Below are 57,671 nucleotides of genomic sequence, written 5' to 3'. Positions count from 1 at the left end.
GACGTCGTGGACCGCAACGGCCACGGCACACACGTCGCCTCCACCATCGCCGGCAACGGCGCGGCGTCCGGGGGCAAGGAGAAGGGCGTCGCGCCCGGGGCCGCGCTTCACGTCGGCAAGGTCCTCGACAACTCCGGCTCCGGATCCGACTCCTGGGTCATCGCCGGCATGGAGTGGGCGGCGCGCGAGACCAAGGCACGCGTGATCAGCATGAGCCTCGGCGGTTTCGCCCCTGACGACGGCGCGGACCCGCTCAGCCAGGCCGTGAACGCACTCAGTGCCGAGACGGGCGCCCTGTTCACCATAGCGGCGGGCAACAACGGTGAGAACGGCCCGTCCACCGTCACGAGCCCGGGCTCCGCGGACGCCGCCCTGACCGTCGGCGCCGTCGACCCCACGGACACGGTGGCCTGGTTCTCCAGCCGCGGCCCCCGATTCCGTGACGACGCGATCAAGCCCGAGATCACCGCACCCGGCGTCGGCATCCTCGCGGCGCGCTCGCAGTACGCGACGTTCGGCAGTGGCTCCTACGCCTCCCTGAACGGCACGTCCATGGCGACCCCGCACGTGGCCGGCGCCGCCGCCCTCGTGGCGGCCGGCCACCCGGAGTGGACCGGGGCCCGCATCAAGGACGCCCTCGTGAGCACGGCCCACGAGACGCCCGCCAACACGGCCGACGACGGTGGCAACGGGCGCGTCGACGCCGCGGCGGCCTCCGCGGCCCGCCTGGTGGCCACCGGCACCGCCGACGCGGGCATCCACTCCCTGGGCGGAAAGCCCGGGCAGACCGTGGACCGCCGGATCGAATGGCTCAACTCCGGCGACGAGGCGGTCACCGTCACGCTACGGGTCGACGCACCCGATGCACCGCAGCGCCTGTTCACCGTGGCGGACCGTCAGGTGACCGTACCGGCTGGGGGCACCGCCGCCACCACGCTCACCACCGTCCTCGACCGCGCGCCGGCGGGTTCCCGCTTCAGCGGACACCTCACGGGCCTGGTGGACGGCAAGCCCACCACACGCACCCTGCTCGCCGTCAGCACCCGCGAGGAGCACCACCATCTGCGGCTGCACTTCCAGGGCCGGGACGGCGAACCGCTGGCCAACGTGGTGCGGGTCCAGCGCCATGGTGACGGGTCCCGCTTCGAGGGGGTGACCAACACACGCGGCGACATCGACCTGGTCGTGCCGAACGGCGTCTACACGGCCTGGTCGTGGGGCGACGTCCGGGGCACCCACGGGGCCTCCTCGCTCGGGCAGGCGCTCCTGGTCAAGACCGGCATCCAGGTCCGCGACGCCGACACGTCGGCGACCGTCGACGGCAGGCAACTGCGGCTGACAGAGGTCGTCACACCACAGGTGACAACGGCCGGCGTCGTCCGCGCCGATTTCCTCCGGTCGTTCACCGACGGCTCTCCCTCCATCGGCGAGACCTCGACCCTCGCTCCCCAGCACGACAGCATGTGGGCGCTGCCGACGAGCAAGCCCGCCGACGGCGATCTGCTGTACACCGTCCGGGCACGGATGGAGCAGCCTCTGCTCAGCCTCTCCTCGGGCTCCCAGAGCTTCGACGACCTTGCGCTGGAGCCCGGTTCGGCCCGGCCGGCCGACCGGACGCACACCCTCCCGGCCGTTTTCGCCGGTGACGGCCGGGAGCAGGACTACGCCGCGGCCGGGGCCCGGGGCAAAGTGGCGGTAGTCCGCTACGTACCCCCGCCGGACGACGACGATGACGGCGATTCCCGGACCGCCTCCCACGACCAGATCGCCGCCGCCGAGAAGGTCGGCGTGGCGGTCCTCGTCATCGTCAACGGCGACAGCGGACGCTACTGGCCGAGCGGCAGCCGCAGCAAGATCGTCGTCGCGGGCATCTCGCGGACCGAGGGCGAGATCCTGATCGACCGCATCCAAAGCGGTGCCGGCTCGGTGCCCATGCACATCGTCGGCCGCTCCACGACCGCGTACCTCTACGACCTGGTGCGCACCTGGCGCGGCGGCATCCCGAAGACCCTGCACTATGCGCCGGGCAAGAGGGAACTCGCCCGGGTCGACGTCGATTTCCGCACGGTGGACAAGGTGTACGAGAACCGGCTCGACATCCAGCCGTACCAGCTCTTCCTGCTGGACTCGACCCGGCTGTCGACCTCCGGGGCGCGTCGCACCGACTGGGTGACCGCCGCCCCCGACGCCATCTGGAGGGAGGAGGCCCATCAGAGCGGCAACCAGTACTCCGACCAGTACTCCGGACAGGTCGCCTATCCGGCGGGACGTGCCACGAACGTCCGGTGGTTCGGTCCGGTCGAACGACCCCGGGTCGTCGAGTACCTGGACACCCCGCGGCGCACGGGCGACTCCGTCCTCGGGCAGATTCCCGGCTTCGGCGACGGCGGCCGCCATCACGCCGGCACCAATGGGCCCGGCACCACGACGCAGTCCGTCGAACTCCGCCGGAGCAACAAGCTGCTCGGCAGCACCGAAGGCCCGTATTTCGACTTCCCGGTTCCGAGCGCCACGAGCCGCTACCGGCTGGTGACCACCACGAAGCGCACCGAAGGGCACCCGTACTCCACCTCCACCCGCACCGAGTGGGGCTTCACGTCCGGAGCACCGCGGAACGGCAAGGCACCGCTGCTTCCCCTGGTGCAGCTGGACTACACCATCCCGACCTCGACCGACGGCTCGGCCCGGCGTGACGCCGAGCTCGTCGTGGAGCCGTCGCACATCCGCGGCGCCTCCACGGCCCGGGTCCGCACCGACAAGGTGGAGCTGTCCTACGACGACGGCAGGACCTGGCACCGCGTCAAGCCGCGGGAGCTGCGGGACGGCGCCGTGCGCGTGAGATTGGACGCCCCGCGGAAGGCCGCGTTCGTATCGCTGCGGGTCCACGCCTCGGACACGCGGGGCAACACCGTGACGCAGACGGTCATCCGGGCCACCGCCTTGCGCTGACCGACCGTCGGCGACCGGGCCGGGTGGGAACCACTCGGCCCGGTCGACCTCGGGGCCCTCGGGGCTCTCGGGGAGGTGACATCGCGAGCCGCACCTGGCACGGGAAAAGGGCTCCCGGGCGACCCGTCCCGTGCCATGATCCAGGCTTGTGTGGGGTGACGAGAATCTGGCCGAACTCGAGGATTCCCTGAAGCGTCTGGCGATTCCCGGCCGCGTTCCGGCCCGGGTCCGCGTTGCCATCCGTCGCAGGCGTCACCTTCGCATCTTGTTGACCTGCATCCTCCTTTGCGCAGCGACGGGCGCGGTCTTCGTCTCCGTCGACTACATGACCGCCGACGGCGTATCCATGGCACAGACCCCCTGGGCAGTGGTCGCGCTGGTCTTCGGTGCCGTCGCGATTCCGGTGATGACCCTTCGCAGTTCCCTCGGCGGGCGCGAGGCACCGCAGGCCCGCTTGTCCTTCCGGCAGGTAGGGGTGGTCTTCGGCGCACGCCGGTACGCACTGGTCATGGAGATCGCCGAGGCCATCACGGCCTGCGCGGAGGCGCACAGGGCGGGCGGCGAGAGGCTGGCACCGGAACTTCGCAAGGTCTCCCGCCGGATCGGAGCCGTCAGTCGTGGCATATCCGCCGCTCACAGGCAACGGCGCTCCGTCTCCTTGCTCTCGCACCGCCGCAGGACGCTCAAGGCGCACGAGCGCCGGGTGATTGCCGCGCTGCGCGCCTGCGAAGCCCGTCTCGACAGCGATCCGCGCCCGGCGCTGGAGGAGCTCGGCGGACTCCTTCTGACCATCGCGGATCGCTACTGCCAAGCCCGGGTGGGCGCGCTTCTGGACGAGAGCCAGTTGCAGGGCGCCGTGGCGGGGCCTGACCGGGAGTGGATCCGTACCGTCGTGTGGGCCGTCCTCACGATCGGTGGCGTGATCGGCGTCTCCCGGCTGGGGTTGTCCGACGGCGCTGAGCCGATCGTCATGGCGTGCACCGCCATCGCGGTGGCGGCCGTGGTCTGGAACCGCTCCGTACGTCGCGCCTTCGACATCGTCGGCCTCGCCCTGGGCCCCTGAGAGCGAGCACCGCGCGCCGTGGCGCGCACCCGGGCGAGCCGGCGTCGGCACCAGCGTTCGCCGTCGCTCCGGCCTCGGGCTTGTCACGAACCTCGCGATCGGGGTAGCGCCTGGCGCCGCATCCCAGTGTATAGCAGTCTGCTATACACTGGGGGCATGGCGAAGCAGATCAACATCCGGCTCGATGACGCCGTTCATGCCCGTCTCGTCGCACGCGCCGAGGCCGAGGGCACCACGGTGACCGCTCTGATCACGCAGGCTGCCGAGCGCGACCCCCGCCTCGACGACGGGGCCGTCACGGCCGCCGCGTTCCTGGCCAGGCATGCCGCGGAGTTTGCCGAGGCGTTCCCGGAAGAGGAGCCGGACAGCGCCACCGGACGGGCCGCCTGAGGTGGAGCTGCAGGTCGACATCCGCTGGCTGCTGGAACGCCAGGCCGAGGTGCTGCAGAAGGAGCCGTCGGTCCACGACTTCTCCGGCCTGGTCGCGGCGGTCGCCCGGCACCGGGTCAACGCCCCGAAGCTGGATTACACCGTAGACGCAGCCTGGCGTGCGGCAGCCCTCTTCCACGAGATCGTTTCGGTCCGCCCGCTGCCCGCCCGCAACGCCATGTACGGGGCGCTCGTCGCGGTGGCCTACATGGCGGCGTGCGGCCAGGTGGTCGATGCACCGTACGGGGCGCTCAGCGACCTGGCGAAGCAGGTCCGTGCAGGGCGCGCGGACGTCTACGCCTGCGCCGACCAGATCCGCCGCTGGCGGCTCTGACCCACCACCGGACGGGCGCGGGCCGGTCCCGAGGGGCCGGCCCGCGTCCGCTTCCGCCGGATCGGGGGTTACTGCTTCTTCAGCGTGAAGTCGCTGGTGACCGTCGCCCCCTTCTTGATCTTCACCGTGGTGGCCACCGGCCGGTAGCCGTCCTTGGCCACGATGACCTCCAGCGGGTTGTTGCGGGAGTCCAGCCACAGGGAGTAGGTGCCGTCGGCGGCCGTCCTGAGCGAGTAGTCCGCCGCCCAGCTGCCGATCTCGACGGTGGCGCCGGCCAGCGGCTTGGTGGTGCCGTCGCTCTGGATGCCGCGGACGGTTCCGGTGATCTTGCCCCAGGTCTTCGGCGGGTCGACGTGCAGGGACACCGGGACCTTCCGCATCCCGTACGGGCTGTCGTTGTCCAGCGCCAGCTGCGCGGTGAAGTCGCCCGGCTGCGCGACCTCGGGCACCGAGGCGTCCAGTGTGACGATGACGGTGGTGCTCGCACCGGGCTGCAGGGTGAAGTGCTGGGTGCTCGTCCTCAGCCACGGGACGTCGCTCGTGCCGCCCTGGTCGTATCCGGGCAGGAGCTCCACGGTGTTGCTCGGGGTGTACGGCTCGCTGCCGCCGCCGATCTTGTACAGGCCGAGGGCGGCGCCGCCGCGGTAGGTGGCCACGTCTGCGTTGGGCAGGGCGGTCCAGGCGCCGGCCTGCGGGTCGTAGGCGAAGCCTTGGTTGGTGAGGGCCTCGTGGCTGATGCCGCTGGAGATCACGAGCTGGTCGTTCGCCGCGGTGGACGAGGAACTCCACAGCGGGATCGGCAGGTCGGGAAGCGAGGTCCAGGTGTCGGCGGCCGGGTCGTAGACGTAGGCGTGCTTGCTCTCGCCGAGGGAGTCCGCGTCACCGCCGGCGCAGTAGAGCTTGCCGTTGACGCCGCCGCACGATTCCCAGGCGACCCGCTCCGGGTAGTCGGCGATCCGGGACCAGGTGTCGGTGTCGGGGTCGTAGGCGTACGCCTCGGCGGTGCCGCAGCGGTCGTCGCAGCCGCCGACGGTGTAGAGCTTGCCGTCGAGAGCCGCGTTGCCCTGCCCCGCGTAGGCCGCGGGCGTCGGTGCGCCGGTGCTCCAGCGGTCGGCGACGGGGTCGTAGATCTCCAGCTTGGGGTCGGTGGTGTTGTCCGGGAGCCAGCCCCCGACGGTGTAGAACCTGCCGTCGACGAACTGCCCCGAGGGCGCCTCCCGGCGGTCGGCCGCACTGGCCACCTGGCTCCAGCTGCCGACGACGGGGTCCAGGACGTACATCGCGTTGGTGACGTCGAAGCCGGTGTAGCCGAAGGCGGAGTAGACCTTGCCCTCGTAGGTGCCGACCGCGTTGCCGAGGACGGTCTCCGGGAGGTTGGGGCCGGTCTGCCAGGCGCCGCCGGACGGCGCCGCGGCGAGCTTCGCCCCGGTCGGGGTCGAACCCTTCTTGCTCGCGTGCGGGGAGAAGTGCCCCTTGACGGTCTGGAGGGGCGCGCCGCTGCCGAGGGCCTGGGACCGGAAGCCGCCGGCCCGTTCGCCCACCGTCACGGTGACGGGCGCGCCCCCGGTGTTCTCGACCGTCATGTTCCGCGTGGCGGACTTGCCCCAGGCGAGGTTGGCGCCGACGGAGTCCGGAGTCACGGTCAGTTGCCCGGCCTTGAGCTTGTAGGAGGCCGTGACGGCGCTGTCGGCCGCGATGTTGACGTCCTTGGCCAGCTCTGTGTAGCGCGGCCTTGCCGCGCTGACCTCGTGCTTTCCGAGTCCTGGCGAGAACATGAGGTACAGCCCGTCACCGAGCGCGGGGTCCTCGGGGGTGGCCACGCTCGTCGCGGTCGCCCCCGGCTCGCCCTTGACGGTGACGCCGGCGCCGACCAGGCCCTTGCCGGTGTTGGCGTCGGTCACGGTACCGGTGACCAGGCCGCCGGGAGTTGCCGTGTAACCGCGATCGCCGACGAAGACGTCGTCGAGGCCCCACCACCAGGCGAACTCGGTGACGAAGTGGAAGCGCACACGGACGTCCCGCTTGCCGGCGAAGTCGTCGAGCGGGATCTCGACCTTGGCGTGGTCCGCGAAGCCTGCCGTCGCCGACCACAGGGACTTCCATGTGGCGCCGTCGTCGGAACTGGCGTCGACCGAGACCGCGCTCCCGTCGGAAACCCAGTACATGGCGTCGAAGGCCAATTCGGGATCGGACGCGTCGGTCAGGTCGTAGGCGGGGCTGATCAGCTGTGTGTCGTAGGGCGAACCGATCGTGGGGTTGTCGGCGATGGCGAAGGCTCCGTCGCCGCCGGTCTGGTTGCCACGGCCTCCCGGGTCGTCGAAGGTCCAGCCGCCCTCACTGCCGTCGGCGTTGACGACGCGCCAGCCCTGCGGGGCGGAGTCGGTGGACGCGAAGTGCTCGGTGGCGCCGTCCAGATGCACGGCGTAGCCGGGTGCGGTGGCCTTCCAGGAGTCGGCCCGCAGGGACAGGTCGAGGGACTGCGGCGCGTCGGTGACGGTGAGGGACCTGGTCGCCGTCGTGTAGCCGGGGAGTGACGCGTCGGCGTGGAGGGTGTAGTCGTGGCCCTCGGGAAGGCTGAGGGTGAAGGCGCCGGTGGCCGGGTCGGTCCACACCGGGCCGCCGGGGACGCCGTCCACGGTGATCTTGGCGTACAGCGGCCAGCCGTGACCGGAGCCGTCGGTGACCTTGCCGGAGACGGTCTGACTGGGGACCGGCTTCAGCGCGAAGTCCCGCGTGACGGTGCCGCCTTCGGTGACGTCGACGTCCTTGGTGGTGCTGCCGGCGTAGCCGTAGGCCTCGACGGTGACGTCGTAGCCGCCCACCGGGAGGCCGAGGGTGTAGCCGCCGTCGGCCCCGGTGCGCGTGACGTTGTCGGTTCCCGCGCTGACGGTGGCACCGGCGAGGGGCTTGCCGGTGACCTGGTCGGTCACCGTGCCGGCCAGCGTCCCGTGCGGGCCGGTGCGGAAGGCCCGCAGGCCGTCGGGGGTGCCGAGGCCCGTCGGGCCGTCGTATCCGGCGGCGCCGGAGCACAGGTAGGCCGGGGAGCAGGTGCCGTTGCTGCCGGCGGTGACGTCGTGGAACCCGGCGTCCGCCGCGTAGGGGTAGGAGTTGGGGTACGTGCCCGCTACGGGGGTGCCGGCGTTGGCGTAGACGGCGGCGATGATCGGCGAGCCGGCGCTGGTTCCGCCGAACTGCGCCCAGCCGCCGCCACCGTAGGTCTGGTAGACCGCGACCGGGGTGGCGGGGTCGGCCACCGCGGCGACGTCCGCGACGGCGCGGTTGGCGCACCCGCTGTCCTGCTGGAAGGCGGGCTTGGGCACGTAGAGCGAGCACCCGGACCCCGCGCCGTCCCAGACGGTCTCGGACCAGCCGCGGCTGCTCCCGCTGTCGGCGGTCAGGGAGGTGCCGCCCACCGCGGTCACGTAGGACGACGCGGCCGGGTAGGAGACGCCGTAACCGAAGTCGCCGGAGGATGCGACCATCGCGACGCCGGGGTGGTTGTAATGGGCGTCCAGCACCGTCGTCTGGTAGGGGTCCTCACCGCTGCCGAAGCGGTAGTCGGTGCCGTAGGAGTTGGAGACGAACTTGGCGCCGAGCGCGACCGCCGTGTCGACGGCGGCGCCGAGGTCCTCGAAGCTCGGGGTGTCTGCCTCGACGAGCAGGATGTGGGCTTCGGGGGCGATCGCCGAGACCATGTCGAGGTCGAGGGAGATCTCTCCGGCCCAGTCCGGGTCGGGCTGCGGGTAATCTGTGCCGCCGCGCTGGTCGACCTTCGTGAAGCAACCGTTGTCGGCGGTGCAGGCGGGCAGGCCGTACTGCTCGCGGTAGACCGCCAGGTCGTCCTCGGCGGTCGGGTCGTCGAAGGCGTCGACGACGGCGATCGTCTGCCCCGCTCCGCCGGCCGCCGGGAGGTTGTAGGCCGAACGCAGGTCGGCCGGTCCGAACCCGCCCGGCGCCGCGGTGGTCCGCAGGCCCTTGGACGGCTTCACATCGGTGCGGCGCAGGGCGTAGCAGGTGGCCTCGCCCTTCTTGGCGGCGCCGCACGCCGCTTCGTAGGGTGCGTCACCGCCCGCGGCAGCGGACGCTGTGGCGGTCGCGGCGGAGGGCGCCGCGGCCTGGGACGGTGTCTGGATGCCCAGGACGGCCAGCGCGGCGGTGACGATCACCGCCGACCAGGTGGACATCCGCCGCCGGAGCGGTGGACCGGATATGTGTGCTACGTGCAACGTCCGACTCCCCAGTGATCCCATGAAACGCCGACATATGAAGGTTCGACAGCGAACTTCTGCGGTCGCCGGGAGTCCATTAGCGGAGAGATCACGCATCCGTGTCAACGCCGAAAAGGCAGAAACGGGCCGCCATTTCGCGTTCTCCGGTGCGCTCGACGCGAATGTGTCCGGATTCCGGAGAGCGGGTGTGGATCAATGGCGCCATGCGCGACAGGTCGCACCATGACGGTGGTTGACGCACGCATCGCCCGATTCCCGGTCTGCCGCCCTTATGCCGCCGCGGAGCCCGTGTGCCCTGCTTGCGCCTGACTGGCCCCAATGGCGCGACGTACCGGGGTATTCGCCAATATCCCCACCCTTCCCGGTTCCGTGCGCCGCCGGGCTCGGTCGTTACCGCTGGACAAAATCGCGTCAATTCTGCACCCGTGATGTTTGATTCACCTGCGGGTGACCACCCCGCACAACGGGATCGGAATTGCGGCCGGCCGTCTCACCGACCCCTGATCCGCGGGTCGCGAGCCGGGTGAGTGATCATCGTGCGATGGATACGGACATGTGGCCGGTGCTCCCGGACACGGAACGGGATCAGTGGCTCTACCGCCCCGGGCGGATCCTGGGGCCGCTGCGCATGGACATGCGCCGGGAAGAGGTCACCGCGGCTCTGGCCGCGCACGGCTTCACCGCCAAGTCCGACGGGTGCAGCACGGGTTGGGACCGCGTGCGCTTCGCCAAGGAAGGCACCCCCCTGGGCCAGGCGGCGGTGGAGTGCTACTTCTACGCGGACGGAGAGCTGGCCTACGTCCAGGTCGACGGACGCGTCGGTCCGCAGGTGACCTGCGAGGGAATCCGGCTCATCGGCCGCGTCCCGTCGCAGCTCGCACAGGAGATGGAAGCCCACGCGACCAAGCACGACACCGGCGTGTGTTACAGCCCCACAGGGGACTTCTCCTGCGACGGCTTCCAACTCGAACTCGGAGCCCAGCGCGTCGGCGACCGCGTCGTGTCCTGGGCCCTGTTCTTCGTCTCGGGGGACGACCACTCCAACACGCGCGACAACGCACCCAAAACGGTCTGGCACCGCTGGTAGACGGTCGGCCGTCACCGGCAGGAGAGGCGTCCGATGGCGAACGACGAAGGGTGTGCCCACGACCGTGCGGTCGTGGGCACACCCTTCGCCATGGTGGGCTTGCCTACTTCTTGAAGCCGTAGTTCATGAGCTTCGTCGCGTCCGAGGCACGGCTGGTCGCCGAGGTGGAGGCGAGAACGGTCCCGATGACCGTCTTGCCGTTCCGGGTCGCGGCGAAGACCAGGCAGTACTTGGCAACCGCGCCGGAACCGGTCTTGACACCGATGGTTCCGGAGTAGCTCTTCAGCAGCGTGTTGGTGTTGGTCCACGACATGTAGCGGTAGCCACCGCTCTTCGTGGTCACCTTCTGCTTGGTCGCCGTCGTCTTCACGACGGTGCGGAAGGTGGAGTACTTCATCGCGCTGCTGGCGAGCTTGGTCAGGTCGCGGGGAGTCGAGTAGTTCCCCCCGTTCCCGATGCCGTCGAACGAGTCGAAGTGGGTGTTCTTCAGACCCAGGCTCTTGGCCGTCGAGTTCATCTTGCCGATGAACGACTTGACCCGTGCGGCCCGCGTGGAGCCGCTGCCGAACTTGTCGGCGAGAGCGTAGGCCGCGTCGCACCCGGACGGGAGCATCAGCCCGTACAGGAGCTGGCGGACCGTCACCTTGTCGCCGACGATCAGGTGCGCCGAGGAGGCGCCCTTGGAGACAATGTAGTCGCTGTACGCCTTCTGAATCGTGACCTTGGCGTCAAGGTTCAGATTCGACTGGGCCAGCACGACACGAGCGGTCATGATCTTGGTGGTGGAGCCGGTGGAACGGCGGGTGTCGGCGGCCTTCGAGTAGAGGACCTTACCCGTCCCGTTGTTCATCACGAAGCCGCCCTTGGCGGTGATCGTGGGCACCGTGAGCGTCGCGGCCTGGGCCGGGACGGTGAGTGCTGCGGCGGACAACACTGCTCCCGCAGTGATGGTCACCGCAGACACGCGGGATGTGATCTTTATGCCGTTTTTCAAAGTGTATACCCCAAATGTTCCTATGGGTTGACGGCATGACGAAGCCGCCAGCCCATAGGACTCCCGAGGGGCGCAAAGGGATGCACATCCCGCCGAGAATTTTCCGAGTTCTCACGCGGTTCATTCGGACAGAAGTCTCGAATCATCCTGTGAGGGATATTTCAGTCCGTTGGGGTGCGATGCCGGACCCGCGATGCCTCTCCCCCATCCCGACGCACCGCGGGATCGGCATCCGTATGCGCGTCGGCCGCCGCCCGGGGTCCGGGCCCGGCTCCAGGCGGCTGCCGCGACTCTGCCGACCGCTCCGCCAAGATCCGCTCAACGAGCCACCCGGCCAGCAGAAACGATGTCTAATGGCCCCGCAGTGAATGGATTCATTCGGCATCGCCAGCAGCTGATCGTGCGTCACCGGCCAGATGGGATCACTTACTTGTACATATCAAGAAGGCTCACGCGCTTCGGACGGCACAGACTCACCGCGGGCCTGACGGTACTGAGCCTGTCGCTGCTCACCCTGCTGGGGACGCAGGCATCGGCCGCCGCACAGACGCCGACCGGTACGACACACGAGGTCGCGGGCACCGGCAGGGACAACGGGCTGTCCATGGAGCCCTCCTGTTCCACACCCGAGAAGAACGAGTTCGCGTGCTTCGCCCTGCGCCGCACGGACCTCGCGACCGCCAGGCGGTCGCCGGAACCGGCCGGGTACGGGCCCGGCGATCTGCGAGGCGCCTACGACCTCCCGTCCAACGGCGGCGCCGGCCGGACCGTCGCCGTGGTCGCCGCGTACGACGACCCCACCGCCGAGCAGGACTTAGCGGTGTACCGGCAGCAGTACGGGCTGCCGGAATGCACCACCGGCAACGGCTGCTTCCGCAAGGTCGACCAGCGCGGCGGCACCGACTACCCGCAGCCCGATCCCGAGTGGGCCGGGGAGATATCGCTGGACCTGGACATGGTCTCGGCCGTGGCCCCGAACGCGCACATCCTGCTCGTCGAGGCCGACAGCGCAGACCGCGAGAACCTCGGCGCAGCCGTCGACCAGGCCGTCGCGCTCGGCGCCAAGTTCGTCTCCAACTCCTACGGCTCCTACTACGACAGCTACCCCGGGGGCGGTGAGGACCCCGCCGAGACCACCGACACGCACTACGACCACCCCGGTGTCGCCATGGTCGTCGCCTCGGGAGACCTGAACTACGGGGTCCCCTATCCCGCCGCCTCCCCCTACGTCACCTCGGTCGGCGGCACCTCCCTGGCCCGTGACCCGAGCAGTCCCCGCGGATGGTCGGAGTCGGTCTGGAGCAACGGCAACAGCGGCACCGGCTCGGGCTGCTCGGCCTACCAGGCGAAACCAGCCTTCCAGAAGGACACCGGCTGTCCGCGGCGCACCGTCGCGGACGTCTCGGCCGTCGCCGACCCCGCCACCGGGGTGGCGGTCTACCAGACCTACGGGCAGACCGGCTGGCAGGTCTACGGAGGCACCAGCGCGGCCACGCCGATCATCGCCGGCGTCTACGCGGCCGCCGGAACGCCGGCGGCCGACAGCTACCCCAACTCCTACCCCTACGCCGCCGCCGGCGGCCTCAACGACGTGACCAGCGGGTCCAACGGCGAGTGCGACCCGGCCTACCTGTGCACCGCGGGGCAGGGATACGACGGACCGACCGGACTGGGCACGCCCCGGGGCCTCGGCGCGTTCCGCGGCGGACCGCGCGGGGAGGTCTCCGGGACGGTCACCGACTCCGGGACAGGCAAGCCGGTGGCCGGGGCGGCGATCTCGGGCGGTGACGTGGTGGTCCACTCCGACGCCTCGGGGGCCTACACGCTGTCCCTGCCGGCCGGAACCTACGACATCGGCGTCGAGGCCTTCGGCTACGCGACCGTGTCCACACCGGACGTCACGATCACCGACGGGGCCGCCCTGACGAGGGACTACGCACTCCAGATGGTGCCCAGCCGCACGGTCACGGGGAAGGTCACCGACGGTTCCGGCCACGGCTGGCCGCTCTACGCCAAGATCGTGGTGGACGGCTCGCCCGGCGGCCCGGTGTGGACCAACCCCGCGACCGGCGCGTACAGCGTCAAGCTCCCCCAGAACCGTGCGCACACCCTGCGCGTCACGGCCTCCCTCCCCGGCTACGAGGAAGTCACCCGGCACCTCCCGGCAGGCACGACGGCTCAGAAGCTCGACATCCCGGTACCCGCCGACGTCTGGTCGGCCGGCGCCCCCGCCTACGCGCCGAAGCTGACCGGCCCGACACAGGAGTTCGCCTCGACGGACTCCGCGCCCGAGGGCTGGTCGGTGGTCAACGCCGAGGGAACGCAGGGCGGCTGGGCGTTCGACGATCCCGGATCGCGTTCCAACACCACCGGCGGCGACGGCGGTTTCGCGGTGGTCGACAGCGACCACTACGGCTTTCCGGCCGTCCAGGACTCCAGCCTGGTCAGTCCGCGGTTCGACTTCACCGACGTCGCGGTCCCCGAGCTGGCCTTCGACACCGACCTCATGCCCTTCTTCGGTCAGACCGCCGACCTCGACGCCAGCATCGACAACGGCCTGACCTGGAAGAACATCCGGTCCCTCACCAACGACGCGGCCGGCCCGACACGCCTCGAGGTGCCCCTGGCCGCGTACGCGGGCAAGCCCTCGGTCCGGCTGCGGTTCCACTACACCGCCTCCTACGCCCTGTGGTGGGCCGTGGACAACGTCTTCATCGGCGGCCGGGAACTCACCCCCACCCCGTCCGGCCTCATCACCGGAACCGTCACCGACGCCAACACCGGCACGGGGCTGGCATCCGCCACCGTCACCGACCGGGACCGGCCCGGCCTGAGCGCGATCACGGCGGCGACACCCGACGACCCGAACCTCGGCGACGGCTTCTTCACGCTCACCGCGCCGCCGGGCGAGCACGCCCTCACGGCATCGACGCCGCGCTACACCGAGCGGACCAAGACGGTCGCGGCACGCGCCGACACCGTCGTCACCTCGTCGTGGAAGCTCGCGGCGGGTCAACTGTCCCTGACGACCGACCCGATCGAGGCCACCGCGGTCCTGGGCAAGAGCGCGACGCGCAAACTGACCATCACCAACACCGGTGGCGCACAGGCCACCTTGACGCTGGCGGAACGGGCGGGCTCCGGCGGCACCGACGAGGGTGCACCTCTCCATCGCGTCAACCGGCGTCTGCTCCCGTCCTCCGGCGCCGACGGGCACTCCGCGCAGATCGACGGCCGCACCACGCGGACCGCCGGGCGTGCGGCCGCCTCCACCGCGGCCGGGCCCTCGGGTGACGCCTGGAAGCCCGTCGCCGACCTGCCCACGGCCATCATGGACAACGTCGTCGACACCTACGACGGCAAGGTCTACTCGGCCTACGGGTACGACGGGGAGGACGACACCGGCGACCTGTACCGTCTCACCCCGGACACGGGAACCTGGACCCGGCTCACCTCGTCCCCGCACCCGCGCCGCGCACCCGCGCACGGCTTCATCGACGGCAAGTTCTACGCCGCGGGCGGCTGGGGCAGCAGCACGGGCGGCATCGACCCGGGCCTGGACATCTACGACCCCGTCCGCAACACCTGGACCAGCGGCGCGAAGGCGCCCAAGGCCTACGCCGGATCGGGCAGCACGGTCCTGGACGGAAAGCTGTACACGATCGGCGGTTGCGCGGCCACGAGCTGCGGCACGACCGACGCCTCCGTCTACGATCCCCAGGACGACCGCTGGTCCGAGATCGCCCCGTATCCGGAGCCCATCGCCTGGCAGTCCTGCGCCGCCATCGGAACCAGGATCTACTGCGCGGGCGGGGAGAGCGGAGGCGCCGTCGCCGTCTCCTCCGCGTACGTCTACAACCCCGCCACCGACAAGTGGTCGGACCTGCCCGACATGCCGAGCCCGCTGTGGGGGGCGGCGTACACCGCGGCGAACGGACTGCTGCTGATCTCCAGCGGAGTGACCGACGACAGTCAGCTGACGAACCAGGGCTTCGTCCTCGACCCCGCGACCGGCACGTGGAGCGCCCTGCCCAACGCCAACACCGGCACGTTCAGAAGCGGCGGCGCGACGGGCTTCTACAAGGTCGGCGGCACCGTCGACGCCTACGAGCTCTCCCCCACCGCCACCGTCGAGCTCCTGCCCGGCTACGACCAGGCGGGACTGTCGGAGGTCACCTGGCTCGGCGAGTCCGCCAAGAAGGTCACCCTGTCCCCCGGTCAGAAGACGGTCCTCACGCTCACCTTCGACACCGCGGAACTGGAGGTCGCGCAGCCCGGCGACTACGGCGCCCGGCTGGCACTGTTCACCGACACCCCCTACGCGCTGCCCGACATCCCCGTGTCCCTGCACGTCGACCCGCCCAGGACGTGGGGCGACATCAGCGGAACGATCCTCGGGGCGACCCCGGCAGGAGGCACGGCTCCCCTGGCGGGCGCGACCGTGCAGATCGACAGCTGGGCCGGCTCCTACACGCTGACGACGCGCGCGGACGGCACCTTCGGGCTGTGGCTCGACAGCCGTAACAATCCGCTGACCGTCATCGTCGCCAAGGACGGCTACCGGCCGACCGTGGCCACCGTGCGGCTCAAGAAGGGAGCCACCGTCACCCACGACGTCACCTTGAAACGGGTATAGCGGCCACGGCCTCCCTGGAAGAGCGGCGGCGGTGCGCAGTCCGAGGTGGGCTGCGCACGGCCGTCGCCATGGTCCACCCGGACGATCCGTCCGATCCCTTGGGCGCGCCGCGCCATCGCCCCGAGGGCCGTGGCGGGACGCTCGCCGTAGCCGCGACGGGTTCCTCCCGTCGACAGGCCGGGCGCCGTATCCCCGAGCACGGCGCCCGGCCATCGGTGCGGTCAGGCGGCGGATGCATGGCTGCGGCCGCGCGGGGCAGCCGACTCAGTACGGCCGCGCCGCGACCATCCCACCCCCCGGTCGTCGGCGCGGCCGCCGCATCATGCGCGCCGTACGGACGCCTCCCGGGCCCGCGCCGGTAAATGTCCGTCCCGCCCGCCCGAGTGACGTATAGTGGACTCACCGACGCGGGGTGGAGCAGCTCGGTAGCTCGCTGGGCTCATAACCCAGAGGTCGCGTGGTTCAAATCCCGCCCCCGCTACGACATCCGGCCCCTGCCACATCATGTGGCAGGGGCCGGACCCGTGTGTACCGCGATGCCGCGCCCCCCGCGGTCGGTGGAGTCGGCGCCGCCGCGCCCCACCACCGGGGAGCCCCCGGAGCACGGGCGAGGCCGGCCCCTGGAGGGGGCCGGCCGCCTTCGTGCCCGAGGTCACGTCCGGGGTGCGCCGACGGCCCGTTGCGCGGGCCGTCGGCGCCGTTCCCGGCGCTTGCCCGGTTACTTGCGCTTGAGGGTGAAGTTGGCGGTGACCGTCGCTCCCTTCTTCAGCTTCACCGTCGTGACGGTCGGCTGGTAGCCGTCCTTGGCGACGATGACGGTGAGCGGGTTGTTGCGGACGTCGAGCCACAGTCCGTACGTACCGTCGGCGGACGTGGTGAGCGTGTAGGACGAGGCCCAGCTGTCGATCTGCACGGTCGCGCCGGCCAGGGGTGCGGTGCCGCCGGTGGCCTTGTTGCCCAGGACGAGACCGGTGATCTTCCCCCAGGTCTTGGGCGGGTCGACGTGCAGGCTGACCGGGATGCGCGGCACCGCGTACGGCGTGTCGGTGCCCACGCTCAGGCCGGCGGTGAGGTCACCGGGCTGGGTCACGGAGGGAGCCGTGGCGTCCAGCGAGACGGTGACGGTCGTGCTCGCCCCGGGCTGCAGGGTGAGCTCCTGGACGCTGGTGCTCAGCCAGTCGACGTCGCTCGCCCCGCCCTGGTCGTAGCCGGGCAGCACCTCGACCTTGCCGATCGGCCTGCCGGGGGCGTTGCCGCCGCCGACCTTGTAGAAGCCGGGCGCGCCGCCGCCGCGGTAGGTGGCGACGTTGGCGTTGGGCAGGGCGCCCCAGGTGCCGGACTTCGGGTCGAAGGCCTGGCTCCGGTTGGTGAGGGCGTTGTTGCCGATTCCGCCGACCAGCAGCAGGCGCCCGTTGGCCGCGGAGTAGTGGGTACCCCACTGCGGGGCCGGGACGTCCGCGAGCTGCGACCAGCTGTCGGCACCCGGGTCGTAGGCGTAGGTGTGGATGACGTCGTTCTCGCTGGCGCCCAGACCACCGGCGCAGTAGATCTGGCCGTCGATGGCGCCGCACGCCTCCCACGAGATGGGCTCGGGGTAGGCCGCGATCTGGGACCAGCTGTCGGAGCCCGCGTCGTAGACGCTGGCGTCGGTCGTGCCGCAGAAGTCGGCGCCGCAGCCGCCGATCATGTAGAGCTTGCCGTCCAGGACGGCCGTGCCGGAGCCGGCGTACGGCTTGGGCGCGGACGCGCCGGTGGTCCAGCTGTCCGACGCGGGGTCGTAGATCTCCAGCTTGGCGTCCGGGGTGCCGGCCGGGCCCCAGCCGCCGACGGCGTAGAGCTTGCCGTCGATGAACCCGTGGGCAGGGTCCTCACGGGTGTCGGACGCGCTCGCCAGCTTGGTCCAGCTGCCGGCGACCGGGTCGAGGACGTACAGGTCCTTGACGTCGGTCGATCCGTTGTACCCGAAGGCCGAGTAGACCTTGCCGTCATGGGTGTCGACCGCGTTGTCCATGAGGGCGGTCGGCAGGTCCGGGGCCGTCTGCCAGGTGTCGTCGGCCGGGGCCACAACGGCGGGCTTGGCGTTGTCGGCCGGTGCCCGGGCGTTGCTGGACAGCGGGTTGAAGTTGCCCTTGACGGTCTGCAGCGCGGCGCCCTTGGCCTGCTGGGTGAAGCCGCCGGCCTGTTCGCCGAGCTTGACCGTGGCGGCGGCGCCGCCGGTGTTCCTGACGGTCAGCTTCTGCGTCTTGGCCCCGCCCCAGGCGACGGAGGCGGAGACGGAGGCCGGGGTGATCGCGACCTGACCGGCCTTGAGCTTGAAGTCCGCCTGGACGGCGCTGTCGGCCCCTGCCTTGGCGGTCTTGGTCAGCGAGGTGTACTTCGCCTTGGCCGCGGTGTAGGGGTGGCTGCCGAAGGCGGTCGAGACGAACGAGTAGTAGCCGTCGGGGAGGTTCGGGTCGTCGGGGGTGGCCCCGGTGGTGGTCTTCTCGGTGGGCTTGTCCTGGCTGGTGACGGTGGCACCGACGATGCCGCTACCGGTGTTGGCGTCGGTCACGGTGCCCACGACGAGGCCGGCGGGGACGGGGGTGAGCTGCCGGTTGCCGATGAAAACGTTGTCGACGGCCCACCACCAGCCGAAGCTCCCGGTGAAGTGGAAGCGCAGCTGCACCTCGGACTTGCCGGCGAAGTCGGAGAGCGAGGCCTCGATGTGGTCGCCGGTGACGTCCGAGCCGGGCGACCAGATCTTGGACCAGGTCTTGCCGCCGTCAGCGGTCGCCTCGACGGCCGCGGACTGGCCGCCGTACTGCTTGTACTCGGTGTCGAAGGCGACCTCGGGGTCGTTCTTCCCGGTGAAGTCGTAGACCGGGCTGACCAGCGAGGTGTCCTGGGTGACGCCGCCGCCGAAGTGGTCGCTGTCGATGACGGCGAACGCGCCGTCACCGCCGGTGTGGTTGCCGCGGTTGCCCGGGTCGTCGAACTGCCAGCCGCCCGTGGTGTCCTTGGCGTTGTCCACCGTCCACTCGGCGGGCGGGGCGTCGGTGGCGTCGAACGGTTCGGTGGTGCCGGTCACGTCGACCCGGTATCCGGGCGGGTTCGCCGTCCAGGAGTCGACCGGCACCGCGATGCCCACCGTCTGCGCGGAGTCGCCGACGGTGATCGTCTTGCTGACGGTCTTGTAGCCGGGTGTCGCCGACGCGACGTGCAGGGTGTAGGAGTGCCCCTGGGGCAGGTCCAGGCTGTACGCACCGGTCGCGGGATCGGTCCACACCATGCCGGGGACGCCGTCCGCGGTGATCTTGGCGTAGAGCGGCCAGCCGTGGCCGGAGCCGTCGGTGACCTTGCCGGCGACCGTCTGGCTGGGCACCGGGGAGAGGCTGAAGTTCTTGGTGACCGTGGCGTCCTCGTCGACCACGGTCCCGTCGGCCGAGCCGTCGGCGTAGCCGAACGCCTCGACGGAGACGTCGTAGGTGCCGGTGGGCACGGTCAGGGAGTAGGCGCCGGAGGCGTCGGTGTGGGCGATGCCGGTGCCCGCCGTGACGGTGGCACCGCTGACCGCGTTGCCGGTGGCGCTGTCGGTCACGGTTCCGGCGATCACGCCGTGCGCTCCGGTGCGGAACGCGTTCAGGCCGGCCGGCGTGCCGAGGCCGGTCGGGCCGTCGAAGCCGGTGGCTCCGTTGCACAGGTACGACGGGGAGCAACTGCCGTTGCTGCCGGTGGTGATGTCGTTGAGTCCGGTGCCGGCCTCGTACGGGTACGCGTTCGGGTACGAGCCGGCGACGGGGGTGCCGGCGGCGGCGTACACCGAGGCGATGATGGGGGCCGAGACGCTGGTGCCGCCGTAGACCGCCCAGCCGTTGTGGCCGTAGGTCTGGTAGACCGCCACGTCCTCCGCGACGGCCGAGACGTCGGCGAGGGCGCGGTTGTCGCAGCCGGTGTCGTGCTGGAAGGCGGGCTTGGGCTCGTAGAGCGAGCAGCCGGAACCCGCCAGGCTCCAGGCGTCCTCGGTCCATCCGCGGGGGGTGGACGGCGCGCGGGTCAGCGTGGTGCCGCCGACCGCGGTCACGTACTGCGAGGCGGCCGGGTAGCTCACGCCGTAGCCGTAGTCACCGGTGGACGCGGTGATCGCGACGCCGGGGTGGTTGTAGTGGGCGTCCAGCTCCGTGGTCTCGGACGGGTCCTCGCCGTTCCCGCCCCGGTAGTCGGTGCCGTAGGAGTTGGAGACGTACTTCGCACCGAGCGCGACCGCCTGGTCGACGGCGGCGGACAGGCTCTCGAAGCTGTTGTCGTCGGCCTCGACGAGCAGGATGTGCGCGTTGGGCGCGATAGCGGAGACCATGTCGAGGTCGAGCGAGATCTCACCGGCCCAGCCGGGGTCCGGTACGGGGTAGTCGGTACCGCCGCGCTGGTCGACCTTGCGGAAGCATCCGTTGTCCGTGGTGCAGGCCGGCAGCCCGAACTGCGCCCGGTAGACGGCCAGGTCCGCTTCGGCGGTCGGGTCGTCGAAGGCGTCCACGATGGCGACGGTCTGTCCGGCGCCCCCGTCCGCGGGCAGGTCGTAGGCACTCTGCAGATCGGCGGCGCCGTAGCCGGCCGGGGTGTCGGCCGCCCGCAGCAGGCCCTTGACCGGCTTCACGTCGGTGCGGCGCAGGGCGAAGCAGCTGAAGTGGCCGGGCTTGGCGTCGTCACAGGTGGGTTCGAAGGAGGGGCGGCCGTCGGAGGCCGAGGCGGCGGACTTCGCGCCTGCGGCCCCTGTGGCTAATGCCGGTGCTTGTACTCCGAGCACCGCCATGGCGGCGGCGCCGAGCACGGCCAGTCCTCTGGTCACCGTCCGGCGGAGGGGGTTGGAGGTTCTCGCTGGTCTGCGCAACGTGACTCCCATGCGTGCGTGCAGGGATGGAGCCGTCTACGGCTCCCGGGCGACGGCGAACGTCCGAGCGTTCACCGGAGCCCATTAGCGAGTTCCGCTCTGTTCATGTCAACAAGGAACAATCGGCGCCGATGGTGACCCAAAGTCATCGCGCGAATGCTGCACGTGCACGACTGCTGCGATTGTTGGGCGTTTTGGAGGGGAATTGGTGTTGTAGCGTGTTCGCTGCGTGAACATTGGGCTTCTGTTACTCGTGAGTGGTCACTGCACGTATCGAGGGCGTGAATACGACACGCGACGGAAAGACGCCAGCGCCCCGGAGAATGGATCAAGGTTCCCGGACGGCATTTGCGCTGGTCAGCAGCCCATTCGCTGACAACTCGTCGGCGCGATGGGTTCGTCCGCCGGATATGTCCCGACGTGACCCGCCGCATCCGCAGAGCCCGCCTGCGGCACGCCCCAATGCCGCCTTCCCCAGCGTCCGGTGGAATTGCGGACCGCATCTTGGGCGGCGGCTTCCACCCATCCCCTTTACTGACCCGTCATCAGCTCGCAGGGGCGATCCGGGGGAATCTCAGGCCGCACCGCATTCCTGATTGACGGGTTTGTCGCAGATCGGCCGGAGCACGCGTCGGCGTGCTTGCGCCGCGGCTCCTCGACGGAGACCCGGCCCGCCCCAACCCCGCAGGGGAGGTGCCGGGGGGATGCCGGGAATAATGTCATCATGCGATGACTTCAGCTGAAGACATCGCATGATGACATCAAGGAGAGTCGTGGAGAATCCCGCGATAGCGGAGCCCCGAACCCCGCGGCAGCGAGCGCTGGTTCCCGTGCTGGTCTCGCTCGGCATGCTGGTCGCCGTGGTCAGCAGCCTCGGCGCGCCGCTGGTGCCGACCATCGCCGCCGAGGAGCACGTCTCCCTGAACGACGCCCAGTGGTCGCTGACCGTCACGCTGCTCGTGGGTGCCGTGGTCACACCGGTGATGGGTCGGCTGGGGGACGGGCCGCGCCGTCGCCCGGTGATCCTCGGGGCCCTGGTCGCGGTGCTCACCGGTTGCGTCCTGGCGGCGCTGCCGCTGGGCATCGGCTGTCTGGTGACCGGGCGCGCGCTGCAGGGCCTCGGGCTGGGCCTCACCCCGCTGGCGATCGCCACCGCCCGCGACGCCCTGCCGCCGGAACGGTCGCGCCCCGCGGTGGCCCTGCTGTCGATCACCACCGTCGCCGGCGTCGGCCTGGGATACCCGGTCACCGGGTTGATCGCGCAGTCCTACGGGCTGTACGCCGGGTTCTGGTTCGGGGCGGCGGTCAGCGCCGCCGCGCTGGTGGCAGCCGTCCTGGTCCTGCCGCCGTCCCCGCGCCGCGCCGCCCCGCGACTGGACGTTCCGGGTGCGGTGCTGCTCGGCACCGGACTCGCGGGACTGCTGCTCGCCCTGAGCGAGGCCGAACTCTGGGGCTGGGACTCCGCGCGGCTGCTCGTCCTGGTCGTGGGCAGCGTCCTGCTGCTCGCACTGTGGGTCGTGCACGAGCTGCGGACCGCACGGCCCCTGGTCGACCTGCGGCTGACCAGGGACCGAACGGTGCTCACCGCGAACGTGACCGCGCTGGTGGCCGGCCTCGGGATGTACCTGCTGCTGTCGCTGGTCACCCGGTTCGTGCAGACGCCGCGCGAGGCGGGTTACGGCTTCGGCGCCTCGGTGGCCGTCACCGGGCTGGTGCTGCTGCCCTTCTCCCTCGCCAGCATGGCCGCCGGCCGGGTGGTGCCGCTGCTGGCCCGGCGGGCGCCCACCGCAGTGGTGCTGTCGCTCGGGGGCGCGGTCTCCCTGGCCGCCGTGCTGGCCTTCGCCCTGGCCCGCGGACAGCTGTGGGAGCTGTTCGTCATCATGACGGTGGCCGGCTTCGGGGTCGGCTGGATGTTCGCCGTCATGCCCGGCATGATCGTGGGTTCCGTACCCGCACACGAGACGGGCAGTGCGATGAGCTTCAACCAGGTGCTGCGCTACGTCGGCTACTCCACCGGAAGCGTGCTGAGCGCCACGATCCTGCAGGCCCACACCGCCGCCGGCAGCGCGCTGCCCACGGGTGACGGCTACCGGACGGCCGCGCTCCTGGCCTGCGGGGTGTGGGTCGCCATGATCCTGGTCACCGCCGTCCTGCCGCCGCGGCACCGGCGCGCTGCGGTCGCGGTTCCCGCACCGGGCGCGGCCGCCGTGACGCAAGGTGGAGCATCGGCGCGGCAGGAGGCGACACGATGAACGAGGACACCCCGTCGCGCAAGCGCGACTCCACCCGCAGCCGCGAAAGGCTGTTCCAAGCGGCGAGCGAGCTCTTCAGCGAGCGGGGCTTCGACCGCACCACCATCCGCGACATCGGGGAGCGGGCGGGCGTCGACCCGGCGCTGATCGCCCGGTACTTCAACAACAAGAGCGGCCTGTACACCGCCGTGCTGCGCGCCGAACTGGGCGACGCGACCCCACCGGACCTGCTCGCACCCGAACGTCTGCGCGCACTGTTCGACCGCGGGGACCAGCGCGGCACCGGCCCCGTCTTCCGGTCGGCCGTCCACGCCCACGACGACGACGCCGTGCAGGACGCCGCCCGCGCCCAGCTGTACCTGCGCGTGGTCGACCCACTGCGCGAGCGGTTCACCCGCGACGGACTGGACCGGCCCCAACTGCGGGCCGAGGTTGCGGCCGCGGCCTTCATCGGGGTGCTGCTGGCCCGTGGCGCCGGAACGCTCGACGAGCTCGCGGCCGCCGACCTGGACGATCTGGTGCCCCTGGTCCGCGCGGCCCTGGGCGGCCTGGACGTCTGACGCAGACGGGCGCAGCTCGCCGGAGGCGTGAGCGGGCCCGCCGGTCACGGGTTGAACGAGCCGAACGGGTTGCCGTGCGTGGCCAACGAGTTGAACGTCATCCGGTCGCTGTGGGCCTGCTCGCGGCGGGCCTGCTCGATGCGCAGGCCGTCGGCGGTCTCCGTGCGGCGGTTGCTGCGGCGCAGCAGCTTGACGGTCAGAAAGGTCGCGAAGGATGCGAGCAGGAGCAGGAAAATCGCAAGTTCGACCACAGCTGCTCTCCCCCGGGTTCAACGGCTACGTGATCCGCAGCGTAGCTTCGCCCCCGCATCCTGTCTCTCCTCTTGAGCGCCTCTTGAGCTTGCGCGGACACCTGTTGGCGGGCGCCGGGACGGTACTGCGCGCGCCCCACCTCCGCACACACACCGTCAGGCGGGGTTCATCTCCCCGTTCCGGGTCGGCACACGGCCCCAGGCCAGGGCATACACGCGGGCCGCGGCACGGGGGTCCTCGGCGGCGCAGATGCCGGACACGACGGCCGCGCCCGCGGCCCCGGCCTCCCGCAGTCGCGGAAGGTCGGCCGGGGTCACGCCGCCGATGGCCACGGCGGGCAGCGCGCTGAGCCGGGCGAGCCGGGCGAAGCCGTCAAGGCCGAGCGAGGGCGGGGCGTCCGTCTTGGTCCGGGTCGCGTGCAGCGCGCCGATGCCGACGTGGTGGACGCGTGCCGGATCCTGGGCGGCAGCGCGCAGTTCCCCGGGGGTGGCGGCGCTGAGGCCCAGGACCGCGTGCGGTCCGATCAGTTCGCGGACGGCGCCCGGAGGCAGGTCCGACTGCCCGATGTGGACGCCCGACACGCGGATGCCCCCGGCGCGGGCGGCCAGGAACACGTCCACCCGGTCGTTGACGATCAACGCCACGCCCTCCGGGAGGACCCCGGCCACCTCCGAGACCGTGCGCAGGAAGGCACCGCCGTCGGCCTGCTTCTCGCGGATCTGCACCGCGGTGACGCCGCCCGCCACCGCCTGGGCGACGGTCTCGGCCACACCGCGGCCCCGGGCCCGGCACTGGTCCGCGTCCGTGACCAGGTAGACCGACAGATCGACCGGCATCACCGTCACGACACGGCCGCCCGCTCGGCGATGTCGGACTCCCGCAGCGCGGCGAGCGCGTCCAGGAACTCCACGGCGAAACTGCCGGGACCGGAAGCCCTCTTCGCGGCCAGTTCGGCGGCGACCGTGTAGGCGGTGACCGCCGCCACCGTCGAGGCGAACCGGTCCTCGTCCACCGCCGCGTAGGCGGCCATCACCGCGCCCAGCGCGCAGCCCCCGCCGGTCACCCGGGTGAGCAGGGCGTCTCCGTTGGCGATGCGGGCCGTACGCACCCCGTCGGTGATGAAGTCCACGGGTCCGGAGACGGCGACCACGCCGCCGGTCGCGGCGGCCAGGCGCAGTGCCGTCTCCTCCGCCGCCTCGACGCCGTCGGAGGAATCCACTCCGCGGCCGCCGCCGCCCGCTCCCGCCAGCGCGATGATCTCCGAGGCGTTGCCCCGTACGACCGTCGGCCGCAGTGCGAGGAGCTCGCGTGCCAGCGCGGTGCGCACGGGCAGCGCGCCGACCGCCACCGGGTCGAGCACCCAAGGAGTGCCGGCCGGGGCAGCCGCCTGCGCGGCCTCGACCATGGCGGTGCGCTGCTCGGCGTGCGGGGTGCCGAGGTTGACCAGGACCCCCGAGGCGACCTGGGCGAACGGTCCGGCCTCCCCCGGGATGTCGACCATGGCGGGTGAGGCGCCCAGCGCCAGCAGGACGTTGGCGGTGAACCCCGTCACCACCGAGTTGGTCAGGCACTGGACCAGCGGGGAGTGGGCCCGTACGCGCGTGAGCGCCTGCGCGGCGAAGGCGGTGTGATCGGCGGAAGTCGGGGGCATGCGGTGTCGCTCCTTGGGGGACGGACGTGTGCGGGCGCCTGCGATGGTCGGCGGTTCGGGACGCGGCGGCTCAGGGACGCGAGCGCCGGCGGAGCCGCAGCGGGGTGTACACCGCGAGGGCCACGAGGAAGGCCACGTAGTACGACAGGTCCGCGCCGTGCAGGGCCTCGGCCACCGGGCCGACGTACAGCGTGGTGTCCATGAACGGCACGGCCGCGGCGAAGGCGGCCACGAACGCGACCACGGCGGGCAGGCCGGGCTGCGGCCGGTCGGTCTCGGCGGCGAGGTCGATCTCCGCGCCCGCCCGTGCCCGTGCCCGGGCCAGCCAGTCGACGATGACGATCGCCACGAAGCCGGGGATCCAGTAACCGACGAACAGCAGCACGTTCTGGAAGCGGGCGGTGGTGTCGGCGGCGTGCATCCACAGCACCAGGGGGAAGCCGAGCACGGCAGCGAAGGCGGCCGCCGCCGGGCGGGGAACGCGCACGCCGACGGTCTGCAGGGCCAGGGATCCGCTGTAGTCGTTCATGGCGTTGCTGCACAGGGCCGCCAGGGCCACGGCGAGCAGTCCGAACGCCCCCAGCGGCCCGCCGCCCAGCAGATCGGCCACACCTGCGGCGGTCTGGTCGGTCAGGACGGACGCGCCCCACAGCCCGAGGACCTGGACGGCCACGAAGGACACCACCAGGCCCGCCAGGGTGAACCAGAACATGCGCGAGCGCGAGGTGCTCCGTGGCAGGTAGCGGCTGAAGTCGCTGGCGTAGGGGGCCCAGGACAGGGACAGGCTCAGCGCGATGGTGCTGGTCAGGACGAACGCCCCGCCCCGGTCGGCGCCGTGGGCGGAGCCGGTGACCGCGGGGTCGACCCCGTCGAGCAACTTCCAGGCGATCAGGGCGAAGGCGACGGCGAGCACGAAGGTCATGACGATCTGGAGCCGGTGGATGGCCTCGTAGCCCAGGACGCCGAGAGCGCCTTGGCCGAGCATCATGATCAGGACCCCGAGCCAGAAGGGCACGCCGCACAGCCGCGCCAGCGCGTCCCCGCCGAAGAGTCCGATCAGCGCGTCCCAGGCGACCGAGGACAGCCACTGCAGGACGCCGGGCAGCGCGACGGCCCGGCCGAAGGCGAGCCGGGCCAGCGGCAGCTGCCCGGCGCCGGTCCGGCTCCCCCAGGTGCCCAGGTAGGCGGTGGGTATCGCCCCGATCACGGTGCCGAGCACCACGGCGGTGAGCGCGGTGGCGAAGTCCAGCCCCAGGACGATGCCGATGGTGCCGGTGAACACGCCGGTCATGGTGAGGTTGGGGGCGAACCACACGGTGAACAGGCGCCCCGGGCCGCCGTAGCGGTTGCTCTCGGGGACCGGCCGTATGCCGTGCGCTTCGATCCGGAGATCGCCGGCGGCCGCCGGCATGCGCCCGTCGAAGACGGTCTGTCGGCTGTCGGCGGGCAGACCGCCGGGAACATGCGCCAATGGCATGGAGACATCCCTCCGCCAGTACGAACTGGTTCAGGTTCGACGGGTGTGATCTCAGCCCTCGGCGGGGCACCCCGTGTCCGGTACGGGGGACAGACTAACCCGACGGCGTTGCCCGGCGCGTCGGCGGGGCGGCCTCCGGCAGGGACCCGTTCCGGCTGCCGGCGGACGTCCTCACCATCGGCAGTCCGTACCCCCTGGTCCTCACGGGTGGCTACGCGGTGCAGGCGCACGTGCGGTCCACTGCGCCTGGCCCGGCAGGCGCTGTGCCGAAGCGCCACGCAGCGGCTCCTGCGCACCACCACCCGACATGACGCTCCGGCGGTTCCCGCATCCCGCCCCGCCTCTCCCGCGCCGTCGGCGACGGGCCACTCGGGTGGTCCGCGGCGACACCACCACCCTGGGCGCCGCGGATCCGGGGGCGCCGCTCCGGATCCGCGTTTAATCGCGCTCGGATCCGAAAAGCCGGGGGCTGAAAGCGCCGGCGGGCGCGGATCTCGCGGGCCAGGCCCCACAGCGCTTGAGGGAGATTGCCATGAGCGGCACCACGACCTTGCCGGCACCGTCCGGTCCCTACCTGGGCAAAGGGCTGCTGCCCGCAGACTTCTACGCCTACGAGGAACTGCTGTCGGACCGGGAACGGGAGAAGGTCGAGTCCGTCCGCGAGTTCCTCCGCACGCAGGTCGCCCCGATCGTCGACGACCACTGGGCCCGGGCCGAGTTCCCCTTCCAGTTGGTCGAAGGCTTCGGGAGGCTCGGGCTTGTGGACTGGGCCGACCCGGACTCGACGGAATCCAGGCCGAGCAACCTCTTCGCGGGTCTCATGGCCTTGGAGCTCGCCCATGCCGACGCCTCGGTGGCGACGTTCTTCGGCGTGCACACGGGTCTGGCCATGGGCACCATCCTCGCCTGCGGCTCCGAGGAACAGCGGCGGCGGTGGCTGCCGGCGATGAGCCGCTTCGAGAAGATCGGCGCCTTCGGGTTGACCGAGCCGCACGGCGGCTCCGACGTGGCCGGCGGGCTGCAGACGACCGCCCGCCGGGACGGCGACGGATGGATCCTCGACGGCGCGAAGCGCTGGATCGGCAACGCGACGTTCGCCGACCTGGTCGTCATCTGGGCCCGCGACGTCGAGACCCGTCACGTGCTGGGCTTCGTCGTGGAGAAGGACACCCCCGGGTTCACCGCGACGAAGATCGAGAACAAGATGGCGCTGCGGATCGTGCAGAACGCCGACATCGTGCTCGACGGCTGCCGAGTTCCCGAGACCGACCGGCTGCAGAACGCCCACTCGTTCAAGGACACCGCGGAGATCCTGCGCCGGACCCGCAGCGGGGTGGCGTGGCAGGCGGTGGGCATCATGTTCGGCGCCTACGAGATCGCGTTGGAGTACGCCAAGCAGCGGGAGCAGTTCGGGCGGCCCATCGGAGGCTTCCAGCTGATGCAGGACCTCCTGGTGAAGATGCTCGGCAATGCCACGGCGTCGTGCGGGATGGTGACGCGGCTGGCCCAGCTGCAGGACTCCGGGGTGTACCGGGACGAGCAGTCCTCGCTGGCGAAGGCCTACTGCACCGTGCGGATGCGGGAGACCGTGGGATGGGCACGCGAACTGCTGGCCGGCAACGGCATCATCCTCGACTACAAGATCGGCCGGTTCGTCGCCGACGCCGAGGCCATCTACTCGTACGAGGGCACGCGCGAGATCCAGACCCTCATCGTCGGACGTGCCGTGACCGACGGCCTGAGCGCCTTCGTGAGTTGACGAAGATGACCAACGAATCCGTGTTCACCGGGCTGAAGGTCCTCGACGCATCGAGCTTCATCGCGGCACCGGCCGCGGCCACCATGCTCTCCGACTTCGGAGCCGACGTCATCAAGATCGAGCCGCCGGGGAAGGGCGATCCCCAGCGGCGGCTGGGCTCCGTGCCGCCCAGTCCCCAGGCACAGGCCAACTACAGCTGGCACCTCGCCAACCGCAACAAGCGTGGCATGGTGATCGACCTGAAGTCCCCGGCGGCCACCGGGATCCTCAGGCGCCTCGTCGAGTGGGCCGATGTGGTGATCACCAACTTCCCGCACGGCACCCGCGAGAGACTGCACCTCGGCTACGACGAGGTCGCGGGCTGGAATCCGCGGGTCGTCTACGCCGACATCACCGGCTTCGGGGACACCGGCCCCGACGCCAGGCAGCCGGGCTTCGACCTGACCGCCGCCTGGTCGCGCAGCGGACTGCTGGCCTCCACCCGGGACGCGGGAGCACCGCCGACGGTGCCGGTCTGGGGCAGCGGCGACTACATGTCGGCGATCGCCGTCTACGCGGCGATCGTGACGGCCCTCTACCGCCGTGAGCGCACGGGACAAGGGGCCAGTGTCGGGACGTCGTTGCTCGCCGCGGGCGTCTGGGCCACGGGAACGCTCGTGGCCGGCGCACTCGCCGGCGGCACGCCGTTCGAGCTGCACGACCGGAAGGCGCCGGCGAATCCGCTGGTCAACCCCTACCGGACCGCGGACGGCGAGTGGTTCATGCTGGTCGCATCTCCCCCGCACTGGCCGGGGCTGACGCGGGCCATCGGGCGCCCCGAGCTGCTCGAGGACCCGCGTTTCGCCGACGTCGAGGGTGTCATCGAGAACGCCGCCGCGCTGAGCGAGCTGCTCGACGCCGAGTTCCGCGCGCGGCCCTTCGCCCACTGGAAGGACGCCCTGGGACGAGAACGCGTCACCCACAGCCTCATCCAGACGCCGGAGGAGGTCGCGCAGGACCCGCAGCTGCGCGCGAACGACATCGTGGTGCCGCTGGAGGGAGTCACCGGGCTCACGGAAACCATCAGCAGCCCGGTCAACCTGCGAGGGGTGCCGAAGGTACCGGCGAAGCGTGCGCCGGACCTGGGCGAGCACACCGACGAGATCCTCGCCGAGCTGGGATTCGGCCCTGCCGAGATCGCCGAGCTGCGCGCCCGGGGAGCGATCCCCGGCACGGCGGAAACGCAGGCGCCACGATGAGCTCGGCGTCCGAAGCGGCCGACCTGGTGCTCCACGAACGCCACGCCGGCACCACGAGGCGCGCTGCGGCTCACGGCGGCTGCTGATCTGCTCGGCGCCGACCCGGAACCGCCGGTCGGCGCCGGGCATCGTCGTGGGTTCCGGGCGGAATCGCCTGGCGATCTGCTACGTCACGGCCCTCCTCGGCCTGGGCGTCGTCGCTGTCATGAGGATCAACTCCGTTGACGATCCACCGGACTGACGTCACGGGACAGTACGGTGACGTCCTGCCGAACGCCCTTCCGGTCCCCCGAGGTTCCTCCTGGGAAGCCACATGCCCAGCCGCCTCGTGAAGGGGATGACTCCCCCACGCCCGCGCCCGTGCCCGCGCCACGTGCAAGAGGATCCAGGCGTTGCCCGGTTGTGAACTGGGGGCGAGCGACGGGATGACCGCTCTGCTCCTCGCACGTGGCGGCCGGGCGACCGGGCCGGCCGCCCGACGGTGAAGTGGGGCGCCGCGGCGGGGCGGTGGCCGAGGAGTCGTGAATACGACACGCGGCGCCAAGTCGCCAACTCCATCCATTGACCTGGTCGTCGAGGGCGCGCGATCTTTCTTCGGGCAACGCGTCATGTGCCCGACAACGTTATCGGACCACTGCCGGAGTCGCCCCGTGCTCGTTCCCCGTCCTTCACGCCCCCTCTCCCGCTACTCGAGGGGTGCCCCCGCCCGGCCAACGGGATCCCAGTGGCGACGTGCCGTCGGCGGGGCCGCGGCCCTGCTGCTGGCCGCCCTCGCGGTCCAACTGCCGCAGCAGAGCCCGGCCGTCGCCGATGACGCCGGGCAGGCGACGGAGTCGCTCTGCGGCGCCCCGCAGCCCGGGCACTTCGGTTGCTTCGCGGTGCGCCGGGCGGACACCGACAGCGGTCGCACCGCACGGTCCGCCACCCCCGAGGGATTCGGACCGGCCGACCTTCGCTCGGCGTACGACCTGCCCGCGGACGGCGGCGCCGGGGCGACCATCGCGGTCGTGGCGGCGTACGACAACCCGATGGCGGAGCAGGACCTCGCCGCCTACCGGGCCCAGTACGGGCTGCCGTCCTGCACGGCGGACAACGGCTGCTTCCGCAAGGTCGACCAGCGCGGGGGCACCGACTACCCGCAGCCCAACGACGGCTGGGCCGGCGAGATATCCCTGGACCTGGACATGGTCTCGGCCGTCGCGCCGAAGGCGCACATCCTCCTCGTCGAGGCCGACAGCTCCTCCACGGACGACCTGGGCAGCGCCGTCAACACCGCGGTGGCGCTGGGCGCCCGCTACGTCTCCAACTCCTACGGCGCCTACTACGACGGCCCGGACCTCGCCGCCCTGGACGCGGCGTACTTCGACCACCCCGGCACCGCCGTGGTGTTCGCCTCCGGCGACTACGGCCACGGGCTGAGTTACCCGGCCTCCTCCCCCTACGTGACGTCCGTCGGCGGCACCTCGCTCAGCAGGAGCGACACCGGTGAGCGCGGCTGGACGGAGACGGTGTGGAGCGGCACGGGCTCGGGGTGCTCCGCGTACCAGCCCAAGCCTGCGTTCCAGACCGGCACCGGCTGCGACAAGCGGTCGGTGACGGACGTCAGCGCGGTCGCCGACCCCGACACCGGCGTGGCGGTCTACAACACCAACTCCGGCGGCGGGTGGGGCGTGTACGGCGGCACCAGCGCCTCCGCCCCGATCATCGCCGGTCTGTACGCGCTGGCCGGGACACCCGTCGAGGGCACCTACCCGGCCGGGTACCCGTACCGCGCGCCCGGTGCGCTCAACGACGTGACCACCGGCAGCAACGCGCAGCCGGACACCACGCCCACCTGCGAGCCCGCGAACAGCTGCACCGCGGGCCCCGGATACGACGGACCCACGGGACTGGGCACGCCGAACGGCGTCGGCGCGTTCCGCCCCGGCCCGCACGGCGCCGTGACCGGCAAGGTCACCGACAAGGCCACCGGCAAGGCGCTGTCCGGGGCGACGGTACGGCTGGGCGCGCATTCGGCGGTCACCGGCGCGGACGGAAAGTGGTCGCTGACGGCGCCCACCGGCTCGTACACGCTGACGGTCAACGCCTTCGGCTACTCCCAGAAGGACCTGGGCAGGGTCACCCTCGCCGACGGCACGGAGCTGACCAGGAACGCGGCGCTCGCGCCCGTGCCGACCACCACGGTGTCCGGGACGGTCCGGGACGGCGGCGGACACGGCTGGGGCCTCTACGCCCGGCTGAACGTCGACGGCGTGCCCGGCACCGTCCACACCGACCCCAGGACCGGCCGCTACTCCGTCCGCCTCGAGCGCGGCAAGACGTACACGCTGCGCGCCACCGGCCTCTACCCCGGCTACCGGCCGGCCGAGACGAAGATCGTGCTCGGATCCTCCCCGAGGACGGCCGACCTGGCCCTCCCGCTGGTCGGCTCCGGTACCCTCCCGCCCGGCTACGCCGTCGACTACCACGGCGGCGGTTTCCAGTCCTTCGACACCGCCGCGAAGCCTGCCGGGTGGAGCATCGTCAACCACACCGCTGCCGGCGGCTGGGGTTTCGACGACCCGCTGACCCGCGGCAACCAGACCGGCGGTGAGGGCGGCTTCGCCCAGGTCGACGACTACGCCCTCGGCTGGGGCGAGGTCGACACCGAACTGATCAGCCCCGCCTACGACTTCTCGGCACAGACCCGGCCGGCGCTGGAGTTCGACACCGCGCTGCCCAGTCTGTGGCGCTTCAACGACCCCACGGCCGACATCGACGTGAGCACCGACGGCGGGGACCACTGGGAGAACCTCTGGCACCACACGGACGTCGTGGAGGGCCCCTCCCACCAGGTCGTTCCGCTCACCGCCTACGCCGGAAAGTCCTCGGTGCGCCTGCGCTTCCACTTCGCCGGCTCCCTGACCGGCATCTGGCAGCTGGACAACGTCGCCGTCGGCACCCGCTCGCTGGTCACCGTGCCCGGTGGGCTGCTGACGGGCCGGGTGACGGACGCCAACACCGGTGCCGGAGTGGTCGGTGCGACCGTCTCCGCCGCGAAGGCACCCGAGGACAGCGGCCACAGCATCGCCACGCCGGATGACCCGGCCGTGGGCGACGGTCTGTACTGGGCCTTCTCCTCCCGTACCGGCCGCCAGGAGTTCACCGCCGCCCTGCCCGCGTTCGGCTATCCGGCCGGGACGTCGGCCGTGACGGTCAAGGCCGACGCCGTCACCACCGCGGACCTCGCGCTGCGCCCGTCCCGGCTGAAGGCCACCCCCGGTGCGGTGGGCGTCACCGTTCCCTGGGGCGGGAAGAAGACCGTCACCGTGAAGGTGAGCAACACCGGCGGCGCCCCGGCCGCTCTCGCCGTCGGCGAGCAGGCCGTCGCGGGAACCCCGGCGCGCGTGTCCGGGGCCGCCAGGGAGCGGACGGCGGCCGGACCCGATCCGCTCGACGTCGCGGCGGCCACCGCCACGACCAGCACCACGGCGGCGGGCCGGACCGCCGGGGCGACCGCCGGGCAGGCGTGGCAGCCGCTCGCGGACCTCCCGCAGCCCATGACCGGGGGGATCGCGGCCGCGTACGACGGCGTCCTCTACACCGGTCTCGGCCAGACCCCCGACGGTCAGTGGACCACCGCCCTGCGGTCCTACGACCCGGCCACGGCGACCTGGAAGGACCTCGCCCCGGCCGTCACCAAGCGCAGCGGCGCTGCCTACGGGTTCGTCCGGGGCAAGCTGTACGTCGTCGGCGGCAAGAACCGCGCGGGCACGCCGATCGCCGGGGGCGAGGTCTACGACCCGGCGAGCGACACGTGGTCGCGGATCGCCGACGCGCCCAAGGCGTACGGCAATTCGGCCGCGGCGGCGGTCGGCGACCGGCTCTACGTGATCGGCGGCTGCACCGGCGTCTCCTGCGGCACGCGCGACGTCCAGGTCTACGACCCGGCCGGCGACACGTGGTCCACGGGACCCGCCTACCCTCTGCCGACCTCCTGGCAGAGCTGCGGAACCGTCGACGGGACGCTGTACTGCGCCGGCGGTGTCCACCAGGGCGACGGGCAGCCTCCGCACGCCACGGCCGTGGGCTACGCCCTGGACCGGGCCGCGGACCGCTGGACGCCGATCGCCGACCCGCCGGTGGACTTCTGGGGCGCCGCGACGGCGAGCGGCGCGGGCCGGCTCATGGCCGCCGGCGGCGTGCTGGTCGGGGCCGCCGCGGTGACCAACGAGGCCTACGCCTACGATCCGGCCGCGGACACGTGGAGCGCGCTGCCGAACCTGCCGCAGCCGCTGTACGCGGCGGCCGGAGCGCCCGGCTGGTCGGTGCTGGGCGGCCAGAGCGCCGACAGGGTGATGCAGACCTCCGCCCTCGAACTGCCCGGTTACGACGCGCCCCACGGGGACGTGACGTGGCTGGCGGCGAAGGCGGGCTCCGCCTCCGTCGGGGCGGGCAGGACGGCGGAGCTGACCGTCACCGTCGACGCCCGGGACATGGGTCCGGCCGACGCGGGCGTGCACCAGGCGCGGCTGGTCATCGACAGCGACGGGCCGTACGCCTCCGTCACCGTGCCCGTCACCATGACCGTGGTGGCGCCGCCGGGGTGGACGCACCTGAGCGGCACCGTCAGTGGCGCCGGGCGGCAGGGCGGCAGCACCCCGCTGGCCGGAGCCACGGTCCGCGTCGGGTCCGGGTCGGGCGCGCACACCCTGAGCACGGCGGTCGACGGCTCGTACCAGCTGTGGCTCCCGGACGCCGGACCCGCCGTTTCCCTCACCGTGAGTGCCGAGGGCTACCGGACGGCCGAGCGCACCGTGCGGCCGCGCGGTCGCGACGCCGTCACCGCCGACGTGGTCCTGACCAGGCGTTAGGCGCACGTGCGGAGCACGGTGGGGCCGGCCCGGCCGGGCCGGCCCCACCGTGTCGCGCGGGTGACCGCCGCCCCCCACGGCCGGCCCGAAATGCCGATGGCCCCTCCGGGTGAACCACTGGGGTTCACCCGGAGGGGCCGGCCGCCGGCGGCGGTGTGCGCTACCCCTGGGGGATCCACATGGGGTTGGCCCACTCCGTCGACGGCGCCCAGAATCCGGCGCCGCCGACGGAGCCTGCTCCGTTGCCTCCGCGGCTCAGCAGGTCGGATGCCCCGGTGGTGCGGTCACCACCGTTGCCGCCGGCCGCGACCGGACGGTCGTCGCGGTCCGTGGGCTGGAACCCGACCGTGTAGGTGCGGGTGATCGCACCGTTGGCCGAGGTCACCTTGATGGTGCGGGTGGTGAACCGGTGCCCGGTCGACGACAGGACCGGGCTGCCGTCGGTGACCTTCACCCGCGCGCCGGACTGGGCCGGTACGGCGGAGAGGGCCGGGATCTTCTTGTTCTTCGGCCAGTCGACGACGTACGTGGACACGGCCGGGTCGAACCCGTCGATCGCGATGCCTCCGACGGTGATCGCCTTGGCGTCGGCGACGCTGGCCTTGGTGGCGTCGGTGTGGTTCGTCACCTTGACCGACCCGTCGGCGTTGACGACGACGTGCGCCGCCATCGCGGCCGCCAGGTTGATCCGCTCCCAGCTCGCTCCGCCGTCCGCGGTGAGGTCCAGCGGGGAGCCGGAGTCCGTCGCGGTCTGCTCGATGATCTGGGTGCGCTGCTCGGTGGTCAGGTCCGGGAAGGCCGTGCTCAGCAGGGCCGCCGCGTCGGACGGCGCCTTGAGGGCCTGCCCGGACTTCCCCACCTGGGAGAACCCGTAGTCCAGGCGCTGCGTGTACAGGTCGACGTGCTGCGCCGTGCTCAGGCCGGCGTAGGAGTCGCCCTCACAGGCCTCGAGCGTGTCGCCGTAGCCCTCCTTCTCGCAACTGGCGAGCAGCACGTTCTCCATCTCGGTGTGGGCCTGCGTCAGCAGCTTCGCGAAGTCGGCGTCCGCCCACCGGTGCGCGACGGTGGCCTGTGCGGCGATGCGGCCGCCCATGACGTCGAGCGGGTAGTGGAACCCGAGGACGATGCGGTTGTCCCCGTACTCCGAGGTGCGGGCCAGGATCGACGGTGCCAGCTCCGGCAGGAGCGTGGCGAGGATGGTCCCCGCTTCGTAGCCGCCGTAGGTGTGGCCGCTGGGGTAGGAGCCGCTGGTGGTGAGGCTGCCGTAGGAGCCGTCCTGCGACTCGTAGATGGCGCCGCCGTCGCCGACGAACCCGAGCCGCACGTACGGGCGCTGGTAGCCGAAGTGGTCCTTCGCCGCTCCGCCCTTGTCGAGGCCCTGCGTGACGCGGGAGAACAGCGCGCCGGTCTTCGGCAGCCGGCCGTCGTTCAGGGCGTCGAGGTAGATCTGGCCGAGCCGGGAGCCGAGGCCGTCGGCCATGGTGACGGTGGAGCTGTTCGTCGCGTCGACCTCCGCCCGGTCCACCTCCTTCTGCGTCGCCGCGTTGTTGATGCGCACGGCGATGAGGTCGTTCTCCGCGGTGAGCGGAGTACCGGCAGGCACCTTGGTGTTGGCGGCGAGGATGTCGGAGTCGAGGTCCTCGAATCCGTTGAGCAGGCCGTAGAAGTAGTCGGTCCCGTCGCCGGTGCCCGGCCACTTGTCCGACGCGTAGGTGGCGTTGAGCGTGTCGTCCGGGAAGGGGGACGGCTCGTACGCCGGGTCGGAGGCGTCCGCCGAGGCGGTCGCCGAGGTGGTCACCGGGACGGTCGCGGCGGAGTCGTCCGAGGTTCCGGCCAGGGTGACCGCGGTGACGGTGGCCGCGTGGGCCTTCGCCTTGCCCGTGGTCGTGAGCAGCGTCGTGCCCGTCGTGGCGGGGACGTGCGCGGTGGTTCCGTCGTCGAGGGAAACGGTGTACCCGATGATCGGGAATCCGCCGTCGCCGGCCGCCCGCCAGGTCACGCGGACCTGCTTGCCGTCGGTGATCACACCCGTCACGGCCGGCTTCTGCGGCTTGCCGCCACCGGTGACCACGGGTGCCGTGGCGGCGCTCCGCTGGGAGGTGCCGACGGCGTTGACCGCCTGGACGCGTGCCGTGTACGACCTGCCGGACCGCAGCCAGGTGAAGGTCGTGCTCCGGCTGTCCGGATCCTTGATCTTGATCTGGTGGCCGTCGCTCAGGGTGATCGTGTAGCCGGTGACCGGTGAGCCGCCGGTGTCCTTGGGTGCGGACCAGGCGACGGTCACGCTCGTGCCGGACGAGGTCGCCGACACCGCGTCAGGCGCGGCCGGCACCGTCTTGGGCTTCGTGGTGAGCGCGGACAGGGCGTGTCGAAGGGTGTCGTACCGGGCGGTGAGGGTCGCGTCCGTGGCCGCGTCGTCGGCGACCGCGGTCTTCGCCGCGGCGAGTGCCCCGGTGAACGCCTTCCACGACGCGTCCGTGTAGCGGTCGTTGTCGAGGGCCGACGCGGTGGCGACCAGGTCCTCCAGCTTCAGCCGCGGGAGCGGGATCAGCTGGTTGGCAGCCAGGGTGAGGCTGCGCGTCTGCGTGTCGACCTCGAGCTGGGTCGCGTCCTCGGCGGCGACGAGGGTGCGTGCGGCCGCGAGTTCACGCCCGTACACACCGAAGTCGATCGCGTCGTAGCGCTCCGCCTCGGCGGAGAGCCCCTCGTACTGCTCGATCGCCTTCCGCAGGGCGGACTTGTCCGTGACGGCGGGCGTCTCGACGTGGTTGAAGGTGATCCGGCCCAGGTTCGCGACGTACGGGTGCGAGGAGTCCGGGTTCGTCGTCAGCCGCAGGTAGACGGCGTGCGTGCCGGTGATCGACTTGGGGAGCGTCAGGCTCGTCGTCCCTCCGGACGACCACGCGGATCCCGTGACCGGCAGCGGCACGGTCGCGTACGGCGTGCCCGGGTTGGCCGTGTCGAAGGAGTCCAGGTAGAGCTGGACGGCGGAGCCGGTGCCGCAGCGGGCGGAGTTGTTGACGTAGGTGATCGTGACGGTGCTCTTCGGGGAGCTGCCGAAGTCGATGTCCCCGTAGTTGACCCAGGCTCCGTTGTAGGTGCCGCCGAGGTCGGTGGTGGAACCCGAGCCGGTCCAGCCGACGGGCTCGCTCTTGAGGCCGCCGCCGCTGTTGGAGCGCCACGCGGTGGCGTCGAAGCCCACGGGGGCGTCGGCGGTCTGCGTCAGGGCCAGCGAGTAGACGTTGCCCACGTAGGGCTGGGAGGCCGTCTGCGTGCTGGAGACGAACGCCGCGTACACGTCCTGGACGCCGGTGAAGACGCTCGGGTCGAGGTGCACACTCGTGGTGGCGATGGTTCCCCAGCCCGATCCGCTGTAGTCGAGCGGGATGTCGACGCTCTTCGCGCCGTCCTTCGAGCCGAGGTGCAGCTCGATGTGCGAGTCCGACGCGGCCCGCGACTGCGGCTTGTCATAGCGGACGGTGACGGTGTCGGCGCCGTTGCGGAGGTTCGTGTCCTTCCACTGCGCCCACGCACCGTTCGTCACGTTCTCGAAGATGCCGTTGCCGAGGTTGAGCGGCGGCGAGCCGTTGCCGGTCGCGGTGCTGTTCACCGCGGTCAGCGTGGCGAGCGTGGTCGTGGGGGACGTCGAGGCCTCGTACGGCGAGAACTGGTACCAGTCGAAGTTCGACACCCACTGCTGGCCCGACGGGGCGTGGAACACGAACGTCGCGCTCTTCGCGTCCAGCAGGGCGTCGGCGTCGGTGACGGCCGCCTGCACCGTGGAGTAGTACTGCCAGCCGCCGGTCCCGGGGAGCGAGACGGTGGCCACGATCGGGCCGTCGGCGGCGCCGGCGTGGATGTCCACGCTGCTCGGCTTCGCGTTCGTCGCCTGCGAGTTCGCGTAGCGGACCGAGACGGTCCGCGGGGCGACCCCTCCGAAGTCCAGCTTGGTGAACCGTTCCCATGATCCCTCGGTGACGCCACCGAGGTTGCCGTCGGAGTTGTTCCGCTCGCTGATGAGGCTGGGGCCCTCCTTCTGGTCGGGGTCCTCGGCCTGCAGGACGGCGTAGCCGCCCTCGTCGATGGTCAGGGCGTCGATGGCGGTCTGCAGCGCGTCCTGCGCGGCCAGCATCGTGCCCGTCGCGGAGGCGGTGTCCGCGAGGACGGTCCGCGCGCGTTCGAGGGCCGACCGGAACAGGTTCCAGGAGCCGTCGGAGTAGTTGGCGCTGCGCACCACGGACGCCTGGTCGACGAGTGCGCCCAGGGCCTTGCGCTGCACCGCGGCGGCGGAGATGAGGAGCGGGTCGGTCGGGGATATCCCGGTGCCGCTCACCGTCGAGGCCCGCACTCCGTGGGCGAAGGCCGCGTCGCGGAAGGTGATGCCGAAGCGCGCGTCGACCTTCGTGGTGCCGGTGAGGGACAGCGTCGCCGTCCGCTTGTCACTCACGCGGAGGTCGGCCGTCACGCCGGCCGGCAGGCCGGTCACGCTCGCCGCTCCGGTCTCGGTGAGGCTGGTCCCCTTGCGTGCGTCGAAGGACGCCGGTCCGTCCAGGGTGAGCTTCACGCTGTCGTGGACGGTGCCGTCCTCGGCGGTGTCGACGGTGCCCGGGCGGGCGGAGACGACGGTGTCGCCCTTGTCCGTTCCCGCGTCACCGTCGCCCGTGTCGCCCCCGTCGGTGTCCAGCGAGTACGCGGGCTCGGTCTGAGCGCCCCACTGGGAGGGCTTGGAACCCATGGTGAAGTCCAGGGTCCCGCCGGAGATGATCTGGGAGTAGTCGAGCCACGTGTTGTCGAACCGCTTGCCGCCCAGGGTCGCGCTCTGCACGTAGTAGTTGCTCGGCGACACGCCGTCGGCCTTCACCGTGAACCGGGAGCCGTTGGCGTAGCTGATCGTCGTCGAGTCGAAGAACGGGCTGCCGATCTGGAACTGGCTGGACCCGGCGGTCACCGGGAACAGGCCGAGCGCCGCACCGACGAACATGGTCGACATGGTGCCGGCGTCGTTGTCCATGGTCGGCAGGAAGCCGTTCGGGGACAGCTTGTAGACCTGGGTCTTGACCGGCGGGGTGAACTGGCCGCCGGAGCTGGGGGCCTCGTTCGTCGAGCCCGTCGCGATGTAGCGGTTCCAGGTCGTACCGGTGTAGATGGCGCGCACCCACTTCTGCGTCAGGCTCGGCTCGCCTACGTAGTTGAAGAGGTACGGGGCCTGCAGGTCGATCTCGTTCGCGTTGGAGTGCAGCATGGTCGAGCCGTCGTCGACGCTGGAGTCCTCGCCGAACATGTGCTTGACCGCGGCCTTGCCGGCCTTCTCGCCGCCCATGGCCTTGATCAGGCCGCCCATGTCGTACGCGTCGTACCAGTGGTACTGCCACAGCGTGCCCTGGTAGAGGCCCGCCGCCTCGAACTTCTCGTAGTCGGCGCTCTGCCATTCGCCGTTCGCGGCGCGCGGGGTGAGCAGACCGACCTTGGTGCCGTCGGCCGCGGTCCAGGCGCCGGACTTCACGAGGTTGTCGATCGCCATCGTCGACTGGGTGCGCAGCTTCTGCGCGTCGTCCTTCTTGCCGAGCGCGTCGGCGACGACGGACAGCGCCCACTGGTCGTAGCCGCGCTGCACGGTCGTACCGGGGTCACCGGTGACGTACCCCTGCCGCAGCTGAGTGCCCGTGTAATACCCGGAGTACGACAGCAGCGCCGGGTACGCCTCGTCGAGCCGGTCGAAGTTCTTGAAGCCCTTCGACAGCGCGTCGGCGACCAGCACGGCCGAGCGCTCCCAGCGCACGGTCGGGACCGAGTGGGTGAGGCTGCCGAGGCTCTTGCCCGAGGAACGCGCGTCGGCGAAGAGCACGATCAGCGACTGGATCATGTCCCGGTAGGTGGCCGGGTCGATGTAGGACTCGACGGAGTACTTGCGGAAGTCGTCCCAGGTGGACCAGCCGTCGTAGTACGTGAAGCCGTTCGCCTTGTGCACCGCGCCGTCGGCGCCGCGGTACGTCCCGCTGGTGCTGGTGGCGTTCACCGGCAGCGCGTACATGCGGTACAGGTGCGTGTAGAACTCCTTGGTGAGCGTCGACCCGGGGTCGGACTTCACCGAGGAGCGCACGTCGACGGCGCCGAGCGCCTTGTTCCAGTCCGCCTTCGTCTGCGCGCGCGCCTGGTCGAAGGTGAGGTCGCCGACCTCGTTGTGCTGGTCGGTCGTGGCCTGCTCGGCGCTGATCGGCGACAGCGTGATGCGCAGCTCGATGTCGTCGCCTGCGGCCTTGTCGAACCCGAGGACGGCGCCGGTGTCGGACCCGTCCTGCGCGGTCGCGTCGCTCAGCTTGCCGTCGTTGCCCCAGCTCTTCAGGGAGGTCACGGCGACGTTCGTGGTGGCGGCGTAGTACAGCTTGTACGAGGCGCCGTTGAACGAACCCGCGATGAGCCCGGTGATCGACGTGGTCCCGTTCGGGAGCGTCGTCGCCTTCATCGTCGAGCGGGTGCGGCTGGTGAAGTTGTTCGCGAGGTCGAGGACGAGCTCGGGGTTCGAGCCGGCGGGGAAGCTGTACCGCTGCAGCGCCGTGCGCGTCGTCGCGGTCATCTCGGCCTTGATGGTGCCCGGGTCCTGCTTCACCGACGACGCGGTTCCGGAGATGGCCCCGAGGCCCACCTGGTAGGAGCCGGGCGCCGCGCTCTCGTCGTCGTGGCTGTACGCGTGGGCGTACGTGCCGGCGGCAGGCCGGCTGTCGTACTGCACGGAGGTCGGGACGACGAGCAGGTCGCCACCGCCTCCGGAGCCGCCGACGCCGTCGAGGTTCGTCGCGGTGAACCCGGCGATGTGGTCCTCGTTGTAGTCGTACCCGGTGTGGTTCCGGTTCGGCGTGGTCAGCGGGTTGACCTTGGCCAGGCTGTGGGGCGCCTGGGCGCCCGGCAGGTCGTTGCCGTCGTCGCCGGCGGTCGACACGAACGGGTCGACGAGCTTCGTGTAGTCCGTCCCGCCGGACGTCCCGCCGGACCCCGTGGACGTGGTGGCGACGGGCACGGCGGCGGCCGCGCCGCCACCCGCCAGCGCGCCGAGGCCGAGCGCCCCGGTGAGCAGCGCGGCGACCGTCGCGCGCAGTGGCCGGCGACGCCCTCTTGCGGTTCTCGGAAGAACCGCGCGGGGCAAGGGGGGATGGGATCTGATGGACACGTAACCTCTCCAGCGTCGCAATACGCACGCACGGTTCGGCCTCACCAGAAGACAACGTTGTCAGCCCGGAAACGCCGGGCGTGCAACCCAGAGCGAGACGGTAGTGGACGAACGGCATCGCAGCCGCCGCTTTCACGACCGTACGCCATCAGACACGGAGAAGACGTACGGAAGGCAAACAGAATCCGTACGGCACGTGCGTGCCCGGAGCCGTGAAGACGTCGCAACGGCTCGGCGTGTGGCGGGGCGTGAGGACTTCGGCCGACGACGGGTCAGAGAGTAGCCCGGTAGGGCCGCCCTGTACACGTCATCCGAGCCGGTCCTACGTCATGGGCGAGATGTCCGCCCCCGTCCCGGGTGGACGCCACCGAATACGCGCCGCTGCCGGTCGGTCTTCCGGGTTCAGCTCGTCGGCCCGATGCCGAGGGTTTTCGTCGTTCGGCTAGGGTCACCACGGCTGCTGCACTTCTGCGGTGCAGGGCGTCGAGCGGACGTTGAGGAGATCGGGGCATGCGGTTCGATGACTCCGCCGGCTTGATCCGTGTGTGCACCGAACGGCTCGGCGAGACGGCCGGCGCACAGTTCGCCGCCATGGCCCGCCGCGGCTTCCGGTTGGTCCGGCCGACCGACGACGTCCAGGCCACCGGTCAATGCCGCCTCGGTGGCCCCGCCCTGCTCGAACCGGGCGCCTCCTGGCCCGAACAGAGCGGGGTGCCGCTGTCCCTGCACGCCGTGCTGGACACCGATGCCCTTGCCGCATGGCTGGGTGACGAACTGCCCGTACGGCCAGGCCTGCTCAACTTCTTCTACCTCGATCCGGACGTGCCGTACGAGGAGTACCGCAAGCTGGATGCGTCCGGGTCCGAGGCGTACCGCGTGATTCCCGCCGATCCGGCACGCGCGGTCGAGACGCAGGCACCCGCGCCGGCGAGGAGCTACCCGGCCGTACCCCTACACGCGGCTGAGCTCACCATGCTGCCGGACTGCTGGGATGTCGAGGACGATGACATCGAGTTCGACAGGCAACAGCACTGGGGGGCGGCATCGCTCGTACTCAGCGAGATGGGAGATCTCGACGGGAACACCGCCGGCAGTCACTGTGCCTTCGGCTGGCCGGACACGTCGTACACGCTGAAAGTGACCTCCCGCGAGGACGACGGCCCCGCGGTCCATCTGCTCCAGCTGGCGGAGGACGCGGACCTCGGCTGGGGCTGGGGGGACGCGGGAACGCTGTACTTCACGATCCCGGTCGGGGCGTTCGTGACCGGGGACTTCCGCCAGGCCGTGGCGAAGATCCACTGCTGTTGAGCGGGGCGCCACCTTGACCCACGGGCGCCGTACCTACCGCTACGCACTCGTAAGCGGGCGACGTGCGGCTCGGCCGTCGCACCGACCGCCGGGAGGCCCCGGGATGGTCGGTGTCCCGGCAGGGCCGGGGGCAGCGAGTTCAGCGCCGTGGTTCCCTGCCGTTCCCCGTGTCACCCCCTCCCTACGGGGACTTAGCGGGCACGCGGGCATGTGCGACTGGGGCTGACGGACGGGTGCCCTGGCCGTAGGTCAACCGAGGATCCTCACCTTGGCTCGCTCGAACTCGTCTTCGGTGATGTCGCCCTTGGCCTTGAGTTCCGACAGCTTCGAGAGTTCATCGGCGTCGCTCGCCGGACGAGTGCCCACGGTCTCGCGGACGTATCGATCGAAGGCCTGCTGCTGGGCGGCGACGTGCTGCGCTTCGCGCTTCCCCATTCCCTTGCCGCGGGCGAGGAGGTACACGAAGACTCCGAGGAAGGGGAGGATCAGGACGAAGACGCACCACCCTGCCTTCCCCCATCCGTTCAGGTCGTCGTCGCGGAAGATGTCCATGAGGATCCGGACCAATAGGAAGATCCACAGCACCCACAGGAAGATCCACATCATGGTCCAGAAAGCGCCCAGGACGGGATAGTCGTAGGCCAGGTGGAGGTGACCGCTCATTGCTGCTCCTCTTGATTGCCCCTCCCCGCCTGTGGGCGTCTTCCGCCGCGCCCGCCTTCGTCCTGCCTCACCTGCCGGCGGGCCGTATGCCCAACCCCTTGCGTGGCAGGCCCCGGATCCGTACCCGAGACCTGCTCACTTCCGCTGTGCGCCGACGGCCCTACGGCTCCATCTCGTCGACGAGTTCGGCGAAACCGAGGGCGCGCAGGACGTTGCCTGCCGCGTCGACGACGCGTGCGCTGCCGACGATCGGTGCGATCGCCACGCATACGGCCTGGGCGTCCTCGACCGTGAGGCCGGCTTCCTTGGCCACGCTGAGGTTGGCCAAGTAGGAAGCAGGCGCGGCGTCCATCGCGATGAGCGCGGCCAGCCGCACAAGGTGGTACGTGCGGTCGTCGAGGCCTGAGTTCGGCAGCGTCTCGATGTTCATGCGCGCGATCTGCTCGAAGACGGGGAAGTCGCCGTGGGCTATCGCGCCCAGTGTGCGTTCGGGAGTTTGCGCTGTCATGATCGGTGAACCTCTCACTGTGCGTGTCCGGGGCACGCACGCGCTGGGTGGCGGAACTGCTCCCCGAGGGGCAGGTGGCCAAATAGGCCCAATGGGGTGATTCCTCACCAATTGCCGGGTAAACGTACGAGGCTCGCCGCGTCCGCCTCGGCGTGCCGCAACGGCAGTGCGGGAGCCGGGAAGCGGGCAGGTCACCGCACCCGACGCGGATTGGCGCCACCCTCCGTGATCGGAGAGCCCCCGAGGCGGCTCGGTGGCGACACTCTGGGGCGTCATCCGATGTCCAGGCCCACGGTGATGGTTCTCTAGTGCTGCCGCTCAGGCATTGATGGGTGCGCCGGGACCTGCGGGAGGTGTGTACGTGGGGCGATGGCGGGCGCTGATCATCCTCGGGGCGGCCCAGTTCCTCATGGTCCTGGACACATCCGTGATGAACGTGTCCATCAGCCGACTGGTCGAGGATTTCGACACCGAGGTCACGGCCATCCAGGCGGTCATCACTCTCTACACCCTGGTGATGGCCGCCTTCATAATCACGGGCGGGAAGGTCGGCGACAAGATCGGCCGGCGCCGAGCCTTCGCCGCTGGGCTCGTCGTGTACGGGACCGGTTCCGCCCTCACCGCCGTAGCCCCGACGCTGTGGGTGCTCACTCTCGGATGGTCGGTGATCGAAGGCCTCGGAGCCACACTGGTCCTCCCGGCCCTGGCCGCCCTGGTGGCCGGCACCTATACCGGCCGGGATCGGGCTGTGGCGTACGGCGTTGTCGGCGGCCTGGCAGGAGCGGGCATCGCGGTCGGTCCGCTACTCGGCGGCTGGGTCACCACCTACCTGACCTGGCGTTTGGTCTTCGCCGGCGAGGTCGTCGTCGTGGTCGCCATCCTCTGTTGCATCGGATGGATCACGGACCGGAAGCAGCCCGCCGACGACACGCCCGCCCACCTCGACATGACCGGCGCGGCACTGTCCGCCGTCGGGCTCGCGCTGGTCGTCCTGGGCGTCCTGCAGAGCGGCTCGTGGGGATGGCTCAAGCCGCGCAACTCTCCGGTCACGATCTTCGGCTTCTCCCCCACCGTCTTCGTCATCACCGCCGGAGCCGTCGTGCTCTGGCTGTTCCGGGCATGGGAACGGCATCAAGAGGCCCGGCACAAGGAACCGCTGGTGCGGTTCTCGCTGTTCGGCATCCCGTCACTGCGTGCGGGCCTGGCCATGCTGCTCAGCCAGAACCTCATCCTGCTCGGCTTGTTCTTCACCATCCCCCTTTACCTGCAGGTCGTTCAGGGATTGGACGCCTTCCAGACCGGCCTGCGGCTGCTCCCGGTCTCGATCACCATGCTGGTCGCCTCCATGAGCGGTCCCCTCCTCGGCCGCATCGCCAGTCCCCGTACGGTGGTGCGCCTGGGCCTGCTGGTGCTCTTCGCCGCGATCCTGTGGCTGCTCGCCACCATCCGTCCCGAGCTCGACGATGTCTCGTTCGCCGTCGCCATGGCAGTTCTGGGACTCGGCATGGGACTGCTCGCTTCACAGCTCGGCAACGTGGTGCAGTCGAGCGTGGGGGAATCGCAGCGCAGCGAGGTCGGGGGTCTTCAGTACACGGCCCAGAATCTGGGCTCCTCCCTCGGCACTGCGTTGATCGGAGCCATCACCGTCGGGGCCCTCGCCGGTGTGTTCACCCATCGCATCGCGGACAATCCACAGATCTCCGATGCCGTCCGCCAGCAGACCGGCATCACCATCGAAGCCGGCGTCAGCTTCGTCAGTACCGAGCAGGTGCGCATCGCCGCCGAGCGCGCGAACATCCCCGAAGCCGAGGCGGATGCGCTCGTGGACGAGTACGCCGCCGCCCAACTTGCCGGCTTGAAGGCCGCCATCCTCCTGGCCGCCGCCATCACCCTCGCCGGCCTGCCCTTCACCCGCCACCTGCCGGCACAGCGCCTTGAGGAACCCAAGCACCGGAATGGTCACCACCAGCAAGCCTGCCGCCGCTGACCAGCCACATGAGACGACCTCCAGGGGGCCCGTCCGGGGGGCGGCCCGCCGTCATTGCTTACGGGCGAGAACCAGCCGCGCGTAGGGGGCACCGTCCGGGCGGTGACCGAAGTCGGGCATCTCGGTCGTGCCCACGGTGAAGCCCGCCGCGCTCAGTTCGGCGCGCACCGCGCGGAGCGGGAAGGTGCGGTAGTACATGACGAAGGTCGGCCGCCAGACCGCGTTCCGTATCCGCATCGCCGCGTCGAAGCCGGCGGGTATCCAGTAGCGCCGGGAGGCGATGCGCGGCGGTGCGAACACCGGGAAGGCGAAGAGGCCGCCGGGCCGGAGGGCGCGGTGCACCCCGGCGAACAGGGCCGGCCGCTCGGCGGCCAGGAAGTGCCCGAAGGCGCCGAAGCTGACGGCAAGGTCGAACTCCGCCGCGAAGGTCGGTTTCCGTACGTCCGCGCGTATCCACTCCGCGTCCGGGTGGGCACGACGCGCCTGCGCGAGCATGCCGGCACTGAAGTCCACGCCCGCGACCCGGCCCCGGCACAGCGGTTGCACGACGCGCAGGCCCGCTCCCGTGCCGCAGCACACGTCCAGCCCGTCACCGAAAGGGCCGAAGGGACTCAGGGCGGCGGCGGTCGCGTCCAGAATGCGGTCCGGGGTACGGAACGGCGTGTGGTCGAACCTCGGGGCGAGGAGGTCATAGCCGCGCTCGACAGACGACAGGGCCTGCACGGTCAGCTCACGCAGCGAGGGGCCTTCGGGTGAGAACACCGGTCCAGGGTAAGGCCGTTCGACCGGCCTGACGGGCGGCATCCGCAAACCCGAACACTCCGCCGAACTCCCCCGGTGAAGGGCGGCCGTAATGTCTCGGGTCCGGGCTACGTCTGCTCGTCGGACTGCCGGCCGGCCTCACGTCCACCGGCGCTGACCAGCCCTGTCTCGTAGGCGACGATGACGGCTTGGACGCGGTCGCGGAGTCCGAGTTTGGCGAGGATGCGGGCGACATGGGTCTTGACGGTCGCCTCGGCCAGGTGGAGGCGGGTGGCGAGTTCGGTGTTGCTGAGTCCTCGGGCCAGCAGGCCGAGGACCTCCAGTTCGCGGGGGGTGAGCGAGGCGAGGTCGCGGTGGAGGGCGGCGGTGTCGCTGCCGCGTTGGGTGAAGCGCTGCACGAGGCGGCGGGTGATGGCGGGCGCGAGGAGGGCGTCGCCGTTGCGGACCGTGCGGACGGCCGCGGTCAGATGCTCGGGGGTGACGTCCTTGAGGAGGAAGCCGCTGGCGCCGGCGGACAGCGCCGCGTAGACGTACCGGTCGAGGTCGAAGGTGGTCAGGATGATGACGCGGGGTGCGGTGGGGGCGCCGGTGAGGATGCGGCGGGTGGCCTCCAGGCCGTCCATCTCGGGCATCCGGATGTCCATGAGGACCACGTCGGGCCGCGTGCGGCGGACCGCGTCGACCGCTTCGGTCCCGTTGGTCGCTTCCGCCACGACGTCGATGCCGTCGGCGCCGAGGATCATCCGGAACCCGGTGCGGACCAGGGTCTGGTCGTCGGCGAGGAGCACGCGCAGCGGCTCGGTCACAGCGTCTCCAAGGGGATGAGGGCCTCCACACGGTAGCCGCCGGTCATGCGTCGGCCGGTGGTCAGGGTTCCGTCGTGGACGGCGAGGCGCTCACGCAGGCCGATCAGGCCCCGGCCGTTTCCGGTGGGCGCGCCCGCGCCCGGGTGTCCGCCGGTGTCGGTGACTTCCACCCGGAGCCGGTCCGGGCCGTATTCGACGGTCACGGCGGCGGTGGCGCCAAAGGCGTGCTTCACGGTGTTGGTCAGGGCTTCCTGGACCACGCGGTAGGCGGCGAGTTCGAGGCCGGGCGGGAGGGGGCGGGGCGGGCCGGCGACGGTCAGGTCGACGGGCAGTCCGGTGGCACGGACCCGTCCGACCAGCGATTCCAGCTGGTCCAGGCCCGGTTGCGGGGCCAGCTCCGCCGCGGTGTCGGCCAGGTCGAGGTCTGCGCCTCCGTCCGTCACCTCGCCCTGCTCGGCCATGGTGAGCAGTCCCATGACGTGGCGCAGTTCGGTCATGGCCGCCCGGCCGCCCGCCTCGACGGCGAGCAGCGCCTCGCCGGCCTGCTCGGGGGAGGTTCCCATGATCTTGCGGGCGGCGCCCGCCTGGATGATCATCACGCTGACGTTGTGCGTGACGACGTCGTGCAGTTCGCGGGCGATCCTGGCCCGCTCGTGCTCGACGGCCCGGCGCAGCGCCTCGCCCTGCTCGCGTTCCAGGGCGGAGAGCAGGGTACGGCCCTCGTCGGTGCGGAGCTTCCAGGTGCGCAGGCCGACGGCGGCCACGGCCATCGGGACCAGGATCAGCAAGGCGATGTACTCGTTGGGGACGATCGGGGTCACCGAGTTCCCCGAGGTGCCGACCAGGACGACCGACACCGGCAGCGCCGCCAGGGTCGCCACCCGGTACGGGCTGAACACGGCGGCGCTGTAGACGGCGATGACGAACGCGTAGAAGGTCAGCCGCAGGACGCTCTGCGGTGTCGCCAGGGTCGCGGCCGTCACGACGCACAGCACGGCGAGCGGGTAGCGGCGGCGCAAGGCCAGCGCACCCGAGGCGACGGCCGCGAGGGTCACCATGAAGGCCATGCCGCCCGGGCCGGACGGGCGCGGTATGACCCGCACCACGCCGGGTGCGATCTCCCGCATCACGACGTTGTCGGCGTTGTCGATGCCGTAGTAGACGGTGGAGATCCCGATGACCAGTGTCAGCAGCAGGTCGAACTGCCGGGCGCGCCGGGTGGGCCGCAGCGGTGGACCGCTCGGAAGCCTGGCGTCGCGGACCGTGCGGCGGGCGGCCTCCCGCAGCCGCTCCCGCGTCGTACGAACGTCCATCACCGGTTCATTGTCGCGGCCGCGCGGACCCTCGGAGTCCGTCCCGGTGGTCATTCCCACCGCTCCGGGTACATCGCCCGCCTACATCGCAGGGATGACGTTTCCGGGGATCGTCCCAGCGCGGTACCGCAATGGGTCCGGTCGGGCGACGCGTGCCGGCCGGACCCGCTCCTAGCGTTCACGCAGCCAACCACCCCTGCCCGAGGAGCGCTTCATGACCGTGCCGGTGATCGAACTGCGCGAGGTGAGCCGCCGATACGACGACGGCCCGCCCGCCCTGCACGAGGCGTCGCTGACCGTGCGGCCCGGCGAGGCCGTCGCGATCCTCGGCCCCTCCGGCAGCGGCAAGTCCACGCTGCTCAATCTGATCGCGGGCCTGGACCGGCCCGACACGGGGACCGTCACCGTGGACGGGGTGCGGGTGGACCGGCTGGGCGAGGCCGGATCGGCGCTGTTCCGGCGGTCGAAGGTCGGCATGGTCTTCCAGTTCTTCAACCTGCTCGACGATCTGACCGTTGCCGACAACGTCGTCCTGCCGGCGCGCCTGGCAGGTACGGCACGTGCCGCGGCGGACCGCCGGGCGGCGGAACTCCTGGAACTGCTGGGCATCGACCGGCACGCCCGCGCCTACCCGGGGCGGCTGTCCGGCGGTGAGCGGCAGCGCGTCGCGGTGGCCCGGGCGTTGATGAACCGGCCGGCGCTGCTCCTGGCCGACGAGCCGACCGGGGCCCTGGACACGACGGCCGGACAGGACGTCAGCAGGCTGCTCGCCGGCCTCAACGCCGAGGGCCAGACCATCGTCGTGGTCACCCACGACCTGGCGTTGGCCCGGTCCTGCACAAGCCGTACGGTCCGGATCGCCGACGGCCGGATCACCGAGGACGTCCGGTCGCAGGCCGTCGCCCCGGAGGCCGTCCGATGAGCGCGCTCGGCGCGGTGGTGAGATCGGGGGTGGGACGCCGCCGGGTGCAGACCCTGGTGATCGGGCTCGCCACGATGATGGCGGTGGCCGCCTCCGTCCTCGGCGGATCGCTGCTCGTGGTGTCCGGCGCGCCCTTCGAGTCCGCCTTCGCCAGGCAGCACGGCGCGCACCTGTCCGTGCAGTTCGACACGGACAAGGTGAGCGCCGGGCAGCTGTCGGCGTCCAGGCGCGCCGAAGGGGTGAGCGGTGCGGCCGGGCCGTTCCGTACGGCGACGGTCACCCCGCGGTCCGACGGGGCGGGCCCCGGATGGCCGATGACCGTGGTCGGCCGGGACGATGCCGGCCGGGACGTGGACGAGGTGGCCCTGCTCGACGGGCGGTGGCCCACGCGCGACGGCGAGATCGTGCTGTCCGCCGACTCCTCGCTCATCCCGACCATGGGCATGAAGATCACCTTCCCCGCTCTGTCCGGCGGCCCGGCGCTGACGGTCGTCGGTGTGGCCCGTTCGGTCACGCAGACCGCTGACGCCTGGGTGGTTCCGTCCCAGATGCCGGCGCTCACCGCGCCCGGCAGCGGCGGCTACCAGATGCTGTACCGCTTCACCGACGCGGGCACCGCCGCGCAGATCACCGCGGGCGGCAAGGCCGTGACGGGACCCCTGCCGCCGGGATCGGCCGTCGGCGAACAGTCATGGCTCACCGTCAAGAAGACCGTCGAGCGCGACACCGCCCTCTACGTGCCGTTCCTCGTCGCGTTCGGCGCCCTGGGCCTGGTCATGTCGGTGCTCATCGTCGGCAACGTGGTCGCGTCGGCCGTCGGCATGGGGACGCGCCGCATCGGCATCCTCAAGGCCCTCGGCTTCACCCCGGCCCAGGTCGTGCGGGCCTACGTGGGCCAGGCGCTGATCCCGGCCGCCGTCGGCACGGCCCTCGGTGTCCTCGCCGGCCACCTGCTCGCCGTCCCCGTACTGGCCGAGACCGGGGAGGTGTACGGCACCGTGTCCCTGGCCGTCGCGCCCTGGGTCGACCTGGCGGTGATCGCCGGGGTGCTCGTCCTGGTGGCGGCGACCGCGTGGGCGAGTGCCTGGCGGGCCGGCCGGCTGCGTACGGTCGACGCGCTCGCCGTGGGGCGTACCGGTTCGGCGGGGCGCGGCCGGTGGGCGGCCCGCCTGGCGGGAAGGCTGCCGTTGCCGCGGCCGGTGGCCCTGGGCCTGGTCCGGCCCTTCGTGCGGCCCGCCCGCGCGCTGGCGATGGGCACGGCGATCCTGTTCGGCGCCGTCGCCGTCACGTTCACCGTGGGGATGAGCGCCTCGCTCGGCCAGGTGATGAAAGCCAGGGCCCACGACGCCGCCGATGTCGTCGTGCCCGCGCCCTTGCCGGACTTCGGGCCTCAAGACCCCGGCCCGGAGAAACAGCCCACCCGGCCCACGGCCGATCCCGCCGCGGTCGCCGCGGTCATCGGGACCGCCGCGGGAACCGGGAGGTACTACAGCACCGCGACGGTACGGGCGACCGTGTCCGGCCTGACGGGCACCGTCGACGTGATCGCCTTCACCGGCGACGCCTCCTGGGGCGGCTACACGATGGTCTCGGGCCGCTGGATCGACGGACCAGGCGAGGCCGTGGTCCCGACCCCGTTCCTGACCGCCACCGGGACCCGCACCGGCGACACCGTCACCCTGAACGGCCTGGCCGAGCCGGTCACGGTCAGGATCGTCGGTGAGGTCCTGGACACCCGCAAGGGCGGCATGCAGGTCTTCACCGACGCCTCGACCCTGGCGTCCGCGCATCCCGACCTGACGGAGACGAGCCATCACATCGCGGTCGCGCCGGGCACCGACGTGACCGGCTACGTCAAGGCGCTGAACAAGCACCTCGGGCCGCTGGGGGTCACCGCCCGGGCCGGCGGGCTCGACTCGGGCAGCGACATGGTCGTCACGCTCAACGCGTTGTCCGCGGTCCTCACGCTGATGCTCGTCGCCGTCGCCGCGCTCGGCGTGCTCAACGGCGTACTGCTCGACACCCGCGAGCGCGTCCGCGAGCTCGGTGTCCACAAGGCGCTCGGCATGACCCCCCGGCAGACCGTCGCGATGGTCATCACCTCGGTCGTCGTGACCGGATTGGCCGCGGGCGCCCTGGGCGTTCCACTGGGCGTGGCCCTGCACGGCTGGGTCATCCCCGCGATGGGCGACAGTGTGGGGCTGCGCCTGCCCGGTTCCGTCATCGCCGTCTACCACGGGGCCGAACTGCTGCCGCTCGCGCTCGGCGGCCTGCTCATCGCCACCTTGGGCGCGCTGCTGCCCGCCGGCTGGGCCGCCGGGGCCCGCACCGCCACGGCCCTGCGCACCGAGTAGGACGCCGGGTTCAGGGATCGTGCCTCCGGTCCCCACCGCTGGGAGCGGTGGGGACCGGTCGGCTGGTTCCCGCTACCGGGCGCGGGAGACGGGAGTTCCGGAGTCCCAGACCTCCTCCAGCTCGATGATCTTGAACTGGAATCCCGTCGGGGTGACGGCGGTGCGCCGCCACCCGGATGCGGCGAAGAGCGCGTCGAACTCGGGGAGGTCACGCTCCTGCCCCGACAGCATCGCGAGCATGTGCATGTCCGCAAGGGGCTCGAAGCCGGGCGCTCCGATCTCCCCGATCACGTTCTCCACCACCACGACCCGCGCGCCGGGCCGCGCGGAAGCACGGCAGTTCTCGAGGATCCTGACGCAGTCGGCGTCGTTCCAGTCGTGCAGAACCATCTTGAGCAGGTACAGGTCGGCCGGCGGGACGGACTCGAAGAAGTCTCCGGTGACCGCGGTGAACCGGTCGCCCACCCCCCGCTTCTCGGCTGCCGCCCGCGCCCCGGCAGCGGCGTGGGGCAGGTCCAGGCTCTGCCCTCGGAGGTCCGGATTCGCCAGCAAGAGCCCCTGCACGAGCGCCCCCGTGCCGCCGCCGACATCGACCGCGACCGCGGTGCCGGTGGTGTCGAGCGCCTCGGCAAGGTCGCCGTTCAGCCGTTCCGCCATGCCGGACATGGCGACCGAGAAGAGCTCCGCCTCGGCAGGGTTGTCGCCGAGGTAGGTGAAGAAGTCCGTGCCCAGCGCGCTCTCGATCTGGGTGCCCCCCTTGCGGACAGCCTCCGGGAACCGCTCCCAGGCACGCCAGTGGGAAGGCCCGCCCCACGTGAGGGCCACCTCCCGCAGGGTGTTCGGCACCCCGCTGCGGAGCAACTGGCTCAGGGGAGTACCGGAGAAGCGGCGCTCGCCCTCGTAGGCCACCAGGCCGAGGGAAGCGCAAGCGCGCAGGAGCCGGTAGGTGGTCGCGGGATCGCTGGCCTCGCGTTCGGCTATCTCCTCCGCGGCAAGGGGCCCATCAGCCAGATGGTCCGGAAGGGAAAGCTCGACTGCGGCCCGGACGATCTGAGTCACCCAGTAGCCGCTGAGCATCTGCATCAGGACACCGGCATTCGCGGTCTCGGACGATGAGTTCGGACGATTCTCAGTCATCGACAAGCACACCAATCAGGACTGGTTTAACGGTCAACTAACCGTAACTGTACCTCGGACCAGAACCCCGCTCGTGTGACCTGCATCAAAGAAATGCCCTGCCGGGCCGACCGGTTCGGCAAAGCGTCGGCGAAACTTCCGCAGCAATTCACCAAATTGATCCGCGGGTCCAGGCGATACCGCCGTTCAAGGTCGGTCTCCTGCAGGACTTCGGCGACGATCCGCTCCGCCGTGCCTTGGGCGAAGACAAGAAGTGCCCACACAAGGGGGATCTCAAGCCGATCGATGGCTTCGCACCGTCCGGCACAGCCGAGCCGAGCAGGCGCGGGGATGCCCTGCCGGTCCGACGGTGGCGCGTCAAAGCCGGGCGACGATTTGCATGTCATTCGAACACTGAAACCCGGCCACAAGTAAATCGAATGGAATTCTTCCCACGCATCCGCACAGCGATGGACCGGGGCTGCGACACTGAGCCCGTAGGCCCGATGCTCTTCCGCCCGCAAGGCGGCCTGTACTGCACGTAGCGTCGGGACGGTGGCCACCCGATTGGCAAGTCGACCGTCAGGAGGGAAGGCTTGGGGTCGCGACGAGGGGCATTCTCATCCAGTGGCGCGCCCGCATGATGCGTGATGTCTTCTTGTATTCGCTGCGCGTCCGGTCGCAGGGCGCTCCGCGATACCACCTGCGGATCAGCACGGAAAACGAAGCGAGGCAGCAATGACCGAAGCATCCGGGATCCAGGATCACGACACATACGACGTGATCGTGCTGGGCGCCGGCCCGGTCGGGCAGAACGTCGCCGAACACGCCCGCGCCGCGGGACTCTCGGTGGCCGTGGTGGAACGGGAACTGGTGGGCGGAGAGTGCTCGTACTGGGCGTGCGTGCCCAGCAAGGCGCTGCTGCGGCCGGTCATCGCCGTCGCCGACGCGCGGCGGGTCGACGGCGCCCGGCAGGCCGTGACCGGCTCACTGGACACCGGCCGGGTTTTCGCCCGCCGGAACCACTACGTCACCGACTGGGACGACACCGGCCAGGCGCGCTGGGTGAAGTCCATCGGCGCCGACCTCTTCCGCGGCCACGGCCGGCTCGACGGGCCGCGGAAGGTCACCGTCACCGCGGCGGACGGCGCCCGCCACACCCTTGCGGCGCGGCACGCGGTCGCCATCGCCACCGGCAGCCGCCCGGTGCTGCCCGCCGTCGACGGCATCGAGGAAGCCCGGCCGTGGACGAACCGGCACGGCACCGACTCCAGCACCGTCCCCGGCCGCCTCATCGTCGTCGGCGGTGGCGGGGTCGGGGTGGAGATGGCCACCCTCTGGCAGGGCCTGGGCTCCCGGGTCACCCTCCTCGCCAGGCGTCCTCTGCTCCCCCGGATGGAGCCTTTCGCCGGCGAGCTCGTCGCAGACGGGTTGACCGACGCCGGCGCGCAGGTGCGCATCGGCGTCCAGGTGACCGCCCTGCGCCGCCCCGACCCCGCCGGACCGGTCACCTGCGTCCTGGACGACGGCAGTGAACTGGAAGCGGACGAGATCATGTTCGCCACCGGCCGCGCCCCGCTGACCGACGACATCGGCCTGGACACCGTGGGCCTCACCCCGGGGTCCTGGCTGGACGCCGACACCACGTGCCTGGTCCGCGAGGTCCCGGGCGAGTGGCTGTACGCGCTCGGCGACGTCAACCACCGCGCCCTCCTCACCCACCAGGGCAAGTACCAGGCACGCACCGCCGGCGACGCCATCGGCGCGCGTGCCGCCGGACGTCCCCTGGACGTCGCCCCGTGGGGCGACCACGCCACCACGGCCGATCAGCGCGCCGTACCGCAGGTCTTCTTCACCGACCCCGAAGCCGGCGCGGTGGGCCTGTCCGCAGCACAGGCCGAGCAGGCCGGTCTCCCCGTCAAGGTCGTCGACCTGGACTTCACCGCCGCCCAGGGCGCCAACCTCTACGCCGACGGCTACCGCGGTCACGCCCGGATGGTCGTCGACACCGACCGCGAGGTCCTGCTCGGGGTGACCTTCGTCGGCCACGGCGTCAGCGAACTGCTGCACTCCGCGACCGTCGCCGTCGCGGGCGAGATCCCCCTCAAGCGGCTGCGGCACGCCGTCGCCTGCTTCCCCACCATCAGCGAGATCTGGACGTTCCTCCTCGCCGCGTACCACCGCGACGGTGACTGACGGCGTTGTGCCGGGCGCATGCGTTCAGTTCCCGGGGGCGTGACGGCGACGCGGGACTGGGTCCCTCACCCGTGCAGGTGCCGACAGCCCTGCCCACGTCTGGATGAGCAGGAATGGCCCGCCCGGGCCGATCGTGAGAAGACTGGTGCGGTGGCCAAACGAGGCCGCATCTCCGGGCGTCGCTGAGGCCGCCCGGTGCCGTGACAGCCTGGATGGGAACCGGATCATGAGCCTTGAGGTTGCGGTCGTCCGCGAGGTGGACGACGAGATGGTCGAGGCGTTCACCCGCCTGCTGCCCCAACTGTCCCGCAGTGCCGCCCCGCTGACCCACGAGACGCTGCGACGGCTCCTGGCCGCCGAGGCGAACACGGTGCTGGTGGCGCGGGTCGACGGCCGTGTCGTCGGGACGCTCACGCTGGTCCTGTTTCCCCTGCCGACCGGGATGCGGGCCTGGATCGAGGACGTGGTGGTCGATGAGGCCGCCCGCGGTTACGGCGTCGGGGCCGCCCTCACCGAGGAGGCGGTACGCCTGGCCGACGCGGCGGGAGCCCGCACGGTGGATCTCACCTCGCGCCCCTCGCGGCAGGCGGCGAACCGGCTGTACGAGCGGCTCGGCTTCGAGGTACGGGACTCCCGCGTCTTCCGCTACACCCTGCAGCACTAGTCACGGCGGTTCCCCCATACGCCGTGCGGAACCGTGCGGTCCCCGCGTTCGTCGTATCCGCCATGATCAAAGAACTCGGACGACGCCTGCCCGGTGCCACGTTGCTCGCCGTCCCGCTCGCCGCCCTGCTGCTGTCGTGCTCTGCCCCATCGGACACCGGCACCGACCGGGCAGCGGGCGGCACCCCCGCGCCGGCGGCCGCTTCGGCGTCCGCGTCCGTGTCCGCGTCTGCTCCGGCTGCCGAGCCGGCGGGACCGGTGGAGAAGGTGCGCGACGCCTTCGCCACCTTGCAGGCCACCTACCACTCCGGCTGCACAGCCACCACGTCCCGGGGCGAGTGTGAGTACTTCCTGACCCGGGTGCACACCGAACTCGTCGAACTCGACGCCGCGATGAAGGCCGACCCTCAGGGCCCTGGCCATTTCCGCGAGCCCCTCGCCTGGATGACGGATCTGCGCGACCTCCTCGGCGCGGACACCTCCTTCGAGAACCTCAAGGCGCACCAGGACGAACTCGTGGCGACGCGCGACCGGATCAACCGCTGGATGCAGGGCCACCCCGAGGACTACCGCTGAGCCGCTCTTCGGACAGCGGGAGAGTTCGCCGGCAGGCGAGGGGCACCGTGGGCCGGCGACCCGGGTGCCCCGCCTCGTCCGAACGTTCGGCAGCGCTCGCGTGCAGCCGAGCCGCCCCTTTGTCGCGACGCCTCAAGAAGCCGTCGGGCCTCGCGTCGCGGATGCGCCCGAGCACCGCGAAGCCTGAGCGCAACTCGGTGGCGTCCGGGGTGGGAGTCGGGAAGGCTGGCCCGCATGGTTTCGGTCTTGCAGAACGTGGCGATTGACTGTGCGGATGCCTACGGGTTGGCCCGGTTCTGGAGCGGGGTGACCGGCCGTCCGCTGCATCCGGAGGACAAGCCGGGCGACCGGGAGACTCAGGTGATGCTGACGGAGGGCCCGGTGCTGTACTTCAACCAGGTGCCCGAGCCCAAGAAGATCAAGAACCGGATCCATCTGTGTCTGCGCCCTGAGACCTCGCGTGAGCAGGAGGTGGAACGGCTGCTGGGCCTCGGAGCCACCTTTGTCACCGATCAACGGAATCCTGACGGCTCTGGCTGGGCGGTCCTGGCCGACCCTGAAGGCAACGAATTCTGCGTCCTGCGCAGTGACTCCGACCGAGCCGCGATGAGTTCCTGAAGCCCACGTGCCATCCCCGCCGGTGGCCAGGTAACCGCCCTTTGCGGTGGTGGTGGTCCGCGCATCACGGATGGGGGCGGCCGCGCT

General features: G+C 71.2%; 33 protein-coding genes, 1 tRNA gene, 1 pseudogene and 1 riboswitch (1 of these 36 only partly in view). Of the genes and pseudogenes, 21 read left to right on the top strand and 14 right to left on the bottom strand.

The window, feature by feature from the left end:
* The 4 genes from ACFV3E_RS23050 to ACFV3E_RS23035 form a co-directional block, all read left to right on the top strand.
* Positions 1–2,949, top strand: partial view of a S8 family serine peptidase gene (locus ACFV3E_RS23050; RefSeq protein WP_500536324.1) — the 3' portion only. It extends 816 nt beyond the left edge of the window; 2,949 of the gene's 3,765 nt are visible here — the last part of the coding sequence; its start codon lies off the left edge, out of view; the stop codon is at positions 2,947–2,949.
* 148 nt (positions 2,950–3,097) lie between these two features.
* Positions 3,098–4,012 (top strand): hypothetical protein, encoded by a 915-nt coding sequence (locus ACFV3E_RS23045; RefSeq protein ID WP_500536323.1) that lies wholly within the window; start codon positions 3,098–3,100, stop codon positions 4,010–4,012.
* 156 nt (positions 4,013–4,168) lie between these two features.
* Positions 4,169–4,402: a type II toxin-antitoxin system HicB family antitoxin gene (locus tag ACFV3E_RS23040; protein ID WP_500536322.1), complete on the top strand. Its 234-nt coding sequence runs from the start codon at positions 4,169–4,171 to the stop codon at positions 4,400–4,402.
* A 1-nt stretch (position 4,403) separates the two neighbouring features.
* Positions 4,404–4,775, top strand: a complete 372-nt coding sequence (locus tag ACFV3E_RS23035; protein ID WP_500536321.1) for a toxin Doc — start codon at positions 4,404–4,406, stop codon at positions 4,773–4,775.
* A 68-nt stretch (positions 4,776–4,843) separates the two neighbouring features.
* On the opposite strand, the gene ACFV3E_RS23030 is transcribed toward ACFV3E_RS23035, so the two are convergent.
* Positions 4,844–8,959 (bottom strand): carboxypeptidase regulatory-like domain-containing protein, encoded by a 4,116-nt coding sequence (locus ACFV3E_RS23030; RefSeq protein WP_500536320.1) that lies wholly within the window; start codon positions 8,957–8,959, stop codon positions 4,844–4,846.
* 586 nt (positions 8,960–9,545) lie between these two features.
* Between ACFV3E_RS23030 and ACFV3E_RS23025 the strand changes: the two genes are divergently transcribed.
* Positions 9,546–10,091 carry a hypothetical protein gene (locus ACFV3E_RS23025; protein ID WP_500536319.1) on the top strand — a complete coding sequence of 182 codons (546 nt, stop codon included), beginning with the start codon at positions 9,546–9,548 and terminating at the stop codon, positions 10,089–10,091.
* A gap of 103 nt (positions 10,092–10,194) precedes the next feature.
* Here the strand turns inward: ACFV3E_RS23025 and ACFV3E_RS23020 are convergent, their stop codons facing one another.
* Positions 10,195–11,085, bottom strand: coding sequence for a D-alanyl-D-alanine carboxypeptidase family protein (locus ACFV3E_RS23020; protein WP_500536318.1), 891 nt, complete (start codon positions 11,083–11,085; stop codon positions 10,195–10,197).
* 430 nt (positions 11,086–11,515) lie between these two features.
* Between ACFV3E_RS23020 and ACFV3E_RS23015 the strand changes: the two genes are divergently transcribed.
* Together ACFV3E_RS23015 and ACFV3E_RS23010 are read left to right on the top strand one after the other, a co-directional pair.
* Positions 11,516–15,721 carry a carboxypeptidase regulatory-like domain-containing protein gene (locus ACFV3E_RS23015; RefSeq protein WP_500536317.1) on the top strand — a complete coding sequence of 1,402 codons (4,206 nt, stop codon included), beginning with the start codon at positions 11,516–11,518 and terminating at the stop codon, positions 15,719–15,721.
* 406 nt (positions 15,722–16,127) lie between these two features.
* A tRNA-Met gene (locus tag ACFV3E_RS23010) sits at positions 16,128–16,202 on the top strand.
* 237 nt (positions 16,203–16,439) lie between these two features.
* On the opposite strand, the gene ACFV3E_RS23005 is transcribed toward ACFV3E_RS23010, so the two are convergent.
* Positions 16,440–20,507, bottom strand: a complete 4,068-nt coding sequence (locus ACFV3E_RS23005; RefSeq protein ID WP_500536371.1) for a Kelch repeat-containing protein — start codon at positions 20,505–20,507, stop codon at positions 16,440–16,442.
* An 851-nt stretch (positions 20,508–21,358) separates the two neighbouring features.
* Here ACFV3E_RS23005 and ACFV3E_RS23000 point away from each other — a divergent pair.
* Together ACFV3E_RS23000 and ACFV3E_RS22995 are read left to right on the top strand one after the other, a co-directional pair.
* Positions 21,359–22,837, top strand: a complete 1,479-nt coding sequence (locus tag ACFV3E_RS23000) for an MFS transporter (RefSeq protein ID WP_500536316.1) — start codon at positions 21,359–21,361, stop codon at positions 22,835–22,837.
* A complete protein-coding gene (locus ACFV3E_RS22995; protein ID WP_500536315.1) occupies positions 22,834–23,397 on the top strand; it encodes a TetR/AcrR family transcriptional regulator in 564 nt (187 codons plus the stop codon). Before ACFV3E_RS23000 ends, ACFV3E_RS22995 begins: the two co-directional genes overlap by 4 nt.
* 44 nt (positions 23,398–23,441) lie before the next feature.
* Here ACFV3E_RS22995 and ACFV3E_RS22990 read toward each other — a convergent pair whose 3' ends face one another.
* The 4 genes from ACFV3E_RS22990 to ACFV3E_RS22975 form a co-directional block, all read right to left on the bottom strand.
* Positions 23,442–23,648, bottom strand: a complete 207-nt coding sequence (locus tag ACFV3E_RS22990) for a hypothetical protein (protein WP_500536314.1) — start codon at positions 23,646–23,648, stop codon at positions 23,442–23,444.
* Positions 23,649–23,804: 156 nt separating this feature from the next.
* Positions 23,805–24,485: a thiamine phosphate synthase gene (thiE, locus tag ACFV3E_RS22985; RefSeq protein WP_500536313.1), complete on the bottom strand. Its 681-nt coding sequence runs from the start codon at positions 24,483–24,485 to the stop codon at positions 23,805–23,807.
* A gap of 5 nt (positions 24,486–24,490) precedes the next feature.
* Positions 24,491–25,300, bottom strand: a complete 810-nt coding sequence (gene thiM / locus ACFV3E_RS22980) for a hydroxyethylthiazole kinase (RefSeq protein WP_500536312.1) — start codon at positions 25,298–25,300, stop codon at positions 24,491–24,493.
* A gap of 70 nt (positions 25,301–25,370) precedes the next feature.
* On the bottom strand, positions 25,371–26,777 hold the full coding sequence (locus tag ACFV3E_RS22975) for a purine-cytosine permease family protein (protein WP_500536311.1): 1,407 nt from the start codon (positions 26,775–26,777) through the stop codon (positions 25,371–25,373).
* Positions 26,768–26,861, bottom strand: a riboswitch (TPP riboswitch). It overlaps the preceding gene by 10 nt.
* Positions 26,862–26,932: 71 nt before the next feature.
* Between ACFV3E_RS22975 and ACFV3E_RS22970 the strand changes: the two are divergent.
* The 4 genes and pseudogenes from ACFV3E_RS22970 to ACFV3E_RS22955 all read left to right on the top strand — a co-directional run.
* A pseudogene (locus tag ACFV3E_RS22970) lies at positions 26,933–27,007 on the top strand (nucleotidyl transferase AbiEii/AbiGii toxin family protein); the annotation flags it as partial.
* A gap of 302 nt (positions 27,008–27,309) precedes the next feature.
* On the top strand, positions 27,310–28,536 hold the full coding sequence (locus ACFV3E_RS22965) for an acyl-CoA dehydrogenase family protein (RefSeq protein ID WP_500536310.1): 1,227 nt from the start codon (positions 27,310–27,312) through the stop codon (positions 28,534–28,536).
* A gap of 5 nt (positions 28,537–28,541) precedes the next feature.
* Complete coding sequence (locus tag ACFV3E_RS22960) at positions 28,542–29,774, top strand: CaiB/BaiF CoA transferase family protein (protein ID WP_500536309.1); 1,233 nt, start codon at positions 28,542–28,544, stop codon at positions 29,772–29,774.
* 650 nt (positions 29,775–30,424) lie between these two features.
* Entirely contained in the window at positions 30,425–34,627 is a 4,203-nt protein-coding gene (locus ACFV3E_RS22955; protein WP_500536308.1) for a carboxypeptidase regulatory-like domain-containing protein, read from the top strand.
* Positions 34,628–34,787: 160 nt separating this feature from the next.
* Here the strand turns inward: ACFV3E_RS22955 and ACFV3E_RS22950 are convergent, their stop codons facing one another.
* Positions 34,788–41,768, bottom strand: coding sequence for a glycoside hydrolase domain-containing protein (locus ACFV3E_RS22950; RefSeq protein ID WP_500536307.1), 6,981 nt, complete (start codon positions 41,766–41,768; stop codon positions 34,788–34,790).
* A 534-nt stretch (positions 41,769–42,302) separates the two neighbouring features.
* Here ACFV3E_RS22950 and ACFV3E_RS22945 point away from each other — a divergent pair.
* Entirely contained in the window at positions 42,303–43,100 is a 798-nt protein-coding gene (locus ACFV3E_RS22945) for a DUF1963 domain-containing protein (RefSeq protein WP_500536306.1), read from the top strand.
* 249 nt (positions 43,101–43,349) lie between these two features.
* Here the strand turns inward: ACFV3E_RS22945 and ACFV3E_RS22940 are convergent, their stop codons facing one another.
* Both ACFV3E_RS22940 and ACFV3E_RS22935 read right to left on the bottom strand, forming a co-directional pair.
* Complete coding sequence (locus ACFV3E_RS22940) at positions 43,350–43,763, bottom strand: SHOCT domain-containing protein (RefSeq protein WP_500536305.1); 414 nt, start codon at positions 43,761–43,763, stop codon at positions 43,350–43,352.
* A gap of 160 nt (positions 43,764–43,923) precedes the next feature.
* Positions 43,924–44,271: a carboxymuconolactone decarboxylase family protein gene (locus ACFV3E_RS22935; RefSeq protein ID WP_500536304.1), complete on the bottom strand. Its 348-nt coding sequence runs from the start codon at positions 44,269–44,271 to the stop codon at positions 43,924–43,926.
* Positions 44,272–44,599: 328 nt separating this feature from the next.
* On the opposite strand from ACFV3E_RS22935, the gene ACFV3E_RS22930 reads away from it, so the two are divergent.
* Positions 44,600–46,258, top strand: a complete 1,659-nt coding sequence (locus ACFV3E_RS22930) for an MFS transporter (RefSeq protein WP_500536303.1) — start codon at positions 44,600–44,602, stop codon at positions 46,256–46,258.
* Between the two features lie 51 nt (positions 46,259–46,309).
* Here the strand turns inward: ACFV3E_RS22930 and ACFV3E_RS22925 are convergent, their stop codons facing one another.
* The 3 genes from ACFV3E_RS22925 to ACFV3E_RS22915 form a co-directional block, all read right to left on the bottom strand.
* Positions 46,310–47,020: a class I SAM-dependent DNA methyltransferase gene (locus ACFV3E_RS22925; RefSeq protein ID WP_500536302.1), complete on the bottom strand. Its 711-nt coding sequence runs from the start codon at positions 47,018–47,020 to the stop codon at positions 46,310–46,312.
* 107 nt (positions 47,021–47,127) lie between these two features.
* The gene (locus ACFV3E_RS22920; protein WP_500536301.1) at positions 47,128–47,826 is read right to left on the bottom strand and encodes a response regulator; all 699 of its coding nucleotides are present in this window, start codon (positions 47,824–47,826) and stop codon (positions 47,128–47,130) included.
* Positions 47,823–49,139 (bottom strand): sensor histidine kinase, encoded by a 1,317-nt coding sequence (locus ACFV3E_RS22915; RefSeq protein ID WP_500536300.1) that lies wholly within the window; start codon positions 49,137–49,139, stop codon positions 47,823–47,825. Before ACFV3E_RS22915 ends, ACFV3E_RS22920 begins: the two co-directional genes overlap by 4 nt.
* A gap of 214 nt (positions 49,140–49,353) precedes the next feature.
* On the opposite strand from ACFV3E_RS22915, the gene ACFV3E_RS22910 reads away from it, so the two are divergent.
* Together ACFV3E_RS22910 and ACFV3E_RS22905 are read left to right on the top strand one after the other, a co-directional pair.
* Positions 49,354–50,061, top strand: coding sequence for an ABC transporter ATP-binding protein (locus ACFV3E_RS22910; protein ID WP_500536299.1), 708 nt, complete (start codon positions 49,354–49,356; stop codon positions 50,059–50,061).
* Positions 50,058–52,415 (top strand): ABC transporter permease, encoded by a 2,358-nt coding sequence (locus tag ACFV3E_RS22905; protein WP_500536298.1) that lies wholly within the window; start codon positions 50,058–50,060, stop codon positions 52,413–52,415. The genes ACFV3E_RS22910 and ACFV3E_RS22905 overlap by 4 nt, the downstream gene beginning before the upstream one ends.
* Positions 52,416–52,487: 72 nt before the next feature.
* On the opposite strand, the gene ACFV3E_RS22900 is transcribed toward ACFV3E_RS22905, so the two are convergent.
* Positions 52,488–53,498: a methyltransferase gene (locus tag ACFV3E_RS22900; protein ID WP_500536297.1), complete on the bottom strand. Its 1,011-nt coding sequence runs from the start codon at positions 53,496–53,498 to the stop codon at positions 52,488–52,490.
* Positions 53,499–54,269: 771 nt separating this feature from the next.
* On the opposite strand from ACFV3E_RS22900, the gene ACFV3E_RS22895 reads away from it, so the two are divergent.
* The 4 genes from ACFV3E_RS22895 (at position 54,270) to ACFV3E_RS22880 (ending at position 57,584) form a co-directional block, all read left to right on the top strand.
* Positions 54,270–55,727: a dihydrolipoyl dehydrogenase family protein gene (locus ACFV3E_RS22895; protein WP_500536296.1), complete on the top strand. Its 1,458-nt coding sequence runs from the start codon at positions 54,270–54,272 to the stop codon at positions 55,725–55,727.
* 145 nt (positions 55,728–55,872) lie between these two features.
* Positions 55,873–56,391, top strand: coding sequence for a GNAT family N-acetyltransferase (locus ACFV3E_RS22890; RefSeq protein WP_500536295.1), 519 nt, complete (start codon positions 55,873–55,875; stop codon positions 56,389–56,391).
* Between the two features lie 62 nt (positions 56,392–56,453).
* Positions 56,454–56,966, top strand: coding sequence for a hypothetical protein (locus tag ACFV3E_RS22885; protein ID WP_500536294.1), 513 nt, complete (start codon positions 56,454–56,456; stop codon positions 56,964–56,966).
* A 234-nt stretch (positions 56,967–57,200) separates the two neighbouring features.
* The gene (locus ACFV3E_RS22880; RefSeq protein ID WP_500536293.1) at positions 57,201–57,584 is read left to right on the top strand and encodes a VOC family protein; all 384 of its coding nucleotides are present in this window, start codon (positions 57,201–57,203) and stop codon (positions 57,582–57,584) included.
* The last annotated feature ends 87 nt before the right edge of the window (positions 57,585–57,671 follow it).

Source organism: Streptomyces sp. NPDC059718 (assembly GCF_042733315.1).
Classification (GTDB): domain Bacteria; phylum Actinomycetota; class Actinomycetes; order Streptomycetales; family Streptomycetaceae; genus Actinacidiphila.
This window is presented reverse-complemented; position numbering and strand designations above follow the sequence as displayed.

Excerpts from the sequence above, each read along its gene's own strand:
- ACFV3E_RS23040 (WP_500536322.1), top strand. The coding sequence starts at position 4,169 with ATGGCGAAGCAGATCAACATCCGGCTCGATGACGCCGTTCATGCCCGT.
- ACFV3E_RS23030 (WP_500536320.1), bottom strand. The coding sequence starts at position 8,959 with ATGTCCACCTGGTCGGCGGTGATCGTCACCGCCGCGCTGGCCGTCCTG.
- ACFV3E_RS23025 (WP_500536319.1), top strand. The coding sequence starts at position 9,546 with ATGGATACGGACATGTGGCCGGTGCTCCCGGACACGGAACGGGATCAG.
- ACFV3E_RS23005 (WP_500536371.1), bottom strand. The coding sequence starts at position 20,507 with ATGGCGGTGCTCGGAGTACAAGCACCGGCATTAGCCACAGGGGCCGCA.
- ACFV3E_RS22995 (WP_500536315.1), top strand. The coding sequence starts at position 22,834 with ATGAACGAGGACACCCCGTCGCGCAAGCGCGACTCCACCCGCAGCCGC.
- thiE (WP_500536313.1), bottom strand. The coding sequence starts at position 24,485 with ATGCCGGTCGATCTGTCGGTCTACCTGGTCACGGACGCGGACCAGTGC.
- thiM (WP_500536312.1), bottom strand. The coding sequence starts at position 25,300 with ATGCCCCCGACTTCCGCCGATCACACCGCCTTCGCCGCGCAGGCGCTC.
- ACFV3E_RS22975 (WP_500536311.1), bottom strand. The coding sequence starts at position 26,777 with ATGCCATTGGCGCATGTTCCCGGCGGTCTGCCCGCCGACAGCCGACAG.
- ACFV3E_RS22965 (WP_500536310.1), top strand. The coding sequence starts at position 27,310 with ATGAGCGGCACCACGACCTTGCCGGCACCGTCCGGTCCCTACCTGGGC.
- ACFV3E_RS22960 (WP_500536309.1), top strand. The coding sequence starts at position 28,542 with ATGACCAACGAATCCGTGTTCACCGGGCTGAAGGTCCTCGACGCATCG.
- ACFV3E_RS22945 (WP_500536306.1), top strand. The coding sequence starts at position 42,303 with ATGCGGTTCGATGACTCCGCCGGCTTGATCCGTGTGTGCACCGAACGG.
- ACFV3E_RS22940 (WP_500536305.1), bottom strand. The coding sequence starts at position 43,763 with ATGAGCGGTCACCTCCACCTGGCCTACGACTATCCCGTCCTGGGCGCT.
- ACFV3E_RS22935 (WP_500536304.1), bottom strand. The coding sequence starts at position 44,271 with ATGACAGCGCAAACTCCCGAACGCACACTGGGCGCGATAGCCCACGGC.
- ACFV3E_RS22930 (WP_500536303.1), top strand. The coding sequence starts at position 44,600 with ATGGGTGCGCCGGGACCTGCGGGAGGTGTGTACGTGGGGCGATGGCGG.
- ACFV3E_RS22915 (WP_500536300.1), bottom strand. The coding sequence starts at position 49,139 with ATGGACGTTCGTACGACGCGGGAGCGGCTGCGGGAGGCCGCCCGCCGC.
- ACFV3E_RS22910 (WP_500536299.1), top strand. The coding sequence starts at position 49,354 with ATGACCGTGCCGGTGATCGAACTGCGCGAGGTGAGCCGCCGATACGAC.
- ACFV3E_RS22905 (WP_500536298.1), top strand. The coding sequence starts at position 50,058 with ATGAGCGCGCTCGGCGCGGTGGTGAGATCGGGGGTGGGACGCCGCCGG.
- ACFV3E_RS22900 (WP_500536297.1), bottom strand. The coding sequence starts at position 53,498 with ATGCAGATGCTCAGCGGCTACTGGGTGACTCAGATCGTCCGGGCCGCA.
- ACFV3E_RS22895 (WP_500536296.1), top strand. The coding sequence starts at position 54,270 with ATGACCGAAGCATCCGGGATCCAGGATCACGACACATACGACGTGATC.
- ACFV3E_RS22885 (WP_500536294.1), top strand. The coding sequence starts at position 56,454 with ATGATCAAAGAACTCGGACGACGCCTGCCCGGTGCCACGTTGCTCGCC.
- ACFV3E_RS22880 (WP_500536293.1), top strand. The coding sequence starts at position 57,201 with ATGGTTTCGGTCTTGCAGAACGTGGCGATTGACTGTGCGGATGCCTAC.